Annotated in this window: 50 protein-coding genes and 1 tRNA gene; 26 read left to right on the forward strand and 25 right to left on the reverse strand. The window is 59.6% G+C overall.

Translation table 11 applies throughout. The annotated features are described in order from the left end of the window. Window positions 1-377: 377 nt before the first annotated feature. Both GTU76_RS12000 and hutC read right to left on the reverse strand, forming a co-directional pair. The gene (locus GTU76_RS12000) at window positions 378-947 is read right to left on the reverse strand and encodes a HutD/Ves family protein (RefSeq protein WP_180698695.1); all 570 of its coding nucleotides are present in this window, start codon (window positions 945-947) and stop codon (window positions 378-380) included. Then, on the reverse strand, window positions 944-1,654 hold the full coding sequence (gene hutC, locus GTU76_RS12005) for a histidine utilization transcriptional repressor HutC (RefSeq protein ID WP_162130175.1): 711 nt from the start codon (window positions 1,652-1,654) through the stop codon (window positions 944-946). Before hutC ends, GTU76_RS12000 begins: the two co-directional genes overlap by 4 nt. 146 nt (window positions 1,655-1,800) lie before the next feature. Between hutC and GTU76_RS12010 the strand changes: the two genes are divergently transcribed. Beyond that, entirely contained in the window at window positions 1,801-3,165 is a 1,365-nt protein-coding gene (locus GTU76_RS12010) for a formimidoylglutamate deiminase (protein ID WP_180698696.1), read from the forward strand. 88 nt (window positions 3,166-3,253) lie between these two features. On the opposite strand, the gene GTU76_RS12015 is transcribed toward GTU76_RS12010, so the two are convergent. After that, window positions 3,254-3,823 carry a lipocalin family protein gene (locus tag GTU76_RS12015; RefSeq protein WP_122609145.1) on the reverse strand — a complete coding sequence of 190 codons (570 nt, stop codon included), beginning with the start codon at window positions 3,821-3,823 and terminating at the stop codon, window positions 3,254-3,256. 30 nt (window positions 3,824-3,853) lie between these two features. Then, the gene (locus GTU76_RS12020; RefSeq protein WP_003220802.1) at window positions 3,854-4,108 is read right to left on the reverse strand and encodes a hypothetical protein; all 255 of its coding nucleotides are present in this window, start codon (window positions 4,106-4,108) and stop codon (window positions 3,854-3,856) included. Window positions 4,109-4,390: 282 nt separating this feature from the next. Between GTU76_RS12020 and GTU76_RS12025 the strand changes: the two genes are divergently transcribed. Beyond that, a complete protein-coding gene (locus GTU76_RS12025; protein WP_218586339.1) occupies window positions 4,391-6,283 on the forward strand; it encodes a methyl-accepting chemotaxis protein in 1,893 nt (630 codons plus the stop codon). Window positions 6,284-6,450: 167 nt separating this feature from the next. Here GTU76_RS12025 and GTU76_RS12030 read toward each other — a convergent pair whose 3' ends face one another. From GTU76_RS12030 to GTU76_RS12050, 5 genes are all read right to left on the reverse strand, one after another. Continuing rightward, window positions 6,451-7,053 (reverse strand): DUF924 family protein, encoded by a 603-nt coding sequence (locus GTU76_RS12030; protein WP_016985752.1) that lies wholly within the window; start codon window positions 7,051-7,053, stop codon window positions 6,451-6,453. Window positions 7,054-7,056: 3 nt separating this feature from the next. Beyond that, window positions 7,057-8,067: a class 1 fructose-bisphosphatase gene (locus GTU76_RS12035; RefSeq protein WP_007909265.1), complete on the reverse strand. Its 1,011-nt coding sequence runs from the start codon at window positions 8,065-8,067 to the stop codon at window positions 7,057-7,059. A gap of 337 nt (window positions 8,068-8,404) precedes the next feature. Further along, window positions 8,405-9,769 (reverse strand): DUF3999 domain-containing protein, encoded by a 1,365-nt coding sequence (locus GTU76_RS12040; protein WP_180698697.1) that lies wholly within the window; start codon window positions 9,767-9,769, stop codon window positions 8,405-8,407. Further along, window positions 9,766-13,350: a DUF2339 domain-containing protein gene (locus GTU76_RS12045; protein ID WP_180698698.1), complete on the reverse strand. Its 3,585-nt coding sequence runs from the start codon at window positions 13,348-13,350 to the stop codon at window positions 9,766-9,768. The genes GTU76_RS12040 and GTU76_RS12045 overlap by 4 nt, the downstream gene beginning before the upstream one ends. Window positions 13,351-13,517: 167 nt before the next feature. Next, complete coding sequence (locus GTU76_RS12050) at window positions 13,518-15,968, reverse strand: glycogen/starch/alpha-glucan phosphorylase (protein WP_016985749.1); 2,451 nt, start codon at window positions 15,966-15,968, stop codon at window positions 13,518-13,520. A gap of 260 nt (window positions 15,969-16,228) precedes the next feature. On the opposite strand from GTU76_RS12050, the gene GTU76_RS12055 reads away from it, so the two are divergent. After that, the gene (locus GTU76_RS12055) at window positions 16,229-16,666 is read left to right on the forward strand and encodes a YkgJ family cysteine cluster protein (RefSeq protein WP_016985748.1); all 438 of its coding nucleotides are present in this window, start codon (window positions 16,229-16,231) and stop codon (window positions 16,664-16,666) included. A 328-nt stretch (window positions 16,667-16,994) separates the two neighbouring features. Here GTU76_RS12055 and typA read toward each other — a convergent pair whose 3' ends face one another. Both typA and thiI read right to left on the reverse strand, forming a co-directional pair. Continuing rightward, the gene (gene typA / locus GTU76_RS12060; RefSeq protein ID WP_016985747.1) at window positions 16,995-18,815 is read right to left on the reverse strand and encodes a translational GTPase TypA; all 1,821 of its coding nucleotides are present in this window, start codon (window positions 18,813-18,815) and stop codon (window positions 16,995-16,997) included. 139 nt (window positions 18,816-18,954) lie between these two features. Next, window positions 18,955-20,409 carry a tRNA uracil 4-sulfurtransferase ThiI gene (thiI, locus tag GTU76_RS12065; protein WP_175552930.1) on the reverse strand — a complete coding sequence of 485 codons (1,455 nt, stop codon included), beginning with the start codon at window positions 20,407-20,409 and terminating at the stop codon, window positions 18,955-18,957. A 327-nt stretch (window positions 20,410-20,736) separates the two neighbouring features. Between thiI and glnA the strand changes: the two genes are divergently transcribed. The 5 genes from glnA (at window position 20,737) to ntrC (ending at window position 26,337) form a co-directional block, all read left to right on the forward strand. Then, complete coding sequence (gene glnA, locus GTU76_RS12070; RefSeq protein WP_016985745.1) at window positions 20,737-22,143, forward strand: glutamate--ammonia ligase; 1,407 nt, start codon at window positions 20,737-20,739, stop codon at window positions 22,141-22,143. A 308-nt stretch (window positions 22,144-22,451) separates the two neighbouring features. Beyond that, window positions 22,452-22,967, forward strand: coding sequence for a DUF4124 domain-containing protein (locus tag GTU76_RS12075; RefSeq protein ID WP_016985744.1), 516 nt, complete (start codon window positions 22,452-22,454; stop codon window positions 22,965-22,967). Beyond that, window positions 22,964-23,587, forward strand: a complete 624-nt coding sequence (locus GTU76_RS12080) for a DUF4124 domain-containing protein (protein ID WP_016985743.1) — start codon at window positions 22,964-22,966, stop codon at window positions 23,585-23,587. Before GTU76_RS12075 ends, GTU76_RS12080 begins: the two co-directional genes overlap by 4 nt. Before the next feature lie 231 nt (window positions 23,588-23,818). Beyond that, window positions 23,819-24,904, forward strand: a complete 1,086-nt coding sequence (gene glnL, locus GTU76_RS12085) for a nitrogen regulation protein NR(II) (RefSeq protein WP_016985742.1) — start codon at window positions 23,819-23,821, stop codon at window positions 24,902-24,904. Further along, the gene (gene ntrC / locus GTU76_RS12090) at window positions 24,901-26,337 is read left to right on the forward strand and encodes a nitrogen regulation protein NR(I) (protein WP_007909238.1); all 1,437 of its coding nucleotides are present in this window, start codon (window positions 24,901-24,903) and stop codon (window positions 26,335-26,337) included. Before glnL ends, ntrC begins: the two co-directional genes overlap by 4 nt. 651 nt (window positions 26,338-26,988) lie before the next feature. On the opposite strand, the gene GTU76_RS12095 is transcribed toward ntrC, so the two are convergent. Both GTU76_RS12095 and GTU76_RS12100 read right to left on the reverse strand, forming a co-directional pair. Next, window positions 26,989-29,019: a leucine-rich repeat domain-containing protein gene (locus tag GTU76_RS12095; RefSeq protein ID WP_180698699.1), complete on the reverse strand. Its 2,031-nt coding sequence runs from the start codon at window positions 29,017-29,019 to the stop codon at window positions 26,989-26,991. Window positions 29,020-29,208: 189 nt separating this feature from the next. After that, window positions 29,209-29,649 carry a hypothetical protein gene (locus GTU76_RS12100; protein ID WP_016986348.1) on the reverse strand — a complete coding sequence of 147 codons (441 nt, stop codon included), beginning with the start codon at window positions 29,647-29,649 and terminating at the stop codon, window positions 29,209-29,211. Here GTU76_RS12100 and GTU76_RS12105 point away from each other — a divergent pair. Further along, complete coding sequence (locus GTU76_RS12105; RefSeq protein WP_007909235.1) at window positions 29,648-30,103, forward strand: tRNA (cytidine(34)-2'-O)-methyltransferase; 456 nt, start codon at window positions 29,648-29,650, stop codon at window positions 30,101-30,103. The two genes, GTU76_RS12100 and GTU76_RS12105, sit on opposite strands and share 2 nt — an antisense overlap. Before the next feature lie 124 nt (window positions 30,104-30,227). On the opposite strand, the gene secB is transcribed toward GTU76_RS12105, so the two are convergent. Genes secB through GTU76_RS12120 form a run of 3 tightly spaced genes read right to left on the reverse strand, consistent with a single transcriptional unit; the run spans window position 30,228 to window position 31,440 of the window. Further along, complete coding sequence (gene secB / locus GTU76_RS12110; RefSeq protein ID WP_016772114.1) at window positions 30,228-30,713, reverse strand: protein-export chaperone SecB; 486 nt, start codon at window positions 30,711-30,713, stop codon at window positions 30,228-30,230. 57 nt (window positions 30,714-30,770) lie between these two features. Continuing rightward, a complete protein-coding gene (grxC, locus tag GTU76_RS12115) occupies window positions 30,771-31,025 on the reverse strand; it encodes a glutaredoxin 3 (protein ID WP_038359971.1) in 255 nt (84 codons plus the stop codon). A 1-nt stretch (window position 31,026) separates the two neighbouring features. Next, window positions 31,027-31,440, reverse strand: a complete 414-nt coding sequence (locus GTU76_RS12120) for a rhodanese-like domain-containing protein (RefSeq protein WP_180698700.1) — start codon at window positions 31,438-31,440, stop codon at window positions 31,027-31,029. 153 nt (window positions 31,441-31,593) lie between these two features. Between GTU76_RS12120 and gpmI the strand changes: the two genes are divergently transcribed. The 5 genes from gpmI (at window position 31,594) to GTU76_RS12145 (ending at window position 38,264) form a co-directional block, all read left to right on the forward strand. Continuing rightward, a complete protein-coding gene (gene gpmI / locus GTU76_RS12125) occupies window positions 31,594-33,123 on the forward strand; it encodes a 2,3-bisphosphoglycerate-independent phosphoglycerate mutase (protein ID WP_180698701.1) in 1,530 nt (509 codons plus the stop codon). Between the two features lie 229 nt (window positions 33,124-33,352). Further along, the gene (locus tag GTU76_RS12130) at window positions 33,353-34,639 is read left to right on the forward strand and encodes a murein hydrolase activator EnvC family protein (protein WP_077570329.1); all 1,287 of its coding nucleotides are present in this window, start codon (window positions 33,353-33,355) and stop codon (window positions 34,637-34,639) included. A gap of 34 nt (window positions 34,640-34,673) precedes the next feature. Further along, window positions 34,674-35,993, forward strand: a complete 1,320-nt coding sequence (locus GTU76_RS12135; protein WP_016986344.1) for a S41 family peptidase — start codon at window positions 34,674-34,676, stop codon at window positions 35,991-35,993. A 2-nt stretch (window positions 35,994-35,995) separates the two neighbouring features. Beyond that, on the forward strand, window positions 35,996-36,772 hold the full coding sequence (locus tag GTU76_RS12140; protein ID WP_016986343.1) for a divergent polysaccharide deacetylase family protein: 777 nt from the start codon (window positions 35,996-35,998) through the stop codon (window positions 36,770-36,772). 118 nt (window positions 36,773-36,890) lie between these two features. Further along, on the forward strand, window positions 36,891-38,264 hold the full coding sequence (locus GTU76_RS12145; protein ID WP_180698702.1) for a Vps62-related protein: 1,374 nt from the start codon (window positions 36,891-36,893) through the stop codon (window positions 38,262-38,264). On the opposite strand, the gene GTU76_RS12150 is transcribed toward GTU76_RS12145, so the two are convergent. The 7 genes from GTU76_RS12150 to GTU76_RS12180 all read right to left on the reverse strand — a co-directional run bounded on the left by GTU76_RS12150 (window position 38,245) and on the right by GTU76_RS12180 (window position 44,062). After that, window positions 38,245-39,000, reverse strand: a complete 756-nt coding sequence (locus GTU76_RS12150) for a substrate-binding periplasmic protein (RefSeq protein WP_016986341.1) — start codon at window positions 38,998-39,000, stop codon at window positions 38,245-38,247. The two genes, GTU76_RS12145 and GTU76_RS12150, sit on opposite strands and share 20 nt — an antisense overlap. A gap of 82 nt (window positions 39,001-39,082) precedes the next feature. Continuing rightward, window positions 39,083-39,853 (reverse strand): imidazole glycerol phosphate synthase subunit HisF, encoded by a 771-nt coding sequence (gene hisF / locus GTU76_RS12155; RefSeq protein ID WP_175552925.1) that lies wholly within the window; start codon window positions 39,851-39,853, stop codon window positions 39,083-39,085. Window positions 39,854-39,862: 9 nt separating this feature from the next. Then, window positions 39,863-40,600 (reverse strand): 1-(5-phosphoribosyl)-5-[(5-phosphoribosylamino)methylideneamino]imidazole-4-carboxamide isomerase, encoded by a 738-nt coding sequence (gene hisA / locus GTU76_RS12160; protein ID WP_180698703.1) that lies wholly within the window; start codon window positions 40,598-40,600, stop codon window positions 39,863-39,865. A 42-nt stretch (window positions 40,601-40,642) separates the two neighbouring features. Beyond that, entirely contained in the window at window positions 40,643-40,903 is a 261-nt protein-coding gene (locus tag GTU76_RS12165) for a DUF2164 domain-containing protein (RefSeq protein ID WP_180698704.1), read from the reverse strand. Continuing rightward, window positions 40,904-41,542: an imidazole glycerol phosphate synthase subunit HisH gene (gene hisH / locus GTU76_RS12170; protein WP_016986340.1), complete on the reverse strand. Its 639-nt coding sequence runs from the start codon at window positions 41,540-41,542 to the stop codon at window positions 40,904-40,906. It abuts the gene before it with no gap. Then, window positions 41,542-42,135 (reverse strand): imidazoleglycerol-phosphate dehydratase HisB, encoded by a 594-nt coding sequence (hisB, locus tag GTU76_RS12175; protein ID WP_007909204.1) that lies wholly within the window; start codon window positions 42,133-42,135, stop codon window positions 41,542-41,544. Before hisB ends, hisH begins: the two co-directional genes overlap by 1 nt. A gap of 262 nt (window positions 42,136-42,397) precedes the next feature. Beyond that, the gene (locus GTU76_RS12180; RefSeq protein ID WP_175552924.1) at window positions 42,398-44,062 is read right to left on the reverse strand and encodes an OFA family MFS transporter; all 1,665 of its coding nucleotides are present in this window, start codon (window positions 44,060-44,062) and stop codon (window positions 42,398-42,400) included. Between the two features lie 224 nt (window positions 44,063-44,286). Between GTU76_RS12180 and GTU76_RS12185 the strand changes: the two genes are divergently transcribed. From GTU76_RS12185 to GTU76_RS12235, 12 genes are all read left to right on the forward strand, one after another. Beyond that, complete coding sequence (locus tag GTU76_RS12185) at window positions 44,287-44,691, forward strand: acetyl-CoA sensor PanZ family protein (RefSeq protein ID WP_175552923.1); 405 nt, start codon at window positions 44,287-44,289, stop codon at window positions 44,689-44,691. Window positions 44,692-44,769: 78 nt separating this feature from the next. Then, window positions 44,770-46,995, forward strand: a complete 2,226-nt coding sequence (locus GTU76_RS12190) for an AsmA family protein (protein WP_180698705.1) — start codon at window positions 44,770-44,772, stop codon at window positions 46,993-46,995. After that, window positions 46,992-48,059, forward strand: coding sequence for an A/G-specific adenine glycosylase (gene mutY, locus GTU76_RS12195; RefSeq protein WP_180698706.1), 1,068 nt, complete (start codon window positions 46,992-46,994; stop codon window positions 48,057-48,059). The genes GTU76_RS12190 and mutY overlap by 4 nt, the downstream gene beginning before the upstream one ends. Then, complete coding sequence (locus tag GTU76_RS12200) at window positions 48,056-48,328, forward strand: oxidative damage protection protein (protein ID WP_016986336.1); 273 nt, start codon at window positions 48,056-48,058, stop codon at window positions 48,326-48,328. Before mutY ends, GTU76_RS12200 begins: the two co-directional genes overlap by 4 nt. Before the next feature lie 104 nt (window positions 48,329-48,432). Then, window positions 48,433-48,508: transfer RNA gene (locus GTU76_RS12205), tRNA-Phe, on the forward strand. Window positions 48,509-48,926: 418 nt separating this feature from the next. Beyond that, the gene (sbnA, locus tag GTU76_RS30370; RefSeq protein ID WP_026000693.1) at window positions 48,927-49,901 is read left to right on the forward strand and encodes a 2,3-diaminopropionate biosynthesis protein SbnA; all 975 of its coding nucleotides are present in this window, start codon (window positions 48,927-48,929) and stop codon (window positions 49,899-49,901) included. Window positions 49,902-49,906: 5 nt separating this feature from the next. Continuing rightward, a complete protein-coding gene (gene sbnB, locus GTU76_RS30375) occupies window positions 49,907-50,938 on the forward strand; it encodes a 2,3-diaminopropionate biosynthesis protein SbnB (RefSeq protein WP_049802153.1) in 1,032 nt (343 codons plus the stop codon). Beyond that, window positions 50,932-52,713 (forward strand): FAD/NAD(P)-binding protein, encoded by a 1,782-nt coding sequence (locus GTU76_RS12215; RefSeq protein WP_180698707.1) that lies wholly within the window; start codon window positions 50,932-50,934, stop codon window positions 52,711-52,713. The genes sbnB and GTU76_RS12215 overlap by 7 nt, the downstream gene beginning before the upstream one ends. Further along, window positions 52,710-53,324, forward strand: a complete 615-nt coding sequence (locus GTU76_RS12220) for a glutathione S-transferase family protein (protein WP_038359943.1) — start codon at window positions 52,710-52,712, stop codon at window positions 53,322-53,324. Before GTU76_RS12215 ends, GTU76_RS12220 begins: the two co-directional genes overlap by 4 nt. A 17-nt stretch (window positions 53,325-53,341) precedes the next feature. Further along, the gene (locus GTU76_RS12225; RefSeq protein ID WP_180698708.1) at window positions 53,342-54,766 is read left to right on the forward strand and encodes an L-lactate permease; all 1,425 of its coding nucleotides are present in this window, start codon (window positions 53,342-53,344) and stop codon (window positions 54,764-54,766) included. A 27-nt stretch (window positions 54,767-54,793) separates the two neighbouring features. Further along, complete coding sequence (locus GTU76_RS12230; RefSeq protein WP_175552918.1) at window positions 54,794-56,272, forward strand: aminotransferase-like domain-containing protein; 1,479 nt, start codon at window positions 54,794-54,796, stop codon at window positions 56,270-56,272. Window positions 56,273-56,301: 29 nt separating this feature from the next. After that, window positions 56,302-56,649 carry a hypothetical protein gene (locus GTU76_RS12235; protein WP_175552917.1) on the forward strand — a complete coding sequence of 116 codons (348 nt, stop codon included), beginning with the start codon at window positions 56,302-56,304 and terminating at the stop codon, window positions 56,647-56,649. 14 nt (window positions 56,650-56,663) lie between these two features. Here GTU76_RS12235 and GTU76_RS12240 read toward each other — a convergent pair whose 3' ends face one another. Together GTU76_RS12240 and GTU76_RS12245 are read right to left on the reverse strand one after the other, a co-directional pair. Then, window positions 56,664-56,954, reverse strand: coding sequence for a YceK/YidQ family lipoprotein (locus GTU76_RS12240; RefSeq protein ID WP_175552916.1), 291 nt, complete (start codon window positions 56,952-56,954; stop codon window positions 56,664-56,666). 73 nt (window positions 56,955-57,027) lie between these two features. Beyond that, a complete protein-coding gene (locus GTU76_RS12245) occupies window positions 57,028-57,477 on the reverse strand; it encodes a hypothetical protein (RefSeq protein WP_016986329.1) in 450 nt (149 codons plus the stop codon). Between the last annotated feature and the right edge of the window lie 194 nt (window positions 57,478-57,671).

Below are 57,671 nucleotides of genomic sequence, written 5' to 3' on the forward strand. Positions count from 1 at the left end.
GACAAGCGAATCAGTGGACGCTGCGGAGAGTCTCGAGCGACTCATACGCATACGTCTTTACTTGTACATACAAGCATATGCAATCAAGCGGCCAACTTGCTGGGGGGCCGTTCAAGAAAAATTGCGGGCAAGGCTGGAGAGCGCCTGAATCAAGGGTTCAGGCATGGATGAAATTTTTCTTGGGGATGATTTAGGGAGGCGGGGCTTCGTTACATGAGCGTGGTTTTGCGCCACGCTGGGGCGTTCGGTAACAAGTTGGTGCGTGGGTTGGGAACACCCCAAAAGCAAAAGATCGCAGCCTTCGGCAGCTCCTACACTGGGTTTGATGTACACCCTGTAGGAGCTGCCGAAGGCTGCGATCTTTTAAGATTTCTGAATCAGCGTCCAGTCAGTTCAATGACGCAGCAACCCGCATTGGTGGAGACTTCGGCCAGACCGCTGTTGCCGTCCAGTTGCAGGCAATCATGTCGCCCCAACTGCGAAACACTGTCACCGATCCGGACTTCCAGCAACTCACTGACACTGAACACCAACACCGTCCCCGCCGAGCTGAAGAACCGCTGCTCACCGCCCAGCCACTGCAACCGCGCGCTGTAACGCTGCGGCGCGTAGATCAGATTGAAGTCGCGAATTGCGCCGCCGAGCAAAGTGCAGGACACCTGGCTTTCGCCACTGAAGGCAAACGGGTCGAGCGGTAACAGCGGCCGCGTATCGTCGCCGTCTACGCACAGGGTCATGCCATCACCCTGCAATACCGTAATCACCCGCTGGTAACCGGCGAACGTCGAAAAACCGCCGGACTCGGCGATGTCGGCAATCGACAGGCGCCAGCCAAAACCGTCCAGCCCTGCACCGGCATCACGGGTGATTTCTTCAGTGCTGCCGCCACCGTTTTTCCACGGCATGCGCGGGTAACCCTCGGCGCGTAAAACCTTAAGTGCACTCATTTATGGAACCGCCCTTCCAGACGATGACGAGAACCCGGGTGAATCAAACGTGCAGCGGTCACCGGCTGACGCCCCGACCACGTGCGGCGACGAATCAGCAGGCATGGCTCGCCTTTTTCAATCTGCAGCAATTTGCATTCGGAAGACTCAGCGAGGATCGCTTCAACCACGTGTTCGCCCTCGGTCAGCGGCGCGACCTGATTGAGATAGGCGTAAGGCGTTTGCAGAGTGAAATCCTGCTTGAGGTATTCCGGCGCGACCAGCGCGTTGACGAAACGGTCTTCGATTTGCACCGGTATGTCGTTTTCGTAATGCACGATCAGCGAGTGGAACACCTTCTGCCCTTCGCGCATGTCCAACGCCAAGGCGCGCTCGGAACCGGCGGCCTCTTCTTCGAGGGTGATCACCTGGCAGGTGTGGCGGTGGCCACGGGAAGCGATTTCGTCGGCGATGTTATGCACTTCGAATAACGCGGACTGACTCTTTGGTTCGGCGACAAAGGTGCCGACGCCTTGCATGCGCACCAACAGACCGTCGGCGGTCATTTCGCGCAGCGCACGGTTGATGGTCATGCGGCTGAAACCGAGTTGATTGACCAGCTCGCTCTCGGACGGCACGCGGTAGTGCGGCGGCCAGTTTCCGCTATCGATCTGCTGGGTGATCATCTGTTTGACGCGGGCGTACAAGGGCGCCGGACTGTCGCCCATGTTCGCGGCCAACGGGGAGACTGGAGGCGGAGTCGGCACGGTTGATCCCTGTTCATTGGATGAAAGTGGCTAGCTTGCCGGAGTTTACCGGGCAGGCAAACGTCTGTATATGTATATACAAATAACACACGATGGGGTGCTGAACCATGTCCGCCTTCTTTGCCGAACGCGCGCTGCTGCCTAACGGATGGGCCAACAATGTACGTCTTGAGGTCAGCGCCGAAGGCCTGCTGACCCAAATCCAGGCCGATTCCACCGCAGATGGCGCCGAACGGCTGAGCGGCCCGCTGCTACCGGGCATGCCGAATCTGCACTCCCATGCCTTCCAGCGAGCGATGGCTGGACTGGCCGAAGTGGCCGGCAATCCGAATGACAGTTTCTGGACCTGGCGCGATCTGATGTATCGGCTCGTCGGAAAAATCAGCCCGGATCAACTCGGCGTGATTGCCCGTCAGCTGTACATCGAAATGCTCAAGGCCGGTTATACCTCCGTCGCTGAATTTCATTACGTACACCATGACAGCAATGGCCAGCCTTATGCCGATCCGGCTGAGCTGGCGTTGCGCATCAGTCAGGCCGCGAGTGAAAGCGGCATCGGTCTGACCCTGCTGCCGGTGCTCTACAGCCACTCCGGTTTTGGCGGACAGACCCCGAATGACGGCCAGCGCCGCTTCATCAACAGCACCGAAAATTACCTGAATCTGCAATCGCGCCTGCAGCCAATGTTGGCGCAGCAAAAGGCGCAATCGCTGGGCCTGTGCTTCCACTCGTTGCGTGCGGTGACGCCGCAGCAGATCAGCGACGTATTGGCGGCAAGCGACAAGCAATGCCCGGTGCACATCCACATCGCCGAACAGCAGAAGGAAGTCGATGACTGCCTGAGCTGGAGTGGTCGTCGGCCATTGCAATGGCTGTACGAAAATGCCGAAGTTGATCAGCGCTGGTGCCTGGTGCATGCCACCCACGCCAACCCGGAAGAAGTCACTTTGATGGCCAAGAGTCGCGCCATCGCCGGGCTGTGCCTGACCACTGAAGCGAATCTGGGTGACGGAATTTTTCCGGCGGTGGATTTCCTCGCTCAGGGTGGGCGCATGGGCATCGGTTCCGACAGCCATGTGTCGCTCAGCGTGGTGGAGGAATTGCGTTGGCTGGAATACGGCCAGCGTCTGCGCGATCAGCGGCGTAACCGTTTGTACGGTGCGGATCAGCCGATGGTCGGGCGCACGCTGTTTGACGCGGCGCTGGATGGCGGTGCGCAGGCGCTGGGGCAGCCGATCGGGGCGCTGGAAGTGGGCAAGCGTGCGGACTGGATTGTGCTCGATGGCAACGATCCGTATCTGGCGACGGCCACGGGTGACGGGATTTTGAATCGCTGGTTGTTTGCCGGTAGCGATCGGCAGGTGCGCGATGTGCTGGTCAATGGCCAGTGGGTGGTGCGCGATGGTCGCCATGCTGGCGAAGAAGAAAGTGCACGCGCCTTCACCCAGGTTCTGCGCGACCTCCTCGGCTAGAAAAGCAAAAGATCGCAGCCTTCGGCAGCTCCTACAGGGTGAACACTTTCCCATGTAGGAGCTGCCGGAGGCTGCGATCTTTTCGCTCTTAATTCGAAGTCTTGGCCATCTGCCGATCCGACGCCCGCCAGATCAAACGTGTGGTGTCATAGCCCTGCTGACGCGCCTTGCTCAGCAGCTCTTCGCGCACCACCCCGTTGACGGTCGGTGTGCGTGAAAGCAACCACATGTACTTGCGACTCGGGTCGCCGACGATGGCGGTCTTGTAGTCATCGCTGACGTACAACACCCAGTATTCGCCTTTCGCCACACCCGGAATCAGGCGTGAAAACCAGGTATCGAATTCGACCCAAAGCTTGTCGGTCTTGCCCGGCACCTGTGGATAAGCCGTGCCCTTGGCCTCTTCCCACTGCCAGTCCGGGGTCAGGCAGCGATTGAGCACCGCGACATTGCCGTCAGGCTTGAGGGTGTAATGGGCTTCGGATTGCGCGCAATGGCGCTGGAAGTACATCGGCAAGCGCGCCAGCTCGTACCAGGTACCTTGATAGCGCTTGAGATTGACGCTGTTGACGGTTTTCGGCGCCAACGGGTCTACGCCGGAAGTGGCGCAGCCGGCCAGTACCAGGCCGGCAAAAAGGATCAGCAATAACCGCTTCATTTTTCTTCTCCGTGGGCGCGAAGCCCCGGTTTACTTCAGGCCTTGGCCGGAAAACATCAGCACTTTGTCACCGGCGTACTGCACGCTGATAAAGCTGTTCTTGTCGCCCCAGGTGCAACTGGACATGCCGAGCGCGCCCGAGCAATCAGTCGGTTTGCCCAGCAAGGTCTCGACTTCGGCCTTGGCCATCCCGGCCGAGAGCTTCGAATAGTTTTCCTGATTGACCTTGCTGCATGCGGCCAGCAGCACGCAAAACGTCAGAAGGGCGATAGATCGCAGCGACATGGTGTAACTCCTGGAACGAGGGGGGGATGGCATGGTGCCAACCAGAAGCTTAGAAGAGAAAACCCTCATCTGGTTCCGTGGGGGAATGGCTATTTATTAGCCCGCCCGTCTGGCATTTGCCGATAAATCAGACACTTTGTAGGGCTATTGAGCATTTCGTCGCATTTCGCCAAAGACGCCTAATCTTTGGCGCATCGCGGTCGAAATAAGAGCAGCGCAAAGCCCCCGAGTGTGGCAAATTGCCGCCCTTTCTTGACCAGCCCCTTCGCGGTAGTTCATTCGATGACCAGAAACATGAAATTCAGCCACAAGATTTTGTTGGCTGCCGCCCTTGTGGTGGCCGTTGCGTTCGCCTGTTTCATTTTCTTCAACGACTATCGACAGCGCGAAGCCCTGAGCACGAGCACCGAAGCCTCGATGCAGGAACTGGGCAGTCTGACCACCAGCAACATCCAGACCTGGCTGGAAAGCCGCATTCAATTGCTGCAATCGCTGTCGCAGCAAGTCGCGGTCGACGGCAACGCTCCGGCCAGCCTGAAACGCATCATCGACCTGCCCGCCTACACCGGCAATTTCCAGCTCAGCTATTTCGGCGGCGCTGACGGCGTGATGTTCTCGGTGCCGGCCGGCAACCGCGCCCCGGATTACGATCCACGCGCCCGTGGTTGGTACAAAGCGGCGAACAGCGCGCAGCAGACCATCGTCACCGAACCGTACATCGCCGCGTCGTCGGGCAAACTGGTGATCACCGTTGCCACACCAGTACAGCGCCAAGGGCAGATGCTCGGCGTCGCCGGTGCCGACATCGACCTGACCAGCGTCAGCGCGATCATCAACTCGCTGAACTTCGGCGGCCACGGCCACGCGTTCATCGTCAGCAGCGAGGGCAAGATCCTGATTCACCCGGACAGCAAACTGGTGCTCAAGACCCTCGCCGAGGCCTATCCGAACGGCGCACCTAAAGTCAGCCCGGGCCTGAAAGAAGTCGAGTTCAACGGCAAGACCCAACTGATCTCCTTCACCCACATCAACGGCGTGCCGTCGGCTGACTGGTACGTGGCGCTGGTGCTCGATAAAGACACCGCGTTCTCGATGCTCAGCGAGTTCCGCACCTCGGCGCTGATCGCCATGGTCATTGCCGTGGTGATCATCATCGCCCTGCTCGGCATGCTCATCCGCGTGCTGATGCAGCCGCTGCTGACCATGGGCCGCGCCATGCACGACATCGCTGAAGGTGAAGGCGACCTGACCAAACGTCTGGTGATTCACGGCAACGACGAGTTCGGCGCACTGGGCACCTCCTTCAACCGCTTCGTCGAACGAATCCACACCTCGATCCGCGAAGTGTCCTCGGCCACCGGCCAGGTCAACGAAGTCGCCCTGCGCGTGGTCGCAGCGTCGAACTCGTCGATGTACAACTCCGATCAGCAAGCCTCGCGCACCAACAGCGTGGCCGCGGCGATCAACCAACTCGGCGCCGCCGCTCAGGAAATCGCCCAGAACGCTGCGCTCGCCTCGCAGCATTCCAGCGATGCGCGCAGCCTTGCGGTCGACGGTCAGCAGGTGGTGGATAAAACCATCCAGGCCATGCAGCAGCTGTCGGCGAAGATCAGCGATTCCTGCGGCAACATCGAAACCCTGAACAGCAACACGGTGAACATCGGCCAGATTCTCGAAGTGATCACCAGTATTTCTCAGCAGACCAACCTGCTCGCGCTCAACGCCGCAATCGAAGCGGCGCGCGCCGGTGAAGCAGGTCGTGGTTTCGCGGTGGTCGCGGACGAAGTGCGCAACTTGGCGCACCGCACTCAGGATTCGGCGCAGCAAGTGCAGAAGATGATCGAAGAGCTGCAAGTCGGCGCACGCCAGGCGGTCAACATCATGACCGAGAGCCAGCGTGAGAGCGAAAGCAGCGTCGGCATCGCCAACCAGGCCGGCGAACGGTTGGGCAGCGTGACTCAGCGCATTGGCGAGATCGACGGGATGAACCAGTCGGTAGCGACGGCGACTGAAGAGCAGACGGCGGTGGTCGAGTCGCTCAATGTCGATATCAACGAGATCAACACGCTGAACCAGGAAGGTGTGGAGAACTTGCAGGCGACGTTGCGGGCGTGCGCGGATCTGGAGCAGCAGGCGGCGCGGTTGAAGCAGTTGGTGGGTAGTTTCCGCATTTAAGATCAAGGGCTTTACCCCCTCACCCCAGCCCTCTCCCCCAAGGGGGCGAGGGGGAAAGGGAGCAGATCTTCGCGCTGTTCAAACCTGAGTTCGACTCGATCTCTCAGGTCGATGTATCAAGCCCAGACACCTCGGTCAGCCCCCTCTCCCTCAGGGAGGGTAAGCTCTTAAAATCTAGAGCCAGGCTCGGAAAGAAACACCAACTCCTCAGCCGTAGACTCCCGCCCCAACACCGCATTGCGATGCGGAAAGCGGCCAAACCGCGCAATCACTTTCTGATGCCGCTCGGCATAATCCAGATTGTCGGCAAACACCGCCCGCTGCGCTTCCGGCTGTTCAGCCACCAGTTCTATAAACCTGGAAACGGCCTCATTCTGCACCGCGAGGTTTTCGCAGTGTTCGAACACCAGATAAATGAACACACGCTGAATCGGCTTCAACTGCCGATCAAAATCCGCGGCAATGCCTTGGGCAACCAGTTTCTGCGCGCGTAGATCGCCGGAAAACGCCTTTGGGGTGTCACGAAAGATCATTCGCGGCAGTTGATCAAGCAGTAACACCAGCGCCAGCCAACCTTCGGGACGTTGCGTCCACTCGGTCAATTCTCCGGCCAGGGCCTGATCGACAAAGACCCCGAAACGCTCACGCGCTTCGAGGTCTTGGCTGTCTCGCTTACCGAACCACAACTTGCCCTTGTCAGCCGATATCTCGTCAGGGGATTCGGCCTGTCCGAACCACCAATCGAGCAACGGCTGCCAAGGCGCGGTCATGATTTATTCCTTGTGGTAGGCCGTCGCGCGGGCGACTTCTTCTTTCGAGCCGAGGAACACCGCTACGCGCTGGTGCAGGCCTTCTGGCTGAATGTCGAGGATGCGCTGGTGACCGTCGGTGGACGCGCCGCCCGCTTGTTCCACGAGGAACGACATCGGGTTGGCTTCGTACATCAGACGCAGTTTGCCTGGCTTGGATGGCTCACGGCTGTCGCGCGGGTACATGAACAGACCGCCACGGGTCAGGATGCGGTGTACGTCGGCAACCATCGCTGCAACCCAGCGCATGTTGTAGTTCTTTTTCAGCGGACCTTCTTCACCGGCCAGCAATTCGCCAACGTAGCGCTGTACCGGGGCTTCCCAGTGACGCTGGTTGGACATGTTGATGGCGAATTCCTGGGTCGATTCAGGAATGGTGATGTCCTCGTGAGTCAGCACGAAGCTGCCCATTTCGCGGTCGAGAGTGAAGCCTTTGACGCCGTCGCCCAAGGTCAGTACCAGCATGGTTTGCGGACCGTAGATCGCGTAACCGGCGGCAACTTGCTGAGTGCCTGGCTGCAGGAACGCTTTCTCGTTCAGCGGCTCGTTCTGGCTCAGATATTCGTTCGGGCAACGCAGTACCGAGAAGATGGTGCCGACCGGGGCGTTGATGTCGATGTTCGACGAACCGTCCAGTGGGTCGAATACCAGCAGGTACGCGCCTTTCGGGTATTTGCCCGGGATCTGGTAGGCATTGTCCATTTCTTCGGACGCCATGCCGGCCAGGTGACCACCCCATTCGTTGGCTTCGAGCAGGATCTCGTTGGAGATCACGTCGAGTTTCTTCTGCACTTCGCCTTGGACGTTTTCAGTGCCCATGCTGCCCAGAACACCACCCAGGGCGCCTTTGGACACGGCGTGGCTGATTTCTTTGCAAGCACGCGCCACCACTTCGATCAGGAAACGCAGATCGGCAGGAGTGTTATTGCTGCGGGTCTGCTCAATCAAATAGCGACTCAGGGTAACGCGGGACATGGACGGCTCCGGTGGAATGGGGGGCTAAAAACCCGCGCAGTTTACAGGGAGTCTGAAAACGTAGCGAGCGAAGACGCCCGGTAACGTGCGTTGGGGTGTAATTGCCTGCATGAGACGTGAATGTGGGTGGAGAGTTCAGGTAGCGGGTTTAGCGTAGTTGGAAATCGGACGGGTGTGGCTGGGGGTTAATTGATCAGTTCGGAATATGTATTGGCTGACACGCCACTTTCGCGAGCAGGCTCGCACAGGGAATCGGGGTGACCGTTGAATTGGCGTCCATTGAAGATCCACTGTGGGAGCGAGCCTGCTCGCGAATGGCGCGCAGCGCCAGCCATTCTCAGGTGTTGGTCGGCGGCTTGCGCAACAGACTCGCCGCCATCGCCCCGAGGAACACCACACTCAACAACAACACCGCCCACAAGCCAATCTTCTTCCAATTGGTCTCAGCCACCGCCGCCGTGGTCGCCGTAGAAGTCTGCGTAGCTACCACGTCACCCTGCACCGACGCCTTACCCAACGCCGCCAGCTTCTCCGGTTTGAAATCCGGAATCAGCGTCGCCAACGGCAGATTCGCCGTCCTCACACTCGGATTACCCAGCGCAAGGCTGTAAGGCCCCTCGCCGCGCGCGAGGAATATCACCTGCGTCGCCCGCAACGCATATTTCAGACTCGGCGCCTGCTCACCCAGACCGCCGCCGCGCTCATCCACCGTCAGCTTCAACTGCTGCACGGTCTGCCCGTAGAGCTGCAATTCGTTCTGCTGCACGTCCTGATTATTCTGGGTCAGGCGATAGAGCAAACCGCTGCTCAGCGTCTGCCACGGCAAACTGCTTTCACGGCGCCCTGCCAGCGTCACTGGCGCCAAGCTGTTCGGCTGCTTCAGCTCGACCTGCACCCGCTCGACATTCAGCCCCATCGGCAGTTGCCAAGTGTATTCACCGGCCTTGGTGCTGCTGCCGGCCAATGCCTGCGACCAGACCAACGGCAGAGGCACATTGCGCGGATCACTGCTTTTCAATTGTGCTGCCGTCAGGATCGGCGCCGAATTCGGCGACTCCCACAGCAACCGCACATAACGCGCCGACTGCCCCGGCAACGTCACCTCATGCTGCTCGATGCGCTCATCGGAAAAAGTCAGTCGTGCCACCTGCCCTTCGCCCCACGCTTGCCAATGTTGCAGGTCGTCACTGGCCTCGATGCTGAAGCGCTGAAAACCGTCGCGCTCGCTGGTCCAGTCGAGGATCAATTGCTGCAACGGCGCCTTGATCGCACTCGCGTCCAACAGCCAACCGCGCAGCACTTCTTCGCCCGCCTCCAACTGGCTGGACGGTTGCACTTCGACCAGCGTGCCGTTGGTGGTCGCTTGCACACGCACATTCGGCGCGCGTTCGCTGGCGTCAGCGGCGTTGTACAGCGGAAACCATTTCACCTCGTGTAACTGCCCGTCGTCGCGGGTCTGTGCCGATTCGCGGGCCAAGGCGTAAGCCTGCGGTTCGCCGGCGGCGTTGAACACACGCAGATCACTGAGATCAGTCTGGCGTGCCTGCAATTGCACGCTCAACGGCAATTCGAGGCGATACCACGGGCCGTTGCCACTGACCGACAACGGCACCTGCGTGGCGAAGTCCGTCGGCTTTTCCTGAGCGCCGGCCACCATCACCACACCCAACGCCAACCAACCCAGATTTCGCATGCGACTCAAGATGAAACTCCTTCGGTATCCGGGGCCGGTTTGTCCGCCGCCGGCTCAGCTTCAATGCGTTTGGGCGGCAGCGGCGCGAAATAACCGACCACCAGCAGCAACACGCCGACGCCAATAAACGAGACGATCCGGGCGAGGCCACCACGGTTGCTCAGTTCGACAAAAATCAGTTTGGCCACCACCAGCGCAATCAATGCCGCGCCGATCAGCCACACTTCGCGACGATGACGCAGATGCCCGCCGATCATCAGCCCGAGCGCCATCAGCGTCCAGACGATCGACAAACCGGCCTGCACCAGCATTGAGGCGAGCAACGTATCCAGCTCGAACGGGATGCCGGCCCAATGGTGCGCCGCGCGGGTGACCAACGCGGTGCAGAAGGCGAACAGCGAAACCCCGGCGATCAATTGCGTGCCGTAATCGGCGTAGTCCTGCCGGATCGACAACTGCGAAATCGCACTGCGCGACCACACATAGACGCCGAACAATGCGAACAACAAACCCAGCTCTAATGGATTGAGCAGCGGCACGTAAGGAAGTGGCTCGGCATTACCATCGCTGACACCATTGGCCAGCCAGAACCACGCCAGCATCAACACCGCCAACGGCGCGGCAGCGTACAAGCGGTACTCGCGGGCAAACGCTGCGACCGGCCACGGCCAAGAGCGCGGGGCCGCTGCCAGCAACAGATAAACGCTCGGCAGAATCGCCCAGCCCAGCCAGCGCCAGGCGTTGTATTGCTCGGACAACAGCAGCAGGCCATAACGCAACTCTAGCGCCAGCACGCCAATCAGCAACCAACAGCCCAGTACATGCGCCGTGCTCAAAGCGCGCGCCGGCAGCATCGGTGCCAAGCGACGCAGGCTGAAGAAATGCACGGCGAATACTGCCGTCCACGCCAGCCAGCCGAAATCGGCCGCTGGGTGATAACGCGGATGCCAGGCAGCGAGCAACACCAGACCCGCCGCCGGAATCAGCAAGGTGCAGAGCAAGCCCAGCGCCGGCCATTTCAACCGCAGCGACAACAGCGTCCACAACGACACGCTGACGGCGGCGACCATTAGCAACAGCGTGCCTTGCAGATTCGGCGCAGCAAAGCGCAGCACTTCACTGACCCACGCCAACGCCCACCAACCGGCGCCCCACACCAGCAACACTTCGGACAAGCGCTGCAAGCTCAATGCATCGAATGCCGAGGCGTGATTGCCCATTTGCAGGCGCCACGCACCGATCATCGCCGCCAGCCCCAGCACCAGCGGCGTCCAGAATCCGCCATGGGCCAGCGGTTTCAAACCTTCGCTGGACAGTGGCCCGAGCAACTCCGGACCGGCCAGCAAAAACGCCGCGCCACCGATCACTTGCAACAACAAACCGAAAACAAAACTCACGCGCTGCTTGAGGTACAGGCTCAGCCAGATAATCAGCAAACCACTGGCCGCCCACACCGCGCTCGCGGTCTGCCATGGCAGGACAAACAGAACCGCCAGATTGATCAGCACCAGACCGGCCAACAGCACCACCGACAATCCGCGCAGCAGACGTACATCACCGCGCACCATTTCATCACGGGCCGCCAACAGCATGCCGGCGATCAACGCCAGGCCGATCAGCGAAGCACTGAGCAAGCCACTCCAGCCGGCGCTGAACACCGCTGCCGAATCCTCGCCCGCGCCTTGCAGACGCAACAGGAACAACGCACCGCCGAGCAACTGCACGGCAAACGCGGTGAACAGGAAGGTGCGCGATTGAATCCGCAGACCGACAAACAACGTCACCAGACCGGCCAGCGCCCAACTGATCGCCGTGCCTTGCGTAAAGAAGAACAGCGGCGCCAGCAGATAGAGGAAGGTCAGGCCCAGAGACGCCAACACCGGCAAACCTTGACGCTCCCAAGGCGAGGCTTGTTCCGGCGTGGCCTTGCGCAATTGATAGAAACTGAACAGCAACGCAATGCCGAGCATCAACGCGCCCAACGGTGCACCGTCAAGCAGACTGCTCTCGCCGACGCGCAACTGACTGAGAAACGCCAACGCCGACCCCAGTTGCAGGAGCAAGGCAAAGGCCCGGGCGAACGGTCGATGCTGGCGCAAACCGAGCCAGAAAATCCCCGCGCCTTCCACTGCCCATGCCGCCGAGGTCCAGCGCGCATCCAGCCCCAACGGAATCGCCAGACTGGCGAAAATCACCCCGAGCGCCAGACAGGTTTCGCCCAGCAGCACCGCGCGTCCGCCCATCAATACCTTGGCCAGCGCCATGTAGATCATGCCCAACGCCAGCGCACTGAACGCCGCGGCGAATTCCAGATGCTGCACCAACGCAAATTGCAATCCGAAGCCAATGATCGGCGGTCCGAACAGCATCGTCCCGTCGACATAATCGCCTTTGCGCGCCGACCAGTGCAGCAGCGCCTCGCGATCGCCCTCCGCCGGTGCATCGGGCATGTCCAGCAATTTGCGGCGGGCGAACAGCAGGCCGATGGCGAGGTACATCAGGAAGAACAGAATCAGGAACGGTTCGGTGCTCCACAACAGCTCCGGCGCGTACGAACGCAGGCCCCAGGCGAAGCCGATGCCGAAGGTGCCGACGAAGCCGATCAGGTTAAGCAGACGCCAGGCCTTGAACCAGGCGATGGCAAGAATGCCGGCGTTGAGCAGCGCGAAATAACTGAACAGTGCGACGTGGTTGCCGGCGCCGGTCGAGGTCAGAATCGGCGCGGCGAAACCACCCAATGCCGCCGCAGCTGCCAGCCCTAAAGCATCCTGAGTGATCGCCAGAATCGCCGAGAACACCGTCACCGCGACCAGCAATCCCAACGCGGCGGACGGATCTAGCAACGGATGCAGACGCATCGCCGCAAACACCGTCAGGTACAGCACCGCGATCCCGGTGCCTTGCAGCATCAACGCGTAATTGCTGTTGCGCCGGCGTAGCCACCAGCCCAGCGCGAGCAAGCCCAACGCGGCCGCCGCGACACCGGCGTAACGCAACTCGATCGGCACGACCATGCCTTCGGTGGCGTAGCGCAGCAGGAATGCGAGACCGAAGAAGAGCAACACCACGCCGACCCGCAGTACGGTGTTGCCACCAAACAGCCAGTTACGCGCGGCGCTGATGCCGCGCTCGATGAGGTTCGGGCCACGAGGTTCAGCAGGTTTTTGCGGCTCGGACGTAACGGCGTCGAGGCGCCAGACATCAGCAGGCAGCGGTTGACTGGTTTCGCTGGCAGCGACGGAAATCGGTTCGAGTGCGGGCGGCAGTTCCCAGACCAGTTCGGGGGCCGGGGCTTCTTCGACTGCTTTGAGGGGTTCGACGACAGGTTCGGCGGCCGGCGCCGAAGTCGGTGGAGGGGCAGCATGAAGGGGCGCGCCTTCGAGCAGAAACAGGCGCTGTTCGACGCCCTGCAAAGCGACCTTCGCCTGCTCAAGTTGACGTTGCTGCTCCATCGCCTGCGAGCCAAGCCGCGCGATGCGGATCGTCTGCCCGATCACCAGCCCCAGCAGCGCGCCCAACAGCGCATCACTGAACGACTCGTCGAGCAGCCAGCCGAGCACCAGCCCGATCAACATGAACATCCATTGCATGGTCGATATCCCTAAGCGCGAAGGCTAATCCGGGAAGATTAGCGCAGCCTGACCCAAAAAGATCGCAGCCTGCGGCAGCTCCTACAGGGTTATGCGAACACCTGTGTAGGAGCTGCCGAAGGCTGCGATCTTTTCCGGCGCGCGATTATATCGAGCCGACTGGAAAGTTACTCCAACGCTTTCCAGATATCCGTGGCGTACTCGCGAATCGTCCGGTCCGAGGAGAACCAGCCCATCCGCGCCGTGTTCAGCACCGCCGAACGCCACCAGTTGTTACTGTCGTGCCAATGCTCTTCAACGCGTTTCTGCGCTTCCCAATAAGAGTCAAAGTCGGCGCAGACCAGGAAGCGGTCGTAATCCACCAGCGAATCGATCAGCCCGGTGTAGCGCGAAGTGTCATCCGGCGAGAACACCCCGCTGCGAATCGCTTGCAGCACGTCGTTCAAACGATGGGACGCGGCGATGTCTGGCAAGGCGCTGAACTCATGATTCTGTTTACGCGCTTCAACCTGTTGTGCGCTGAGACCGAAGATAAACATGTGTTCGGCACCGATACGCTCGCACATCTCGACGTTGGCGCCGTCCAGCGTGCCGATGGTCAGTGCGCCGTTGAGGCCGAACTTCATGTTACTGGTGCCCGACGCCTCGAACCCGGCAGTGGAAATCTGCTCGGACAAGTCCGCCGCCGGAATGATGCTCTCCGCGAGGCTGACGTTGTAGTTGGGCAGAAACACCACTTTCAGCAGGCCGCGCACGGTCGGATCGTTGTTCACCACCCGAGCGATATCGTTGGTCAGCTTGATGATCAGTTTGGCCTGGTGATAACTCGCCGCTGCTTTGCCGGCGAAGATTTTCACCCGCGGCACCCAGTCGACTTCCGGCTCAGCGCGAATCGCCTGATACAGCGCCACGGTGTGCATAAGGTTGAGCAACTGGCGTTTGTATTCGTGAATCCGTTTGACCTGCACATCAAACATGGCCGCCGGGTTGACCGCGATACCCAGCCGTTCGTGAATCAGATAGGCCAAAGCCTTTTTGCTGTGCAGGCGTTGCTCGGCGAAGGCTTTGCGGAACGCGGTTTTCTCAGCGAAAGGCTCGAGATCGAGCAGTCGCTCTTCCGGGTTATCCAGCAAATCCGGCCCCAGCGCATCAACCAGCATCGAAGTCAGTTCAGAGTTGGCCTGATACAACCAGCGGCGGAAGGTAATGCCGTTGGTTTTGTTGTTGATCCGCTCCGGATAGAGCTTGTGCAGCTCAGCAAACACGGTTTTGCGCATCAGTTGAGTGTGCAAGCCAGACACACCGTTGACGCTGTGCGAACCGAGGAACGCGAGGTTGCCCATGCGCACCCGGCGACCGTTGTCTTCTTCGATCAGCGACACCGCGCGCAGCACGTCGAAATCGTGAATGCCTTTGGCGCGCAGCGAGTCGATGTGCTGAGCGTTGATCAGGTAAATGATCTGCATGTGCCGTGGCAGCATGCGTTCCATCAAACCCACCGGCCAGGTTTCCAGTGCTTCCGGCAGCAGCGTGTGGTTGGTGTACGACAGCGTGTCGACGGTGACTTGCCACGCCGCGTCCCACGCCACGTCGTAGACGTCGACCAGTTGGCGCATCAGTTCGGCAACGGCAATCGAAGGGTGGGTGTCGTTGAGCTGGATCGCCGCGTGATCGCCCAGGGTCAGTACCGAGGTGTGCATGTTGCGATGGCGACGCAGCAGATCCTGCAACGAGGCGGCGACGAAGAAGTATTCCTGACGCAGGCGCAGCTCTTGCCCTGCTTCGGTACTGTCCGCCGGGTAAAGCACGCGGGAGATACTTTCGGCGCGAGCAACCTCGGCGACGGCGCCCAAGTGGTCACCGGCGTTGAAGCGTTCCAGGTGCAAATCTTCCATGGCGCGGGCACGCCACAGGCGCAAGGTGTTGACGCTCGCCCCGCGCCAGCCGACCACCGGCGTGTCGTAAGCAATCGCGCGGACGGTTTCCGCCGGTGACCAGACCTGTTTGGATTTGCCGGAAACGTCGGTGACGGTTTCAACGCTGCCGCCGAAGCCGATGGAGTAGACGACTTCCGGCCGTTCAAACTCCCACGGGTTGCCGAAATCCAGCCAGTGCTCGGTCTGCTCCTGCTGCCAGCCGTCGACAATAGCCTGGCGGAACAAACCGTGTTCATAACGAATGCCGTAACCGTGGCCAGCGATGCCGAGGGTCGACATGCTTTCCATGAAGCACGCCGCCAGACGACCGAGGCCGCCGTTGCCCAGCGCCGCGTCGGGCTCCAGCAAGCGAATGCGCTCCAGATCAACGCCGAGTTCGGTCAGCGCCTCACGGGCGACATCGAGCAGGCCTAGGTTGCTCAGGCTGTCGTAGAGCAAACGGCCGATAAGAAATTCCAGCGAGAGGTAATACACCCGTTTCTGGCCTTTGCGGTAGATCTGCCGGGTGTGGTCCATCCAGTGTTCGACCATGTGATCACGCGCAGCCAACGCGATGGCTTCGAACCAGTCATGGTCGAAGGCGTGATCGGGGTCTTTGCCCACCGCGTAGGTGAGTTTGGTCAGGACGGCGTCGCGGAATGCGGCCACCTCTGCTTCGCGAACTAGTGGTTCTTGAGTCATCAATGGGACCTCGAGCGAGCGGGGAATTGTCTGAGCCTAGACGGTCTGACCGACGGTCGAGGCTCTGGTTCGGCAGTATTTCCTGAGACGGTGAGATGGCCCGGCATTACCTTGGCGGATGAGCTAATGAATGCAGGGGCCGTGCCGAATTGTCCGGCAATGTGCCTGTACGCAGAAAAAATCTGGCGAAAGGTTGTTCAAAAATCCACCAGTCCCGGTATGATCGCGCGCCCTGATGCACACACGCCTGGTAACTCCCGATGATGAAGCCCAACCTGATTGCCGCCGCCGAGATCGATCGTCTCGATACGTGGGCAAAATACTCAGCCCCGATGTGCGGTTCCTGCGTGTCCAGCTGCTGCACGCTGCCGGTTGAGGTGAAGATCAAGGATCTGGTGCGCATCGGTGTGGTCGACGAGTTCGAACTGGGCGATCCGCCAAAGAACATCGCCAAGCGTTTGCAGAAGGAAGGCCTGGTCGAGCGCTTCAACCAGAAGTCCGGCATCTTCACCCTGCAGCGCATGAGCAACAACGATTGCTACTACCTGGATCGTAAGAGCCGCCTGTGCACCATTTATGACAAGCGCCCGGATACCTGCCGCAATCACCCGAAGATCGGGCCGCGCCCGGGGTATTGCGCGTATAAGCCGAAGGAAGTTGAGCGCGTGCAGAATTTCCGCGCTATCGAGAAGTTCTAAAAGCTGACCCTCATCGGAACGCCGCCCGCCCAGCCCTCTCCCGGAGGGAGAGGGGGCCGACCGAGGTGTCTTGCGCCTGACATCGACCTGAAAAATATAGTCGATTATAGATTCGGTACAGCCCCACCAAATCGATTATGGATTCAGCAGAATTCTTTCAAGTCGATGCATCTCATGAATATCCCCATTCGGTCCCCTCTCCCTCTGGGAGAGGGCTAGGGTGAGGGGCTCTTGATCTTCAAGACTCAATCCACATTTCCCCCCAGACAAACAAAAACGCCCCCGGTCTCGCGACCGGGGGCGTTTTCATTCAGCCTGAACTAATGACTCAGTTCTTGGCTTTCTTGGCAGCGCGGGTACGCTCGCTTTCGTCCAGGATCTTCTTGCGAAGACGGATGGACTTAGGAGTGACTTCGCACAGCTCGTCTTCCTGGATGTATTCCAGAGCCTGTTCCAGAGTGAACTTCACTGGTGGAACCAGAGCGATGGTTTCGTCTTTACCCGAAGCACGCATGTTGTCGAGCTTCTTGCCCTTGGTAGGGTTAACGCCCAGATCGTTGTCACGGCTGTTCTGACCAACGATTTGACCGTTGTAGATCTCCTGGCCGTGTTCTACGAACAGCTTGCCACGAGCCTGCAGGGTTTCCAGCGAGTAGGTCAGTGCCTTGCCGGTTTCAACCGAAACCAGAACGCCGTTCTGACGGCCGGACATGTGGCCCGACTTGACGGTGTCGTAGCGATCGAAGATCGAGGTCAGGATGCCAGCACCGTTGGTCAGGGTCAGGAACTGGTTACGGAAACCGATCAGACCGCGAGCAGGGATGTTGTATTCCAGACGAACACGGCCCTTGCCATCCGGCACCATGTTGCTCAGGTCGCCTTTACGCAGACCCATCTCTTCCATGACCTTGCCCTGCGCTTCTTCAGGGATGTCGATGGTCACGTTTTCGAACGGCTCTTGCTTGACGCCGTCAACTTCACGAATGATCACTTCAGGACGGCCCAGGGCCAGCTCGAAGCCTTCGCGACGCATGGTTTCGATCAGTACCGAGAGGTGCAGCTCACCACGGCCGGAAACCTTGAACTTGTCAGCGGTGTCGCCTTCTTCAACGCGCAGTGCAACGTTGTACAGCAGCTCTTTGTCAAGACGGTCCTTGATGTTACGGGACGTCACGAACTTGCCTTCTTTACCGCAGAATGGCGAGTCGTTTACCTGGAAGGTCATCGAAACGGTTGGCTCGTCAACGGTCAGAGGCTTCATCGCCTCGACAGTGTCCGGGTGGCACAAGGTGTCGGAGATGAACAGCGAGTCCATACCGCTGATGCAAACGATATCGCCTGCTGCAGCTTCTTCAACGTCGATGCGGTGCAGACCGTGGTGACCCATCAGTTTCAGGATACGGCCGTTACGGCGCTTGCCGTCAGCACCGATCGCCACAACCGGGGTGTTCGGCTTGACGCGGCCACGAGCGATACGGCCAACGCCGATAACACCCAGGAAGCTGTTGTAGTCCAGAGCAGAGATCTGCATCTGGAACGCGCCGTCACGGTCAACAGCCGGAGGCGGAACGTGGTCGACTACCGCTTGGTACAGCGGGGTCATGTCTTCCGCCATGGCGGTGTGATCCAGACCGGCAATGCCGTTCAGGGCCGAGGCGTAAACAACCTGGAAGTCCAGTTGTTCTTCGGTAGCACCGAGGTTGTCGAACAGGTCGAAGATCTGGTCCAGAACCCAGTCCGGACGCGCGCCTGGACGGTCAACCTTGTTGATCACCACGATTGGACGCAGGCCGGCTTCGAAAGCCTTCTTGGTCACGAAACGGGTTTGCGGCATAGGGCCGTCTTGAGCGTCAACCAGCAGCAGAACGGAGTCAACCATCGACATTACGCGTTCAACTTCGCCGCCGAAGTCGGCGTGGCCCGGGGTGTCCACGATGTTGATGTGGTAGCCGTTCCAGTTGATGGCGGTGTTTTTCGCCAGAATGGTAATACCGCGCTCTTTTTCCTGGTCGTTGGAGTCCATCACGCGCTCGTCGTTGAGCTCGTTGCGCTCCAGAGTGCCGGATTGACGCAGGAGTTTGTCTACCAGGGTGGTTTTACCATGGTCAACGTGGGCAATGATGGCGATGTTGCGTAGATTTTCGATCACTTGTGTATCTCGATCAGAGGATTCGGTTTGCTGACAAGTCTTGGCAGCGATTAGCAGTAGTGTCCGGCATGGCCGTTACAGCTTGACGGCGGTGTCGGGGGGCCGGTGACGCAGGCCACAGGCAAACAGCCCCGGGCACTTAGCTCGGTCGATAAACGCGCACATTGGCATGCCCCTCACTGAGCAAATGGTGAGCATGCAGGCGACTCATCACGCCTTTGTCGCAATACAGCAGGTACTGGCGAGTCGGATCCAGCTCCTTGAAACGAGCGTTCACTGCGTAGAACGGCATCGTCTGTACTTCTACGCCAGCGAGTTCCAGCGGCTCATCCTCGGCGGCATCCGGGTGACGGATGTCGATCACGATCTGGCCGGCCAGTGCTTCGCTGACTTCTTCAATCTGTACGTCCTGGCCCAATTCGTCGATCACCCGATCGATCGGCACCAGTTTGGCGTTTTCGAGCGCACGCTCGAGCACCGCCATGTCGAATTCTTTCTCTTCGTGCTCAACGCGACCGCGTTTGGCGGCAGTCTTCGGATTGACCGAAATGACCCCACAGTACTCCGGCATGTGCCGGGCGAAATCGGCGGTGCCAATCTCGTTGGCCGTGTCGATGATGTCCTGCTTGTGCGCCACGATCAGCGGACGCAGGACCAGCTTGTCGGTCACACAATCGATCACCGACAGGTTCGGCAGGGTCTGGCTCGAAACCTGGGAGATCGCCTCGCCAGTGACCAGCGCCTCGATCTGCAGGCGGTCTGCGATGTTGGACGCCGCGCGCAACATCATACGCTTCAATACGACGCCCATATGACTGTTATCGACTTTGCCGAGAATTTCGCCCAACACTTCTTCGAACGGAACACTGACAAATAGCACGCGTTGCGAGCTGCCGTACTTCTTCCAGATGAAATGCGCGACTTCCATCACGCCCAGTTCGTGGGCACGACCGCCGAGATTGAAGAAGCAGAAGTGCGTCATCAGGCCGCGACGAATGATCTGGTAGGCCGCAACGGTCGAGTCAAAGCCGCCGGACATCAATACCAGCGTCTGCTCCAACGCACCCAGCGGATAGCCGCCGATGCCGTTGTGCTGGCTGTGGATCACAAACAACCGTTTGTCGCGAACTTCGATACGGACTTCGATTTCCGGCGCTTTCAGGTCGATACCGGCGGCACCGCACTCACGACGCAGCTTGCTGCCAACGTATTTTTCAACGTCCATCGAGCTGAAGGTGTGCTTGCCGGCACGCTTGCAACGCACCGAGAAAATCTTCCCGGCCAGTGCAGCGCCGTAGTGCTGTTTGCACTTCTCGGTGATGTCGTCGAAGTCGCCCAGCGGGTACTCGTCGATCTGCAGAAAGTGCGCGATGCCCGGCATGCAGGTCAGGCGCTCACCCATCTCTTTCAAGGCTTTGGCGTCGGTAATGCGGGTTTCCAGCTCGAGATTGTCCCACACACCGTTCACCACCACGGCCGGGTCCAGATCGCGGAGCACGGTGCGGATGTTCTTGGCCAACTGGCGGATGAATTTCGTCCGGACAGGTCGGCTTTTGATGGTGATCTCGGGGAAGACTTTTACGATTAGTTTCATGAAAACAGCGCGCGAACGGCCAGCCGAAAAAGGGGGGCGCGGATTATAGCGGAAATTGCTCAAGGTTTAACCAGTTAATGTGCAGAAGGTTTTGCATGCACCAAAACAGGTCATTTGCAGATTATGACGCTACATTAAAGGGCGATATTTTCTGCTTTAAGACGCTTTGCACCTTAATAAGCGTGAATTTGGGGCAAAAAACCCATGCTGGGGCACTGGCATGCAATTTGCTCCCTTGTGAGGCAGGTTGCCTTGGCAGAGTATTCGCGCCGGCATCACCACTATTAAGGGCATCCACTACCAGCCCTAATTCACCCGGAGGACACTATGTCGAAGTCGGTTCAACTCATCAAAGATCATGACGTCAAGTGGATTGATCTGCGCTTCACGGACACCAAAGGCACTCAGCACCACGTGACCATGCCGGCTCGCGATGCGCTGGAAGACGACTTCTTCGAAGTCGGCAAGATGTTCGACGGTTCCTCCATCGCTGGCTGGAAAGGCATCGAAGCCTCCGACATGATCCTGCTGCCGGACGACGAAACTGCCGTGCTCGACCCGTTCACCGAAGACGCCACCCTGATCCTGGTGTGCGACATCATCGAACCGTCGACCATGCAAGGTTACGATCGCGACCCGCGCGCCATTGCTCACCGTGCCGAGGAATACCTGAAGACCACCGGTATCGGTGACACCGTCTTCGCCGGTCCAGAGCCTGAGTTCTTCATCTTCGACGAAGTGAAGTTCAAGTCCGACATCTCCGGTTCGATGTTCAAGATCTACTCCGAACAAGGTTCGTGGATGTCCGACCAGGACATCGAAGGCGGCAACAAAGGCCACCGTCCAGGTATCAAAGGTGGTTACTTCCCGGTTCCGCCGTTCGACCACGATCACGAAATCCGTACTGCCATGTGCAACGCACTGGAAGAAATGGGCCAGACCGTTGAAGTTCACCACCACGAAGTGGCGACTGCCGGTCAGAACGAAATCGGTGTCAAGTTCAACACCCTGGTGAAGAAAGCTGACGAAGTTCAGACGCTGAAATACGTTGTCCACAACGTTGCCGACGCCTACGGCCGCACCGCTACCTTCATGCCGAAGCCACTGTACGGTGACAACGGTTCGGGTATGCACGTGCACATGTCCATCGCCAAAGATGGCAAGAACACCTTCGCTGGCGAAGGCTATGCCGGCCTGTCCGAAACCGCTCTGTACTTCATCGGCGGTATCATCAAGCACGGTAAGGCACTGAACGGCTTCACCAACCCGGCCACCAACTCCTACAAGCGTCTGGTGCCAGGTTTCGAAGCGCCGGTGATGCTGGCCTACTCGGCTCGCAACCGTTCCGCGTCGATCCGTATTCCTTACGTCAACAGCCCACGTGGCCGTCGTATCGAAGCGCGTTTCCCGGATCCGGCTGCCAACCCGTACCTGGCTTTCGCAGCACTGCTGATGGCTGGCCTGGACGGTATCCAGAACAAGATCCACCCAGGCGACGCTGCCGACAAAAACCTGTACGACCTGCCGCCTGAAGAGGCGAAAGAGATCCCGCAAGTTTGCGGCAGCCTGAAAGAAGCTCTGGAAGAGCTGGATAAAGGCCGTGCGTTCCTGACCAAGGGCGGCGTGTTCTCCGACGACTTCATCGACGCTTACATCGCGCTGAAATCCGAAGAAGAAATCAAGGTCCGTACCTTCGTACACCCACTGGAATATGAGCTGTACTACAGCTGCTGATCCGGTAGCGCTGCGCTACGCGGCGTGAGTGAAAGAGGCCTCCTTCGTGAGGCCTTTTTTATTGCAGATCAAAAAAACCCTCACCCTAGCCCTCTCCCAGAGGGAGAGGGAACTGATCTCCATGCTTTTCAGAACCTGAGTTCACATGACAATTTCAGGTCGGTGAAATTTGTGAGAGCAACCCGGTCAATCCCCTCTCCCTCTGGGAGAGGGTTAGGGTGAGGGCGTTGCCAGATGTTTACCGAGTTGGGCCAACCGCCGCGTCTGGCCTATGCTGCATCCCATCGTTTTCAATCCCGGTCGATGTCATGGGTCGCACCTTTCTCTACATTCTGCTGCTGATCGCCCTGCCCGCTGCCGCGCAGATCTATAAGTACACCGATGCCAACGGCAACACTGTCTACAGCGATCACTCGCCGGACGGCGTAAAGGCGCAGCCGGTGGAGTTGCCGCCGCTCAATCGCGTCGAGCCGCAAGCACCCAACGCACCAGCCGCACCCAAATCTGACAATCGCCAGCCGGCACGCAGTGATGCCTATGAGATTCTGGAACTCGCCGGCCTGCCCACCGAAGAAGCCCTGCGCGCCAATAACGGCACGTTCACCGTCAACGTGCTGATCAAACCGCGCCTGCGGCCAGCCCATCAATTAAGGCTGGTTTTGGACGATGAACCCTACGGTCAGCCGAGCAACGTGCCGATCCTGCAACTGGTGAACGTGGATCGCGGCGAACACCGACTCGCCGTGCAGGTGATCGACGGGCAAACGACCATCCAGCAAAGCCCGCCAGTCGCCCTCAGCGTGCAGCGAGTGCACAAGCCATGATCCGCGCGTGGTTGTTCCTCCTGTCGGCGCTGATGTCGCTGCAAGCCTCAGCCGAGGTCTTCACTTATACCGACGCGCAAGGCAATCGCGTCTATACCGACCAACCGCGCGGCAACGCCAAGCGAGTGCCGGTCGCCACCAGCAATCGCATGTCCGCCAACCCCGCCGCCGCCGCGCCGATCACCACCGCGAAAAAATCCGCGGAACAACCGCTGTTCCACTACGACATGCTGCGCATTCTGGTGCCCGAACCCGATGCAACCATTCGCAGCAGCGCCGGCGAAATCATCGTCAGCGTCACCAGCGAACCGGGCCTGCAAAAAGGTCATCGTTACAGACTGCTGCTGGATGGCCAAGCCACCGGCGAACCGGGACTGAGCCCGGTCTTCCCGCTAAATAACATTGATCGTGGCAGCCACAACCTTTCGGTGGAAATCCTCGATGCCGAAGGGCGGACGGTGGAACGCACTGCCAACCAGCCTTTCCACATGCTGCGCATCTCCCTCGCACAGAAACGCCAGGTCAAACCGTGCACCACCGACGATTACGGCGTCCGTCCGGAATGCCCGATGAAAGACAAACCGCCCGAGCCGAAAAACCCCTTCCTGCGTTTCTTCTAACGCCATTCAGCTTTGCGCACTATATTGGTGCATTAGCCTGCACCGTACTCACATTCCAACCCATTTTGGTTCGAAACTACCCGCGAGAGCTGGCCCTGTGCCACGCAAACGAGCGTCAAACGCCTGTTTCACGGGTTAAGCGCTTCTTTTCGGAGCCTTGGTTTGGTTTTTGCATTTTCCCGATACCGACGCTTGCTTGTTGCGCACGCTCCGCCCCCAAAAGAGGCTCCGATGACTATTAGCGACGCAATCCACCGTTTGCTGCTCGACAACCTGACCACCGCCACCATCCTGCTCGACGCCGAATTGCGCCTTGAGTACATGAACCCGGCGGCGGAGATGCTGCTGGCCATCAGCGGGCAGCGCAGCCATGGGCAGTTCATCAGCGAGCTGTTCACCGAATCCACCGAGGCGCTGAATTCCCTGCGCCAGGCGGTGGAGCAGGCGCACCCGTTCACCAAACGCGAAGCCATGCTCACCGCCCTCACCGGCCAAACCCTTACTGTGGATTACGCGGTGACGCCGATCCTCAGCAACGGCGCCACGATGTTGCTGCTGGAAGTCCACCCGCGTGACCGCTTGCTGCGAATCACCAAGGAAGAGGCGCAACTGTCCAAACAGGAAACCAGCAAGATGCTGGTGCGCGGCCTCGCCCACGAGATCAAGAACCCGCTAGGTGGCATCCGTGGCGCCGCGCAGCTTTTGGCCCGCGAACTGCCGGAAGACAGCCTGCGCGATTACACCAACGTGATCATTGAAGAGGCCGACCGCCTGCGCAATCTGGTCGACCGCATGCTCGGCTCGAACAAGTTGCCGTCGCTGGCCATGTGCAACGTCCACGAAGTGCTGGAGCGTGTCTGCCAACTGGTCGAAGCCGAAAGCCAGGGCTGCATCACCTTGGTGCGCGATTACGACCCGAGCATTCCCGACGTATTGATCGACCGCGAACAAATGATTCAGGCGGTATTGAACATCGTGCGCAACGCGATGCAGGCAATCAGCAGCCAGAACGAGCTGCGCCTTGGCCGTATCAGCCTGCGCAGCCGGACCATGCGCCAGTTCACCATTGGCCATGTCCGCCATCGCCTGGTGACCAAGATCGAAATCATCGACAACGGCCCGGGGATCCCGGCGGAACTTCAGGAAACCATTTTCTTTCCGATGGTCAGCGGACGTCCGGACGGTACCGGACTCGGCCTGGCCATTACTCAGAACATCATCAGCCAGCACCAGGGCCTGATCGAGTGTGACAGCCATCCAGGCCACACCACCTTCTCGATCTTTCTGCCACTGGAACAAGGAGCCACATCGACATGAGCCGTAGTGAAACCGTGTGGATCGTCGATGACGACCGTTCTATCCGTTGGGTGCTGGAAAAGGCGCTGCAGCAGGAAGGCATGACCACCCAGAGCTTCGACAGCGCCGACGGTGTGATGAGTCGCCTGGCCCGTCAGCAGCCCGACGTGATCATTTCCGATATCCGCATGCCGGGTGCCAGTGGGCTGGATCTGCTGGCGCGGATTCGCGAGCAACACCCACGGCTGCCGGTCATCATCATGACCGCTCACTCCGATCTGGACAGCGCTGTCGCCTCGTATCAGGGCGGCGCGTTCGAATACCTGCCCAAGCCGTTTGACGTCGATGAAGCGGTGTCGCTGGTCAAACGCGCGAATCAGCACGCGCAAGAGCAGCAAGGCCTGGAAGTCGTACCGGCGCTGACCCGCACCCCGGAAATCATCGGCGAAGCGCCGGCGATGCAGGAAGTGTTTCGCGCCATCGGGCGCTTGAGCCACTCCAACATCACCGTGCTGATCAACGGCGAATCCGGCACCGGTAAAGAACTGGTCGCCCACGCTTTGCACCGGCACAGTCCTCGTGCGGCCTCGCCGTTCATCGCGCTGAACATGGCGGCAATCCCAAAAGATCTGATGGAATCCGAGCTGTTCGGCCATGAGAAAGGCGCGTTCACCGGCGCGGCGAACCTGCGTCGCGGCCGCTTTGAACAGGCTGACGGCGGCACACTGTTCCTCGATGAAATCGGCGACATGCCGGCGGATACGCAAACCCGCTTGCTGCGCGTTCTGGCCGATGGCGAGTTCTACCGCGTCGGCGGGCACGTGCCGGTCAAGGTCGATGTGCGGATCATCGCCGCGACCCACCAGAATCTGGAAACCCTGGTGCACGCCGGAAAATTCCGTGAGGACTTGTTCCACCGCCTCAACGTAATCCGCATCCACATCCCACGCCTGTCGGACCGTCGTGAAGACATCCCGACCCTGGCCAAGCACTTCCTCAGCCGCGCCGCGCAGGAACTGGCTGTCGAGCCAAAACTGCTGAAAAGCGAGACCGAGGAATACCTGAAGAACCTGCCGTGGGGCGGCAACGTGCGGCAGTTGGAGAACACTTGCCGCTGGATCACCGTGATGGCGTCCGGACGCGAGGTGCACATCAGCGACCTGCCGCCAGAACTCCTGAACCTGCCGCAGGACTCGGCACCGGTGACCAACTGGGAGCAGGCGCTGCGTCAGTGGGCCGATCAGGCCTTGGCGCGCGGCCAGTCGAGTTTGCTCGACAGCGCAGTGCCGGCATTTGAACGGATCATGATCGAGACAGCGCTGAAGCACACCGCCGGGCGCCGGCGTGATGCAGCGGTGTTGCTGGGTTGGGGGCGTAATACCCTGACGCGCAAGATCAAGGAATTGGGGATGAAGGTTGATGGTGGGGATGATGATGAAGGGGATGAGGGTTAAAACCTTGTTCGCTTGAGGATGGTTGTGTACTCAGGATCGATCCCCCTCACCCCAGCCCTCTCCCCAAGGGGGAGAGGGGAAAGGGAGCCGATTTCAGGTGACTTCGAGGCTTGAGTTCGGCTCGGTATCTCAGGTCGGCGTAATTTGACCAGGCAACTCGGTCAGTCCCCTCTCTCTATGGGCGGTCCGACGTTTCGGGAGGGTTAGAGGTGAGGGCCCCCCGTGCACCGCATCAATGCACAATGACCCGCGATCGCGCACAGCTGCACCGCCACACTCCTTCCTGAAAAAACCAAAAAACCCACTGTCCAAGAACATGAAAGCCCCGAATTACGGGGCTTTGATGTCTCTGATCAGCTTTTTTGTTTCAGCAGATTAAAACCTGGCACGCCCCCTGCAATACCTCTTACAGGTGATTCGATTCACCACCCGTTTCGGGGACCTTGGTACAGGCAGGCCGGGGATTCCCCTCTTTATACCGGGCGCACACCGCAACGCGATGCGCCCACCGTTTTGGGATCCTTGGTACAGGCAGGCCGGGGGTTCCCTCTTTACACCGGACCGACGCTGCTAGCGAAGTCCACCCCGTTTTGGGAACCCTGATACAGGCAGGTCAGGGATTCCCGCTTTTACATCGCACCCGGCATCGAATCATTCGAGTCGAGGTCGCTTTGGCAAATGATGCGAAGGCTGGTTTTGCCAGGTCGGGTCAGATTTGCTTATTTCATCCTCCAGCTTATCCAGCATTTTTCCGGGACTGGTTTCAGTTCTCGCAATAGCAAGCAACCGCCCTTGTTCACCTGGGCTGGCCTGTTGCATGTGTTCCAGAAAACTCCAGACTCGACGCTGCAAAATCTGACGCTCAACCCTGAATTCTGGCGTGCGCGATAAACTTTCGATTCTTGCCATCAGCAAAGAGTTTGTCTGGTTCATTTCTAATGAACTCCAAACTGCACCCTTTTCCTGGTGTTGCGCCTGTGGAACATCATGCAGCCAACGATTGACTCCCAGATCAATCTCAATATCTCCCAACCAGATATCAGCCCCTGTTTGTCGGCGTGCCGCGACCAGTCGCCGTAAAGATGCGGGGTCGGTAATCGGATTACGTTCAAGACGGATCCCGTCTCTGAGTTCAATGGTTTCGGGGATTACCTGAATTCTGTTCTCCTGCAGACCCAAAATGCGTTTTGGAACATCAGAAGTGATCCCCTCCGGGAACCTGCTTATTCGATTATTGTGCAAGTTGACCACCTGTAACGCTGCCATTCCTTCGAGAGAGGGAGCCTCGCCAAGCGAGTTGTAGGAGAGCGTCAATTCCTCAAGTCGCAACGGACCATTATCGGTACCAAGCCCTGCCGGCAATTGCCTTATCCCCGTAAACGATAGGTCCAGCACCCGAAGTTCGGACATCCCTGACACTGAGGGCGCGACACCCAATTGATGGTTCCCGGACAGGTCAAGCACTTCCAGGCGGGTCGGGCCGTCCGCTTGCGAAAGTCCGACAGGCAGCTCAGTCAGTTTTGCCGAAGTGAGACTGAGTTTCCTCAATTCAGTCATACCGCGTACTGAAAACGGGAAGGCCAGAGTACTGTGAGAGATGGCCAGTTCCTGCAGCCGGGTCAGCCTGCCAAGCAGGTCGACATCATTTGCAGAAAATGTCATCCCTTCTACGTGCAGGGCTCGCAGATGGGTGAGCGTCTCGATTCCGGCAGGTAAACGGGAGACGCCGTACCGATGAATTTTTAAAATTTCGACATGAGGAAAACTCAACAGCAGATTGCCGATTATTTCTATTTGCCCTTCAAGGCGAAGAGAAACGATGGAGTCGAGCCGCGTCAAGGAAAGAAAGTCGACGGGCAACTGGTCTGTTCTATTGCCCACGTGCAGATTCAAATCGAAGCCAACGAACTGACCATCGCGATAGACTTTTTCCGATGGCTCGCCTTGCCATTTGTACAGATCACGCACCTTGGCCCCGATCGCCAATCGCTGCTGGTGACTATTTCTGTTTTTGTCTTTGTAGAGGGCTTCCCAAGCGCTGATTTCGCGATCCAATTGAGAATACCCAAGCTCAATCCGTTTGAGTTCTGCTTCAGCTGCGTCGCTGTCCCCAAAGCGCGAGATAAAGTCATCCGCGTGTTGATCAGTTGCCTCGGGAAGGTATTTTCTGACCTGCACTCGAGTGGTTGAACTCGAGACCTCACGTACGCTCCAGAAGCCGCTGTCAGTATCACGCAGCAGTACCGGGCCGGAAGGCGACAACTCACTGGGCAATCTGGCGCGAAAGAGCCCAGTTTCTGGGTCAACCCCGACAAGTACAATGCGGCCATCGGACAATTCAGCGTAGGTGCGCTGTTTGAACACACGCAGACCCTGGCTATTGGCTTGCGCAAGTGTCGCCAGCGCGACGGTTACGTAACGGTCCACCGATGGCAGCGGTGCCGGGGAACGGGCGGCAACAGGAGTCGCATGCACCACGACGACCGGCGACGGGTGTGGAGCTTCAACACTAGAAGAGTCAGAGGTCCCGGCCCGCAGCGGTGAACTATTCAGAGAACTACCGGAATCGAAGCCTCTGAGTCCCGATGGGCCGGGGAGCGAAATATCCTCAGCTGTTGAGCGCGTCGGGCTGGTTGGTACATCCACATGGGTACCGCTTCCGCGCGGTGGTTTTACTGGCATGTTTTTTCATCCTTGAAATGCTCGTCCCTGGCTTTCGCGCAAGAGACGCAAGTTTCGGCATCCTGCCGATTTGAAAGAGGAGCGCACGATAGCGTGCACAGGTGCTGAAGGAGAGAGGAAAGGCAGACTGGCGCAGTGGGAAACAACGCCAGCAAAAGTAGGAGAAACGAAAGAGACGGCAGATTGCGATCAGTTGGCTTGCAAACGAATCTCCAGTCGCCAGCGATCGTCGACCTCGCTGCCTGCCCACTCGCCCTGTAGCGGCCGCGCTGCCAGTATCGTCAACAGCAATCCGCCGTCACTTTTGCGCGTACGCCAGTTGACGTCTTTGCCGTTGAGCTTGAGCTGGCCCTTCTGCGCCGGGCCTTCAGCCTGAAACAGCAGCGCCACGGTGCCATCGATGATCTCGCCGTGCAGCTTGGGCTCATTGTTGAACCACACCACCAGCCCTTGTTCCGTCACTTCGACTTGCTGCAACACAGTCGGATCCGGCGTGGTCAGGCGGCCGATCATCAAGCCAATCATCAATCCGACAATCGCCAGCGAACCGATCACCCGCGGGAATAGTTTCGAACGGTTGTCCACAGGCGGCGTAGAATGCCGCTCATCTTTACCTTCGGAGCCGTGCATGTTTCACGTCATCCTTTTCCAACCAGAAATTCCGCCGAATACCGGCAACGTTATCAGGCTGTGCGCCAACAGCGGCTGCCACCTGCATTTGATCGAACCGCTGGGCTTCGAGATGGACGACAAGCGCTTGCGCCGTGCCGGTCTCGATTACCACGAATATGCCACGCTGCAACGTCACGCGGACCTGGCCAGTTGCCTGGAAAGCCTGGGTAACCCGCGGTTGTTTGCATTCACCACCAAGGGCTCACGGCCGTTTCATGATGCCGCGTTTGTGCCTGGCGATGCGTTCATCTTCGGCCCGGAAAGCCGTGGCTTGCCGCCGGAAGTGCTCGACGCGCTGCCGCCGGAACAGCGCCTGCGCCTGCCGATGCGCGAAGGCTGCCGCAGCCTGAACCTGTCCAACACCGTGGCGGTCGCTGTGTACGAAGCCTGGCGCCAGAACGACTTCAAATAACATCGCAAAACAAATGTGGGAGCGAGCCTGCTCGCGAAAGCGGTGTATCAGTCGACAAAACTGTCATCTGACACGCCCTCTTCGCGAGCAGGCTCGCTCCCACATGGGGTGTTGCTGAACCGTCTTACTGAACGGTTGGCGTCTCGCCGCTTTCCTGCATGCGCTGCAGCTCTTGCGCGTACAGAGCGTCGAAGTTCACCGGAGCCAGCATCAGCGCCGGGAAAGAACCGCGGGTCACCAGGCTGTCCAGGGTTTCGCGCGCGTAAGGGAACAGGATGTTCGGGCAGAACGCACCCAGGGTGTGGCTCATCGAAGCCGCGTCGAGGTTCTTGATCAGGAAGATACCGGCCTGCTGCACTTCAGCGATGAAGGCAACTTCTTCACCGTTTTTCACGGTGACGGACAGGGTCAGCACGACTTCGTAGAAATCACCTTCCAGCGCTTTCTGGCGAGTGTTCAGATCCAGGCCGACCGCCGGGTCCCACTGCTGGCGGAAGATCGCCGGGCTTTTCGGGGCTTCGAAGGACAGGTCGCGTACGTAGATGCGCTGCAAGGAGAATTGCGGTGCGGTTTCTTCTTCGCTGGCTGCAGTGTTCTGTTGGTCAGTCATCTCAGATCCTTATCGATCTTGGGTCTTTTAGGGAGTGCTGTACGTGGGTGCAGCCGTTCAGGCCTTGAGCAGCGCGTCGAGCTTGCCGGCGCGCTCCAGGGCATACAAATCATCACAACCGCCGATGTGCTTGCTGCCGATCCAGATCTGCGGCACGGACGTGCGTCCGGCTTTCTGGGTCATTTCAGCGCGCACCTGCGGCTTGCCATCGACCTTGATCTCTTTGAAGGCCACGCCTTTGTTCTCGAGCAGGTACTTGGCTCGCGAGCAATAAGGGCAGTAATCGCTGGAGTAGACGATGACTTCGCTCATATCACTTCACCAACGGCAGGTTGTCGCCTTTCCAGCTGGAAATACCGCCGGACAGCTTGGCGGCGGTGAAGCCGGATTTCATCAGTTCGCGGGCGTGGGTGCCGGCGGTCTGGCCCAGGGCGTCGACCAGGATGATGGTCTTGGCCTTGTGTTTTTCCAGCTCGGCGACGCGCGTAGCCAGTTTGTCCTGGGGAATGTTCACCGCGCCAACGATATGGCCGGCAGCGAAATCCTTGGCCGGACGGATGTCCACCACCACGCCTGCGTCTTTGTTGACCAGCGCGGTCAGCTCGCCGGTGCTCAGGCTTTTACCGCCGCCCTGCATCGTGTGCGCCAGCAGCAGAGCCAGCAGTACGACGAAGATACCGACAAGAATGTAGTGGTTAGTGGCAAATTCAATCAGGTGAGCAACCATCGAAGGAGGTTCCAGGGCGTTAAAATGTCGGCCAGTATACACAGCCACTATGGTCGGCCAAACCCCGTCCGGCGGTGACGCGGTCGGAACTTAGCTTTAAACTCCAACTCCCTTTTCCATCGCCCTCTTCTTTATTAGCCACGAGTGGATTCCATGACGACTACGCCTAAACCTTTGGTCCTGATGATTCTCGACGGCTTCGGTCACAGCGACAGCCCTGAATCCAATGCCGTTTTTGCGGCGAAGAAGCCTGTTCTCGATCGCCTCTGGGCCAGCGTGCCGAACGGCTTGATCTCGGGCAGCGGCATGGACGTCGGCCTGCCGGACGGCCAGATGGGCAACTCCGAAGTCGGCCACATGAACCTCGGCGCCGGTCGCGTGGTGTATCAGGACTTCACGCGGGTGACCAAATCGATCCGCGACGGCGAGTTTTTCGAAAACCCGACCATTTGCGCCGCTGTGGATAAAGCCGTGGCCGCCGGTAAAGCCGTGCACTTCATGGGTCTGCTGTCCGATGGCGGCGTGCACAGCCATCAGGATCACCTGATCGCCATGGCCGAACTGGCCTTCAAGCGCGGCGCCGAAAAAATCTACCTGCACGCTTTCCTGGACGGCCGCGACACCCCGCCGAAAAGCGCCGCCTCGTCGATCGAACTGCTCGATGCGACCTTCCAGGCGCTGGGCAAGGGCCGCATCGCCAGCATCATCGGCCGTTACTTCGCCATGGACCGTGACAACCGCTGGGATCGCGTCGCCCAGGCCTACAACCTGATCGTCGATGGCAACAGCGAATTCAACGCTGCCACGGCGCAGGAAGGCCTTGAAGCCGCTTATGCCCGTGGCGAGAGCGACGAATTCGTCAAAGCCACGTCCATCGGTGAGCCGGTAAAAGTCGAAGACGGCGACGCCGTAGTGTTCATGAACTTCCGCGCCGACCGTGCCCGCGAGCTGACCCGCGTATTCGTCGAAGACGAATTCAAGGATTTCGAACGTGCGCGCCAGCCGAAACTGGCCGGTTTCGTCATGCTGACCCAATACGCGGCCAGCATTCCTGCACCGTCGGCGTTCGCGGCGGGCAGCCTGGAGAACGTCCTCGGTGACTATCTGGCGAAAAACGGCAAAACCCAGCTGCGCATCGCTGAAACCGAGAAATATGCGCACGTGACCTTCTTCTTCTCCGGCGGCCGCGAAGAACCGTTCCCGGGTGAAGAGCGCATTCTGATCCCGTCGCCGAAAGTCGCCACTTATGACTTGCAGCCGGAAATGAGCGCGCCTGAGGTCACCGACCGCATTGTCGAGGCCATCGAAAACCAGCGTTACGACGTGATCGTGGTCAACTACGCCAACGGCGACATGGTTGGCCACAGCGGCGTGTTCGACGCGGCCGTGAAGGCTGTGGAATGCCTTGATACCTGCGTCGGGCGCATTGTCGAAGCTCTGGAGAAGGTTGGCGGCGAAGCGCTCATCACCGCTGACCACGGCAACGTCGAACAAATGGCCGATGAATCCACCGGTCAGGCACACACCGCGCATACCACTGAGCCGGTGCCGTTCATTTACGTCGGCAAGCGTGACCTCAAGGTCCGTGAAGGCGGCGTGCTGGCGGACGTGGCACCGACCATGCTGAAACTGCTGGGTCTGGAAAAACCGGCGGAAATGACCGGTACGTCTATCCTGGTGTAATCCGCCCGATCAAACTCCACAAAACCCTGTGGGAGCGAGCTTGCTCGCGAATACGATGGATCAGTCGATATCAATGTCGCCTGACACACCGCTTTCGCGAGCAGGCTCACTCCTACATTGGTTTGCAGAGTTTTTCAGGCCAGTTATCACACAGCCCCAATTGGGCGTTTTTTTTGCAGCCTCGGGCGGGCATACTAGGCCGTCCCTTACCCTGGTGCCGCCCGCCCCTATGCTTCGCGTCCTGATCGCCCTTGCTCTGACCTGCCTGCTCCAACCGGCCTTCGCTGACGAGCGCGCGCAAACCCAACAGCAGTTGGACGCCACGCGTCAGGACATTGCCGAGCTGAAAAAGCTGCTGAGCAAAGTCCAGGAAGAAAAATCCGGCGTACAGAAAGAGCTCAAGGGCACTGAAACCGAGCTGGGCAAGCTGCAGAAGCAGGTCGATGCGCTGCAGAAAGAACTGCAGAAAAGCGAATCCGAGCTGCAGCGACTCGATGCAGAGAAAAAAAAACTCCAGAGCGCGCGCACTGAACAGCAGCGACTGATCGCCATTCAGGCCCGAGCGGCCTATCAGAACGGTCGGCAGGAATACCTCAAGCTGCTGCTCAACCAGCAGAATCCCGAGAAATTCGCCCGCACCCTCACCTATTACGATTACCTGAGCCAGGCCCGCCTGGAGCAGTTGAAGAACTTCAACGAAACCCTGCGCCAACTGGCCAATGTCGAAAAAGACATCGCCGCCCAGCAGGCGCAATTGCTGGTACAGAAAAGCAGCCTCGATACCCAGCGCGACGAACTGGAAAATGTTCGCAAGGAACGCCAGCAAGTCCTCGCCAAGCTCAACGATGACGTGAAGGCTCGCGATCAGAAACTCGCCGCGCGCGAGCAGGATCAGGCAGACCTGTCTAAAGTCCTTAAAACCATTGAAGAAACCTTGGCCCGTCAGGCTCGTGAGGCAGAAGAAGCGCGGCAGAAAGCGCTGATCGCCCAGCAGGAAGCGGAAAAAAAGCGCTTGCGTGAGGCGCAGGCTGAAAACAGCGACGCCCCACGAAAACCGGTCAAATCCACTCCCGGCGCGCTGGTCTCCAGCAGCGGCGAGACCTTCGGTGGCCCTTTTGCTGCAACCCGGGGAAAACTTCCGTGGCCGGTTGATGGTCGACTATTGGCACGCTTCGGCGAAAGCCGTGGCGACGACGCCCGCACCAAGTGGGACGGCGTGATGATCAGCGCCTCTGCCGGCAGCCAGGTGCATGCGGTACACGGGGGGCGCGTAGTGTTCGCCGACTGGCTGCGCGGCGCCGGGTTGCTGGTGATCCTCGATCACGGCAACGGTTTTCTGAGTCTTTACGGTCACAACCAGACGCTGCTCAAGTCTGCCGGTGACGTGGTAAAAGCCGGTGAGTCCATCTCCACTGTCGGTAACAGTGGCGGCCAGGACACATCAGCGCTGTATTTCGCAATTCGTCAGCAGGGTCACCCGAGTGATCCGGCGCAATGGTGCCGCGCGCAAGGATAGGCGTTGAGTCACCTACATTAGGAGTTCGTTCGACATGCTGCATTTGTCCCGCCTTACCTCGCTGGCCCTGACGATCGCCCTGGTGATCGGCGCGCCTCTGGCGTTCGCCGCGCAACCGGCCCCGGCCGTCGCTCCGGCAGGCACTGCCGCGACCTCCAAGGCGCCGTTGCCGCTGGAAGAGTTGCGCACCTTTGCCGAGGTCATGGACCGGATCAAAGCCGCTTACGTCGAGCCGGTGGACGACAAGACCCTGCTCGAAAACGCGATCAAGGGCATGCTCAGCAACCTCGATCCGCACTCGGCCTACCTCGGTCCTGAAGATTTCACCGAGCTGCAGGAAAGCACCAGCGGTGAGTTCGGTGGTCTGGGCATCGAAGTCGGCGCCGAAGACGGCTTCATCAAAGTGGTCTCGCCGATCGATGACACCCCGGCGTCGAAAGCCGGCATTCAGGCCGGCGACTTCATCGTCAAGATCAACGGTGCGCCAACGCGCGGCCAGACCATGACCGAAGCCGTCGACAAGATGCGCGGCAAGATCGGCCAGAAAATCACCCTGACCCTGGTCCGCGATGGCGGCACGCCGTTCGACGTGACCCTGGCCCGCGCGGTGATTCAGGTGAAGAGCGTCAAGGCGCAGTTGCTGGAAACCGGCTATGCGTACATCCGCATCACCCAGTTCCAGGTCAAGACCGGCGAAGAGGTTTCCAAGGCGCTGGCCAAGCTGCGCAAGGACAACGGCAAGAAGCTCAACGGCATCATCCTCGACCTGCGCAACAACCCGGGCGGCGTGTTGCAGGCGGCGGTAGAAGTGGTCGACCACTTCATCACCAAAGGCCTGATCGTCTACACCAAAGGCCGCATCGCCAACTCCGAACTGCGCTTCTCGGCCACCGGCAAAGACGAAAGCGAAGCAGTGCCAATGGTGGTGTTGATCAACGGTGGCAGCGCCTCGGCTTCGGAAATCGTCGCCGGCGCCCTGCAGGATCAGAAACGCGCCGTGGTTATGGGCACCACCAGTTTCGGCAAAGGCTCGGTACAGACCGTGCTGCCGCTGAACAACGACCGTGCGCTGAAGATCACTACCGCGCTGTACTTCACGCCGAATGGTCGTTCGATTCAGGCCCAGGGCATCGTTCCGGACATCGAAGTGCGCAAGGCCAAGATCACCAACGAAGCCGATGGCGATTACTTCAAGGAAGCCGACCTGCAAGGTCACTTGGGCAACGGCAACGGCGGCGCGGACAAACCGACCGGCTCGGGCGCCAAGCCTAAAGCCATGCCGCAGGACGACGACTACCAACTGGCCCAGGCCCTGAGCCTGCTCAAAGGGCTGAGCATCACGTCCGGCCGTTGAGGATGTCTCTGCGTTTCGTCTTCGTTCTGTTGTGCTGTCTGGCGGGTGCTGCTCACGCAGAGCCCGTCAGCCCGACACCGCACAAAGCCTACCTGACACTGATCATCGACGACCTGGGGCAGAACCTGCCCCGGGATCGCCGTGTGCTGGCCCTGCCCGGCCCGGTGACCACGGCGATCATGCCTGATACCCCGCACGCCACCGAGTTCGCCCGCGAAGCCCATCGCGCCGGCAAGATCGTCATCCTGCACATGCCGATGGATCCGGCCACCGGGCCTTATGCCTGGCACCCGGATTTGCCAATCGAAGAGCTGGAGAAACGCCTCAACGCCGCGTTCAAAATGGTCCCGTACACGGCTGGCATCAATAATCACATGGGCAGCCGCATGACGGCGCAGCCAGTGGCGATGGCGTGGTTGATGGGCGAGTTGCAGCGCCGGCACAAGTTTTTCGTCGACAGCCGCACCAGCGCGCAAACCGTGGCGGCACAGCAGGCACAGAAAATCGATCTGGCGAGCGTTTCGCGGGATGTATTTCTCGATGACGAGCGCACTGAGGCCGCAATCTTCACTCAGTTGCAGACGGCGATCAGTCTGGCCCGCAAACAGGGCTCGGCCGTCATGATCGGCCATCCCTATCCACAGACGCTGGCGGTGCTGGAGCGAGAACTGCCCAGACTGAAGGCCCAGGGTATCGAGTGGATCGACATCAAACAGATGATCAGCGTGCGCAGCAATCGCGCCATGGCTGGCCATGGCAAAGATGGCGTGTACCGGTAACAGGTTGTCACGACTGTAGATACATAGTTACCGCCAGCCATCGGGCCCAGCCCCGGATAGTAAGACCTGCAACAGGTCGCGACTCCCCCGAGTCGCCTTTCAACTATCAGGAACTACCATGACTACTCATGACGATAGCGTTTCGCCGATCGGGCAAACGGATGCCATTCGACACGACAATCTGCTGATCAACTTCACCACGGAGTTTCTCCGCGTCTGGGACACCAGCGGTTCGCGGGCAAAACCGGCCGCCTTCTGGCGCCCCACTCCTGCCGCCGATGTGCTTCCCGGCTATTTTCCATTGGGCGACGTGGCCATTGATCATCACAACAACATTACCGAGCGACATGTGGTGGCCGTGGTTTGCGAGGCAGGAACACCCAGTGCCGATCCTGGCAAAGGCAAAGCGCTGAGTCGCCCGGATGACTACGAGCTGATCTGGAAGGATACCGGGGCGGGATCCAGGAAGGACGGGGCGATCTGGCGACCCATCCCACCCGAAGGTTATGTGGCACTGGGCTCTGTATGCTCCGACGGCTACGAAAAACCATCACTCAACGCGGTTCGCTGTGTCCGCGCCGACCTTGTCATCGCATCAGGCGTCAGTGAACCGGTGTGGAACGACAAGGGCAGCGGTGCCCGACAAAGCGTCAGCACCTGGAGTGTCGTTCCACCCTCAGCCCCGTCGAATGTGATTCATCTGGCACCCGGCACCTTTGTCGGCTGGAACAGTCATTCCAGGCCCGCTGACTTCCTCCTTTACTCACTGCGCCTTGAGATCCCGCTGCAGATCAATCCCCGTCCCGGCGCGCCGATTCTTGACAGTGCAGTTTTGCCGTCTTCGCAAATACCCGAGATATCCACGCACACCGCCAGACTTCCCTGGTTCGCGGTAAAAGACCCGCAGTTTTCCAGACGCGAACAACTGCGCCAGTCACCTTTCTATCTTCTGCAACGCACGGATCAGTATCAGCTCGTATGCCATCGCTACAACGGGGAAAACCATAACAGGACGATGCGCTGGACCGCACCCCGGGCACAGAGCAGCGAAGGTCTGCGCGCATTCACCAACCGCACCTCGATCGAGTTCGGCGCGCAATGGAAGAGTAATGTGTCCCGGCCTTTCCTGTTTTCGGCGCGCTTGAACAATGAGTTCACCCAATGCGAAGTCCACTCAAACGACTGGCTCAACTCAACGCCGATTGAAATCGCCGCGGTCATGGCCAAAAACAGCTCGATGGCGGTCTACCTGATGCAAAGTCAATACACGCTGCTACGCGCAGACGGTACGCATGTTACCGGCGCTGTCAGTTACACCGACGCCAACAGTTTGCACTTCAGCGCCTACACATTGCCGGTACCGGATGAGCCGATCCTGCCTGAGGAAGAGCCGCAAGTACCGGACGCGATAGACACTTCAGTAGCGGATAACGCCATCACGCAAACGCCAGCGCCGACAGAATTGCCAACGGCTACAGATAACGCCCCATGATCTCGTCGACAACGCCGTCCTTGCGCATCTGATCCAATGCCGCCTGCAACCTGGCGACAACTTCGTCAGAAATGTCTTTGTTGAGAGCCAGATACAGTTCGGCGCTATTGAAGCGCAGCACGGTCTTGAGCCCCGTCACACCATCCTGCCGCGCCAGATAGCGCCCGGCAGGATCCCCCGTGGCCCACAGGTCGATCTGACCATTGACCAACTTTTTCGCATTGTCCTGGTCGCGCAGCACAACCACTGGCTTCAAGCCTTGCTTGGTCAGCGTCTCGGCAATGGCATCGCCCTTGTAGGCGCCGATCTTGTACTTGCGCGCGTCATTAAGGGTTTCGAGGGTGATCTTGCTGTCGGCCTTGGCCAACAGGATCCAGTCGTCGGGGCCGATCGGTCCGACCCATTTGAAGAGTTTCTCGCGATCAGGCAGGCGTGCCATCACGAAAGCACCGTAGCCGGGATTTTCCAGCGCCAGTTTGTACACCCGCTCCCAGGGAAAGCGCAGAGTCAGACTGTAAGTGAGGCCGGAGCGCCGGAACATCTCACGCACGATATCGGTGGCGATACCGTTGATGTTCTCGCCCTGGGCGAAATTCTTGCCGTTCTTCGCCATGTTGTACGGCGGGAAGTTTTCGGTAAGGAGCACCAGATCGGTGTCGGGACTGTCCTCGGCACGAGCCGTGTTGACCAGCAACAAAGTAACACTGGCGAGAACAAGAAGCAGGCGTTTGATCATGTCGGGCTACCGAAATCCATGGCGTGCCCAAGAGTGCCTCGGGTGCGCCATGGTGTCCACTGGCCTGTATGGAATTTGACGCTTAACGCATCACGATGCCGCGTTTGGCCATATAGGCCTTGGCTTCCTGCACGGTGTATTCGCCGAAGTGGAAAATACTCGCCGCCAGCACTGCACTGGCGTGACCTTCGAGGATACCGTCGGCCAGATGCTGCAGATTGCCGACGCCGCCGGAGGCGATCACCGGAATCCCCAGCGCATCGCTGATCGCACGGGTCACGCCGAGGTCGAAACCATTTTTCATGCCGTCCTGATCCATGCTGGTCAGCAGGATCTCGCCAGCGCCGAGGCCTTCCATTTTTTTCGCCCACTCGACCGCGTCGAGGCCGGTTGGCTTGCGCCCGCCGTGGGTGAAGATTTCCCAGCGCGGGATTTCGCCCGGGCCGGAAACCTTCTTCGCGTCGATGGCGACGACGATGCACTGCGAGCCGAAATGCTGCGCCGCTTCACCGACGAACTCCGGGTTGAACACGGCAGCGGTGTTGATCGACACCTTGTCCGCGCCGGCATTCAGCAGGTTGCGGATGTCCTGCACGGTACGCACGCCACCGCCAACGGTCAGCGGAATGAACACCTGGCTGGCCATGCGCTCAACGGTATGCAGCGTGGTGTCGCGGCCATCGACGCTGGCAGTGATGTCGAGAAAGGTAATCTCGTCGGCACCCTGCTCGTCGTAACGACGGGCGATTTCCACCGGGTCACCGGCGTCGCGGATGTTTTCGAACTTCACACCTTTGACGACCCGGCCGTTGTCCACGTCCAGGCAAGGGATGATGCGTTTGGCCAGCGCCATGGTCAGTCCTCAGCCTTGGTACGAATCGCAGAAAGCTTGCGCTTCGGCGACGTCGAGGGTGCCTTCGTAGATCGCCCGGCCAGTGATGGCGCCGATGATGCCTGGCGCCTTGGCGTCGAGCAGCGACTTGATGTCACCCAGATTGTGGATACCGCCGGAAGCGATCACCGGAATCTTGGTAGCAGCGGCCAGCGCAGCGGTGAACGGTACGTTGCAGCCCTGCATCATGCCGTCTTTGGCGATGTCGGTATAAACGATCGAGGACACGCCGTCGGCTTCAAACTGCTTGGCCAGATCGATGACCTGTACGGTGCTGATTTCAGCCCAGCCATCGGTGGCGACGAAACCGTCTTTGGCGTCCAGACCGACGATGATCTTGCCCGGGAACACACGGCAGGCCTCAGCGACGAAGGCCGGATCTTTAACGGCTTTGGTACCGATGATCACGTAGCTCACACCAGCCTTGACGTAGTGCTCGATGGTTTCCAGCGAACGGATACCGCCACCGATCTGGATCGGCAATGTCGGGTAGCGCTTGGCGATCGCGGTGACCACTTCGCCGTTGACTGGCTGGCCTTCGAACGCGCCGTTCAGATCGACCAGATGCAGACGGCGGCAACCACCCTCCACCCACTTGGCAGCCATGCTCACCGGGTCATCGGAGAACACTGTGGAATCTTCCATGCGGCCCTGGCGCAGACGTACGCAGGCACCGTCTTTAAGATCGATAGCGGGAATAATCAGCATCTGGCAAACCTTCAAATTTGAATGTTCAGCTTGGCTCGGAAATCAGTTTTTCTCGAGCGCCCACAGGTCGCTTTCGATGCTTTCAAACCGCTCTTTGAGGTGGGTCTGCACATCGAAAATCGCCCTGTTGTAATAGTGCGGAGCAATTTCGCGGGTAAACAGCTCAAGAATTTCCGCCGCTTCGAACGACCCCAGGTCCAGTTCGAAACGGTCTTCCATGAACCGCTGAATCTTGCGATTGGCCTCGTTCTCCTGCTCGGCAGTGAGGGTCAGGATCGGCGGTTTGGACTTCTTGGCAGCCATTTACCAGCGACCGTCCCACGCGGCGAAGTTCTGCAGCAATTGCAGGCCATGGGTATGGCTTTTCTCCGGGTGGAACTGCACGGCGAAACGCGAACCATCGGCCAGCGCCGCAGCGAAATCGACGCCGTAATGGCCACCACCCACCACTTGCCGCGCATTGGCGGCGGCGATGTAGTAGCTGTGCACGAAGTAGAAACGCGCCATGTCTGGAATGTCATGCCACAGCGGGTGGCTGACCTTCTGCTTCACTTCGTTCCAGCCCATGTGCGGGACTTTCAGGTGTTCGCCGTCTTCATGCAGGTCTTTGCCGAAGAACTTCACCGCGCCCGGAAACAGGCCGATGCAGTCGACGCCGTCGTTCTCTTCGCTGCTGTCGAGCAAGGCTTGCATGCCGACACAGATGCCGAGAAACGGACGATCCTGACTGACTTCACGCACCAGCGAGTCGAAACCGAGGCGACGGATCTCCGCCATGCAATCGCGAATCGCGCCAACACCTGGGAACACCACGCGGTCAGCTTCGCGAATCACCGCAGCATCGCTGGTGATCAACACCTTGCCGGCACCGACGTGCTCGAGGGCCTTGGCCACCGAGTGCAGGTTGCCCATGCCGTAATCGATAACTGCCACCGTCTGCATTACAGAACGCCTTTGGTCGATGGCATTTGCCCGGCCATGCGCTCATCCAGCTCGACGGCCATGCGCAGCGCGCGGCCGAAAGCCTTGAACACGGTTTCGATCTGGTGGTGAGTGTTGGTGCCACGCAGGTTGTCGATGTGCAGGCTGACCAGCGCGTGGTTGACGAAGCCCTGGAAGAATTCCTGGAACAGGTCAACGTCGAAGCCACCGACGGTAGCGCGGGTGTACGGCACGTGCATCTGCAGGCCTGGGCGACCGGAGAAATCGATCACTACGCGCGACAGCGCTTCATCGAGCGGCACGTAGGCATGACCGTAACGACGGATGCCTTTTTTGTCGCCAATGGCTTTGGCAAATGCCTGGCCGAGGGTGATACCGACGTCTTCCACCGTATGGTGGTCGTCGATATGCAGATCGCCCTTGCATTCAATATCCAGGTCGATCAACCCGTGACGGGCAATCTGATCCAGCATGTGCTCAAGAAAAGGAACACCGATATCAAATCGGGCCTTTCCGGTGCCATCAAGGTTGATCGAGGCTTTGATCTGGGTTTCCAGAGTGTCGCGCTCGACAGAAGCCTTACGTTCGGCCATCACCAGCTCCGCAAAATCATTGGGCGAAAAAGGCTGCCATTATAGGCACGCGGGGCGCAAACAGAAACACGAGAGGTGAGATGGCTGACGGATAGAACGCCCGGCTGTCGCGGGTAGACATGTCCATACAAGCCATTACAGGCACCCAAAAACAACTGTAGGAGTGAGCCTGCTCGCGATGAGGGCCTGACAGGCAACATTTCTGTGACTGTCAGACCGCTATCGCGAGCAGGCTCACTCCTACAGGGGTACTACGTTTTACTTAGTGAAACAGTACCGCCGTCTTCTGCAAGGTCACCCACACACCCCACGCCAACGGAATACCCACCACCAGCCAGGCAGCGATTGCCAGCGGCTTGCTGCCCGGCGCGGCTTTCCACTCCAGAACCGTGCTGGCATCAGCACCTTTGTCGTGGCCCAGCGCCTGTTCGGCAGCCAGTTCCGCGTCGGTCATGAAGTACTTGTCGGCCACCGGGCGCACCAGCAGGTTGCACAGGAAGCCCAGCACCAAGAGACCTGCAAGGATGTACAGGGTGATGTCGTAAGCGGCAGCGCGTTCAACGCCGATGCTCAGCTGATATTCACGCAGGTAGTTCACCAACACCGGACCCAGCACGCCAGCGGCAGCCCAGGCAGTCAGCAGACGACCGTGGATCGCACCAACCATCTGCGTACCGAACAGGTCAGCCAGATACGCCGGAACAGTGGCAAAACCGCCGCCGTACATCGACAAAATGATGCAGAACGCCGCCACGAACAGCGCAACGTTGCCCAGATGGCCCATGTTCGGGATCAGTGCGTACAGGGCGAAACCCAGGGCGAAGAACACGAAGTAGGTGTTTTTGCGGCCCAGGTAGTCCGAGAACGAGGCCCAGAAGAAGCGACCACCGATGTTGAACAGGCTGAGCAGACCGGTGAAACCGGCAGCAATCGCCGCGATCGAAGCCAGTTGCCCGGCATCGAGCTGACCAAACGGCACATCAACACCCAGCAGCTTGCCGCCGAACACTTCCTGCAGCAGTGGCGAAGCCATGCCGAGGATGCCGATACCGGCGGACACGTTCAGACACAGCACCAGCCAGACCAGACGGAATTGTGGAGTTTTCCACGCCACATTCACGTGCACATGGCGATGAGTGATCATCGAGTTGGAAGCCTTTTTCGCCGGAGCGGTCCAGCCTTCCGGTTTCCAGCCGGTTGGCGGCACGCGGTAAGCCAGAGCACCGCCGATCATGAACACGAAGTAGATCGCGGCCATGGCCACGAAGCTCTGCCACACGCCGACACCTTCAGCCGAAGCGAAGTGGCTCATCAGTGCGGTTGCCAGCGGTGCACCGACCATCGCGCCGCCACCGAAGCCCATGATCGCCATGCCGGTCGCCATGCCGCGCTTGTCCGGGAACCACTTGATCAGGGTCGACACTGGCGAGATATAGCCCAGACCCAGACCGATACCACCGATCACGCCGGAGCCGATCCACATCAGCCAGATCTGGTGGGTATAAATACCCAGCGCCGAAATCAGCAGACCGCCGCACCAGCACAAGGCCGATACAACGCCGGCCTTGCGCGGCCCGGCGTGTTCCAGCCAGCCACCCCAGATCGCTGCCGAGCAGCCGAGGAAGATGAAGAACAGCGTGTAGATCCAGCCGAGCATGGAGATCGGCCAGTCGCAGTTCGACGAAAATACCTGTGCGATGAAGCTCATGTCCGGCGCGCAAGCCACCGGGGCGGTAACGCCCAGCGCCTTGGACAGCGGCAACCAGAACACCGAGAAGCCGTAGGCCATGCCGATGCACAGGTGGATGGCCAGAGCGGCCGGTGGGACTAGCCAACGGTTGAAACCGGGTTTGGCGATGATGCGTTCCTTGGACAGGAACGCGGGCTGATCGGCTTTGAGGCCGTCCGCCGTGATGCTCGTGCTCATTGTGTATCCCCCAATTATTAGTATGGTTCGCCAGCCACTGTTCACCCCCGGTCTTTATGCACGCAGGCATGACCGTTTTTTTGGGTGAAGCTCCTTGAAGGCGCGACGTTAAGTCGCAGAAGGACGGACGAACGGGCGAAGGTTACCATTTGCACGTGACAGAAAAACCAAACTGATATCACCTTTTTTATGTCATCTGTTCTCGTACCACTCAGGAAAGCGCTATGCCGATCATTGTCCAAGCCCTGAAAGACGCCAGTTATCAGGATCAGCAGGATTTGCAGAAGATCTATCGCGATGCCCCAGAATGGCTGTTCGCACCGTTTTCCGGTGAGACTGCCCTGATCGAAGGCGCCCTTGCGGACGGCTCTTTTATTGCTGGCCGCTTCAACGACCGCTTGCTGGGTGCCGGCATTCTGCAAAGGCATCAAGGCGTCTGGTACTTGTCCCATTTATGCGTACGAAAAGTTACCCGTCGCCGAGGGGTCGCCGAGAGACTGGTGAACCAAGCGCAGAAAATGGCGTCGCAAGCGGGGGCCGAACTGCGCCTGCTGGCCCCTGCGGAACATCCCGAGGCTCAAGCACTCGCCGCCAGGTTGCAGATACCGCTGGACGTCCCGGCAACATGACGTCACAGCGAACCGGGCGGTTGCAGCGCTATACTCCCCGGCTAAATTACGAATTCGACTAACTACAAGGACTCGCCCATGAAAGCGTTCGGCAAAATCCTGGGTCTGGTACTTCTCGGGCTGTTGCTGATCATCGTGGCGGCAGGTTTTGCCCTGACCCACCTCTTCGATCCCAACGACTACAAAGACGAGATTCGCCAGATAGCCCGCGACAAGGCCCACATCGAGCTGACGCTCAATGGCGACATCGGCTGGAGCCTGTTCCCGTGGCTTGGCCTGGAACTGCACGAGGCCAGCGTCGCCACCCTGATCAATCCGACCGAACCGTATGCCGATCTGCAGATGCTCGGCCTGTCCGTGCGCGTGCTACCGCTGTTGCGCCGCGAAGTGCAAATGAGCGATGTGCGCGTTGAAGGCCTGAACCTGCGCCTGAAACGCGACAAGAACGGCCACGGTAACTGGGAAGACATCGGCAAGGTGCCGACAGCCGCCGCACCTGCCGGCAGTCCGGCGCCTGCCAGCACAGCCACTGCAGAGGCCCCTGCCCAACCCGAAAAACCGCCACAGCCGATCCGCCTGGATATCGACAGCCTGACCGTCAACAACGCCCGTGTTGAATACAACGATGAACTGACGGGCAAGCAGTTCAGCGCCGAAAGCATTCAGCTGAGCACCGGCCCGGTACACGATTCGACGAATATTCCGGTGAAAGCCACGGCATTCCTCGGCACCAACCAGCCCGTCCTGCGCGTGCGTACCGAGCTTACTGGCGAGCTGCGCATCGAGCGCGCACTGCAACGCTACAGGTTCGAAGACATGAAGCTGTCCGGCGAACTGGCCGGTGATCCGTTGCAAGGCAAAACCATGACCTTCGCAGCTCAGGGCCAGTTATCGCTGGATAAAGCCGCGAACGTCGCCGAATGGACCGGCATCAAGATTTCCGCCAACCAGTTGCGCGCCTTGGGCGAGCTGAAAGCCAACGACCTCGACAAGACTCCGCAGATCACTGGCGGCCTCTCCATTGCCCAGTTCGATCTGGTGAAATTCGTCGACAGCATTGGCCAGAAACTGCCGGCCATGGCCGAAGGCAGCCTGAGCAAAGTCGAACTGGTCAGCCGCGTGGCAGCCACGCCAACCAGCATCGCGTTCGACAATATCAACCTGAAACTCGACGACAGCAGCTTCAGCGGCCGCATCGCCGTCGAGGATTTCGCCAAGCAATCGCTGCGGGCAATCCTCAAGGCTGACACGTTCAACGTCGACCGCTACCTGCCGCCGAAATCGGCGCAAGCCAACAGCGCCACGCAAGTGCGTCAGGCCGAAGTCGCCAGCACCGAAGCCGATGCGATGGCCGGTGCCGGCTCCACGCCACTGCCGGACAAACCGAGCAAAACCGCCTGGAGTACCGAGCGCCTGTTGCCGGTTGAACGCCTGGCCAAACTCGACGTCGATGCCGATCTGACCTTTGGCCAACTGACCCTCGACAAACTGCCGATCCAGAACGCCGCACTGAAAGCCACCGGCCAGGGCGGCCTGCTGACCCTGACCAACCTCAGCGGCGAGTTGTACAACGGCGGTTTCACCGCCAATGGCACCCTCGATGTTCGCCCGAGCGCGCCTGTGCTGAACCTGCAGACCAGGCTCAATCGCGTGCCGGTAGAAAAAATCCTCGAAAGCCAAGGCAAGAACCCGCCGGTCAAAGGCCTGGTAACCCTCACCAGCAATGTCACCGGCAGCGGCAACAGCCAGCAGGCGCTGATCGATACGCTTAACGGCAACGCCAGTTTCGTGATCAACAACGGCGTGCTGCTCAACGCCAACCTTGAACAGCAATTGTGCAAAGGCATCGCCACGCTCAACCGCAAAACCCTCAGCGGCGAGCCACGGGGCAAGGACACCCCGTTCCAGGAACTCAAGGGCAACCTGACCTTCCGCAACGGCGTCGCCAGCAACCCTGACCTGAAAGTGCGCATCCCCGGCATGACCGTCAACGGTGACGGCGACATCGACCTGCGCGTGCTAGGCATGGACTATCGCGTCGGCATCATCGTCGAGGGCGACACCAGCGCCATGCCGGATCCGGCGTGTCAGGTCGGCGAAAAATTCGTCGGTGTCGAATGGCCGCTGCGCTGCCGTGGCCCTCTGGAACTGGGCGCCAAGGCCTGCCGCGTCGACAACGATCGCCTCGGTCAGGTCGCGACCAAACTGGCCGGCGACAAGCTCAGTGAGAAGATCGACGAGAAACTCGGAGACAAGGTCAGCCCGGAACTGAAAAACGCATTGAAGGGGCTGTTCAAGCGATGAGAACGGAGCAATTTTCCACGGCGGTGCTGGATTGGTTCGACCGCCACGGCCGCCACGATCTGCCTTGGCAGCAGGACATCAACCCGTATCGGGTGTGGGTGTCGGAGATCATGTTGCAGCAAACCCAGGTCAGCACCGTGCTCAATTACTTCGACCGTTTCATGGCCGCGTTGCCGACGGTCGAAGCGCTGGCCGAGGCGCCAGAAGACGAAGTGCTGCACCTGTGGACGGGGCTGGGTTACTACACCCGCGCGCGCAATTTGCAGAAGACCGCGAAGATCGTCGCCAGCCAGTACGGCGGCGAATTTCCGCGTGACGTTGAAAAGCTTACCGACCTGCCGGGCATTGGTCTGTCCACTGCCGGCGCTATCGCCAGCATCAGCATGGGCCTGCGCGCACCGATCCTTGATGGCAACGTCAAGCGCGTGCTGGCACGTTTTACCGCGCAAGAGGGCTATCCCGGCGAGCCGAAGGTCGCCAAACAGCTCTGGGCCAACGCTGAGCGCTTTACGCCGCACGATCGGGTCAACGCCTACACCCAGGCGATGATGGACCTTGGCGCAACACTCTGCACGCGCAGCAAGCCGAGCTGCCTGCTGTGTCCGCTGGAGCGTGGCTGCGAGGCGCACATGCTCGGCCTGGAAACCCGCTACCCGATTCCCAAGCCGCGCAAAGCCATCCCGCAGAAGCGCACGCTGATGCCAATGCTGGCGAACGGCGATGGTGCGATTCTGCTTTACCGTCGTCCCTCGAGCGGTTTGTGGGGCGGTTTGTGGAGCCTGCCGGAACTCGACGACCTCGACGACCTGCAACATCTCGCCGATCAGCACTCGCTGACCATGGGCGAGCAGCAGGCGCTGCCAAGCCTCGTCCACACGTTCAGCCATTTCCAGCTGTCCATCGAACCCTGGCTGGTTCAGGTGCAGGAGGCCGCCCATCACGTGGCCGAGGCCGACTGGCTCTGGTATAACCTCGCCACCCCGCCGCGCCTGGGCCTCGCCGCCCCGGTCAAAACCTTGCTCGAACGCGCGGCCGCCGTCTTGAATGCAGGAGAGTCGCCATGACCCGCACCGTAATGTGCCGCAAGTACAAAGAAGAACTGCCCGCGCTGGACCGCGCTCCTTTCCCGGGCGCCAAAGGTCAGGATATTTTTGACCACGTCTCGGCCAAGGCCTGGGCTGACTGGCAGAAACACCAAACCTTGCTGATCAACGAAAAGCGTCTGAACATGATGAACGCCGAAGACCGCAAATATCTTCAGGGCGAAATGGACAAGTACTTCTCCGGCGAGGAATACGCCAAGGCCGAAGGCTACGTTCCGCCTGCTGAGTAAACCCTGCAAAATCGGGGGTCGGATCGTAAGCGACGGAATTAATTTAAGAAATTTTAAAAAAGTCGTTGACGTAAATCCGAAAAACCCTTTTAATGCGCCCCGTTGCCCAGATAGCTCAGTCGGTAGAGCAGGGGATTGAAAATCCCCGTGTCGGCGGTTCGATTCCGTCTCTGGGCACCAAATACCGAAAACCCTGAATCGCAAGATTCAGGGTTTTTTTATGCCTGCGATTTGATCACGCCTCTCTCTCCGCCCCGCAACGCCCTCCTCTCGATACACCTCATACCCGCCTGTACTGAAAAATTCCCGAAATCTGTATCTCTCCCCGTGTAGGAAAATTCGCCAGTATTCCTCCAAGCCTTGGCGAGCCAATGAATGGCTCTACTTTACGCCCCGCAACACTCTGGGCTCCTCAAGCCCTCAGAGCGCAAAACCTGATTTTTTGAATAGATCGGCGTCCACCGCAAGGTCACTTCCTGTCCAGCTAAAAAATCTAAAAACAAACCTAACAGGCGAACTGCATTTACTGCTTTTCAAACATTCCAGGATGAATGCTGGCGCCCCTGTGCGCCCGGCAAAAGAGCGAAACGGACTACGTATGATCAAGCAACTTATCAATGAAGACAGTTATGTGCAGATTGGCGATCTGTGCAGCGCAACGATCCAGTTGAAAATCGAAGGACTGAATCCTGCCGGATCAATCAAGCTCAAGACCGCACACGCCCTGATCACGGACCTGGAAAACCAAGGCCGGATTCACCATAAGACTCGCCTGGTCGAGTCTTCCTCGGGGAATCTGGGGGTCGCGCTGGCCATGGTCTGCGCCGCCAAGGGTTACAGGTTTGTCTGTGTGATCGACCCGAACATTTCTGCGCCGAACAGAAAACTCATGCAGGCACTGGGTGCGGAAATGATCATGGTCGATCAGCGTGACGAAAACGGCGGCTACCTAAATTCGCGTATCCGTTTGATCGAGCAACTGGTCGCAGAGAACTCCGACTACATCTGGCTCAATCAATACAAAAACCCGACCAACCCCCTCGCTCACTATCAAGCGACCGCGAAGTCCATCGCCCATAAGTTTCCACACGTGGACTACTTGTTCGTCGGCGCCGGTACCACCGGTACTTTGATGGGCTGCAAGAACTACTTCGCCGAACACCATCCGCACACCAAAGTGATTGCCGTCGATACGCTCGGCTCGGTGACCTTCGGTCTGCCGGGCGGTACGCGGCATATCCCGGGGCTGGGTACCAGCCGTCTGCCGGAGATCTTCGAGCCGTCGGGGATTCACGACTTCGTATCGATCGCCGAGGAACAGACGATCAAGGTCTGCCGCTGGCTGGCGCAACGCTACGGCCTGCTTTTCGGTGGCTCCACCGGCACGGTCCTGGCGGGCATCCAGCAATGGGCGCCGCACATCCGTCCCGACGATGTCGTCGTGGCGATCTCCCCCGACATGGGTGAGCGCTACCTCGAAACCATCTACTCCGACGACTGGGTCACCCAGCGGATCGGCGCAAACGCTTTGCACCCCCTCTTCCCAGAAATCGCTCTGGCACTCTCGGCGTAATCCCCATGACCACACAGAACCCGATTCAACCGTTCCATGTCATCCCTGGCGCTGTCGTCAAGGACATCCTCAACGGGCTGCGTCACGAAACCATCGACATGGTCGCCCAGACCTACCTGACCCACGAGCGCGGCGAAACCGTTAACCCGGATAGCTACTTCCTGCGTTTTCCGGCGCAACCGGCGAACCGGATCATTGCCTTGCCGGCGGCGATCGTCGACAGCGAGGGCGATCAGTCCGTCTCCGGGATCAAGTGGATTGCCAGCTATCCCGACAACATCAAGTCGGGCATCCCACGTGCTTCGGCGGTGCTGATCCTCAACGATCCGGACACCGGCTACCCCTACGCACTGCTTGAAGGCGCGCTGATCAGTGCCGTGCGCACCGCAGCGTCGGCGGTGCTCGGTGCCTGGTGGCTGAATGGCCAAAGCAAAAGCGCGGCAACACTCTCGATCATTGGCGGCGGGGTGATTTCGCGGAACATCCTTGAGACGTTCATCGCCGACGACTGGTCGTTCGACAGCGTGGGCATTCACGACCTCAATGCAGAATCAGCACAAGCGCTGTCGGCGTTCGGCAAGCAACTCGGGGTGCCGGATGTACAGCTGTTGTCGCTGGAAGAGGCGCTGAGCGCCGACATCGTGGTGTTCGCCACCAGCGCCGGCGAACCTTACGTCAAGGGCAAAGGCACGTTTCGCCCGGGGCAGATCGTGCTGAACATCTCGCTGCGGGATATCGGCGCAGAGATCATCGAAGAAAGTTACAACTACTTCGACGACGTGACCCATTGCCTGAAAGCCAATACCTCGCCGCATCTGGCCGAGCAAAAGTACGGTCATCGTGATTTCGTTACCGGCACCGTCGGGCAATTGATTCGCGGCGACCTGCACATCGCCACGGACAAGCCGCTGATCTATTCGCCGTTCGGCATGGGCATCCTCGATCTGGCGATTGGCCGGATGATCCACGACATAGCGGTCAAGGACGGTTCGGCGGTCGCCATCCCCTCCTTCTTCGGGGAGGAGCGCAGATGGTGAGCGCGCCTCTGCACATCGGCCTGGTGGGCTGCGGCTCGCGCGGGCTGTCGATTTTCGAACGCCTGCTGAGCCTTGCTGAAACGCGCCCGGAGCAGCCAGTCGTCATCGATATTTTCGATCCGAATGTGCTCGGAAGCGGCGCGCATTGGCCGGATCAACCGGACTATCTGCTGCTCAACACCGTCGCTGGCCAGCTCGGTGTTTTCCCCGATGCAGCGGCATTCGGAAATCTGACGGATGCACGGGAACGGCCGGGCGCGGATTTCCTGACGTGGTGCCACGAGCAGCGCATCAAGGTCGACGCGGACAGCGGACTGCTCGCCGCCGACGGCCGTGACGTCGAGCCGCAGGACTTCCTGCCGCGCCATTTGCTCGGCGCCTATCTGGCCGACGCCTTCGCGCAAATCCTCGCGACGGCGCCGCACTGGGTGAGCGTGAACCTGCATCAACAGGCGGTCACCGCGGTCGAGAGCAACGCAGGTCAGCAATTCCTGCTGCAGACCGCTGCGGGGGCTGCGGTCACCGTGGATCGGTTGATTCTGACGGTCGGCCATACCGGTCGCCTGCGCTCGGCGGATCGCAACCGCGTTGACGATGTCTATCCGCTGCCCGGCAGCCTCGCCACCATCGAGCCCGGCGAAACCGTGCTGGTCGAAGGGCTCGGGTTGGGTGCGATGGATACCCTGGCGGCGCTGACCTCCGGCAGGGGCGGTCGCTACAAGCGCATGGCCGACGGCAGTCACGCCTATCAGCCTTCGGGCCAGGAGCCGGTGATCTTTATCCAGTCACGGGACGGGCTGCCGTTTCGCACCCGACCCAACGGCCTGGTTGAATGCCCGCGCCATCGCGCCGTACTGCTGACGAGTGCGCGCATCGAATCCCTGCGGGCCAGCAGCCACAACCGACAGTTGGACTTCGAACAGGACATCCTGCCGCTGATGCTGCTGGAGATGCGTGCGGCGGCCATCGCCGTCGTGCATAGCCCATCAGCGCCAGAGCAGGTGCTGGAGCGACTCAGGGCCGTCAGCGTTGCTGGCGAACCCGGTGTTGCCGCCTGTGAAGCGTTGCTGCGCGATTACGAAGCGACTGGCAGTGTGATCGACCCACAGGCGCTGATCTGCCACGCACTGCCCGACGAAGTATTGCCTTACAACTATCACGCCTGGATCTACGACACCCTCGAAGCCGATTTGCACGAGTCGCGACTGGGGCGCGGAGAATCGGCGATCAAAGCCGCTATCGAAGTCTGGCGCGATCTGCGTGATCGCCTGCGTGAGGCCGTCGATTTCGACGGGCTGACCGACGCGTCGCATCGGCAGTTCTATGGCCGTTGGCACAAGGCGATCAACCGCCTCGTTGCGGGCCCGCAAAAAGAGCGCCACGCCGACCTGCTCGCCCTGTGTGACGCCGGCCTGCTGACATTCCTCAAGCCCGGCTCGCGCCCTGCGATCAACGACTTCAAACGTGTCGCCGGTTATGTCCAGAGCAGCGGCGTGAGCAACAGCGACTGCGCGCCGGTGCGTGATCTGGCGCGGCTGGGCCTTATCCGCCCGCGAACCGATGAGCCAGGCATTGACGGCATCGACGTCGATGCCGCGTGCCACCCCAAGTCGAGTACAGGTGAACCGGTGCGCAACATTTGGGTACTCGGCCCGCTCGCCGAAGGTTCTTGCTACTACAACCACTACGTCACCTCGGCGGGCGCGCCTTCGCGGCTGTTCATGGACGCCCATCGAACAGCCACTGCCATCCTTGAGACAGGGACTTCAGCATGAAGCTTTTCTACCAGACGCATTCACCCTACGCCCGCAAGGTGCTGGTGCTGGCTCACGAACTCGGCATCGCATCGAGCCTGGAAGTGATCCACCACGAGACCAGCCCGACATCGCCAAACGAGACCATCTACAAGGCCAACCCGTTGGGCAAAGTGCCGGTGCTGATCCTGCCTGACGCCACGGCGCTGTTCGATTCCATCGTGATCTGTGAATACCTCGACGACCTGAGCGACGGGCCGAAACTCATCCCGGCAACCGGCCCTGAGCGCTACAAGGCGCTGCGCCTGCAAGCGTTGGCGCAGGGCATGTGCGATGTCGGCATCAAGCTGCGCTGGGAAGTCGAGCGCCGCCCCGAGGCCTTGCGCTATCCGGCCTACGCCGACGGTCAGGCGTTCAAACTCAAGGAGGCTTACCGCTTCATTGAGGAGCACGTCGACCTCAATGGCCCGATCACCCTCGGCCACATTGCCCTGGCGACCGCGCTCGACTGGATCGCCTTTCGCCAACTCTCGGACTTTTCCGCTCAAGCACGCCTGACCGAGTGGTATCAGACTTTTTGTGAGCGGGCGTCCATGCGGGCGACCGAGTACAGCGGGCAGACTCACGATTAAGTTAAGGAAAACCGGGTATGAGCTCTCTCTTGTTGCAAATGTCACCGATCGCGCTGGTGATCGCGTTGATCTTGATCGTCCGCCGACCGCCAGTGCAAGCCGCACTGGCCGGCGTAGTGCTGGTGCTCGTGCTGTGGGCCTTGGGCGCAGCCGGGCCTGTGTCAGCGGCAATCAGCACGGCCATCTTTCAGGACACCACCATCCTGTTTCTCAGCACGGCGTGCGTGATCATTCCGGGGCTGGCCTTCGTCATCCTGGTCGAGCGCGGTGGTGCGCCGCAGGCCATCGGCGCCTGGGTCAAGGAGCTCGGCTGGACACCGCCGGCGCAAGTCATCTTCATCGTGCTGGGCCTCGCACCGCTGCTTGAAGCAATGACCGGTTTCGGCGTTTCGCTGATCGCAACCGTGCCATTGCTGATGGGGCTGTTCACTCGCCAGTCGGGGATGAAAATCGCCCTCGCCGGGATGGTCATCATGCCGTGGGGCACACTGGGTCTGGCCACCGTGATCGGCGCGCTGTTGGCGCACTTGCCGGCGCAAACCCTTGGCAGCCATTCGGCGCTGATCAGTGCGCCAGTGTTCTTCTGCCTGGCGGCGATTGCTCTGTGGCAGGGTGGCATCCGCAAGGTATCGCCGTGGCTTGGACTGATCGTGGTGACGGCGCTGTTCGTCGCGGTGCTGTTTGCAGTCAACCTGTGGATCGGCCCGGAAGTCTCCGGTGTGCTGGCCGGTCTGGCGGTAGCTTGCGTCGGCTTGGGGATTTCTTACACACAACGGAAAAAACTGGTGCGCTGGCCGAACGCAGCCTGGCCTTATCTGGCCTTGCTGGGGGTAATCGTTGCGTCGCGCGGGCTGTTCGTCCTGTCGGGCTGGGATGCGCTGTGGATCATCAAAGGCGAGCATGTTTCGTGGAAGCCATTGGCCTCCCCGGGGCTGGCGCTGCTGATCGTTACGCTATTGATGGCAATCAGGCAACGCGCTGCCGCAGGTTTCCCGTGGCGAGCGCTGTTCAACCGGGCGAAATTTCCGGTCACGACAATTTTCCTGTTCCTGCTGCTGTCGCAGGTGATGGTCAACGCCGGTTTCCTCGTCGAAGCGCAGCGCACGCTGCAATCGTTGTCGGGGATATCCCTGGCGCCAACCATCGCAGTGCTGGCGGGGCTTGCCGGCTATGTCACCGGTTCCAACGTCGGCGGCAACACCCTCGTCATGCCGTCCATCGCCGCGCTGAGCAGCGAACACGGTGCCTGGCTGGCCGCGATGGTCAACAGTGCCGCCGGGCATGGCGCGCTGGGGTCGCTATCGATCCTGTCGCTGATCACTGGGCTTGCGGGCGCCAATCGGCATGAAGAAAACAACCTGATCCGATTCGCCTTCGGTCTGGTTGCGCTCAACATCGTCATAGTTGCTGCAACGGGAATCGTTTTGCTCTACTTTCTCTGAATTGTTTCAAGACATCACAGAGAACTTATGGACAGGTTTGATCTACCGGACAAGCGCTGGCGGATAGTCAAGGACTGGATTATTCGTCAGATCGACAGCGGTGAATGGGCAGCCGAAGCGAAACTGCCCTCGATCCGTACGCTGGCGCGAATGTTTGAAACCAGCATCACCACCGTTCAGCGCGCGTTGGCGGATCTGGAAGCCGATGCTTACGTTTCGACCAAACCGCGCATCGGCTACTTCGTCTCAGCCTCCGGACAAGCAAAACCCGCCAGGAGTTTTGACTTCTCCAGTGTCACCGTCAACGTCAATCATGCGGTGGTCGCGATGCTCTCTCAAGCAGCCTCGCGTACCACCGCGTCATTGAATTCAGCGGTGTTGCACAGCGATCTCACACCCAACGTGCTGCTCAACAAGTGCCTGTCGGTATTGGCTGGCAAGGCTGACAACTCGCTGACCGGACTGGTCGCACCGCCCGGTCTGCCGGCACTGCGACGACGCATCGCCGGGCTGATGCTGACCCGCGGTGTGGTCTGCGGGCCGGACGACATTCTGGTGACGTCGGGCGACACCATTGCTCTGGAGCTGGCACTTGAAGCCGTCGCATCGAAAGGCGCTACGGTCGCCATCGAAACGCCGACTTATTACGGCATCCTGCAGACCATCGAACGTCTGGGCATGCGCGCCTTGCCCATCCGCACGCACGGCAAACTCGGTCTCGATGTCGATCACCTCGAAGAAGCGTTGAAGCTGAAAAAGGTCGCGGTGATCTTTCTCAACCCGACCCTGCAGAACCCACGAGGCTTCATCATGCCCGACGAGACTCGCGCACGGCTGTCACAGATCGCGCGCGAAGCGGACGTGCCGATTATCGAGGACGACATCTTCTTCGACCTGGTGCCGGAAGGCGATCGCCCCCGCGCCATCAAGAGCTACGACACCAGCGGGCAGACGATTTACTGCTCGTCGTTCTCCAAGACCATCGCGCCGGGTTATCGCGTCGGCTGGTGTCTGGCTGGCAAGTACCGCAATGCCATTCTGGCGCAGATGTTTTCGCGCAATCTGGCGGTTTCAAGTCTTGCGCAAAATGTCCTCAACGAATTTATCGGACGCGGCTACATGGATGAGCACTGCGCCAGACTCCGCTCGCAACTGTCTTCGCTGGCCAGTTTTGTCGAAGCGCTGGTGCGTACGGATTTCCCTGCGGGCACCGTGTACGTGCCGCCGCGTGGAGGGTTCATCCACTGGATTGAACTGCCGCTGCACACCGACATGTCGGCATTGCAGGAATTAGCCAGCGAACGCGGCTGCCACGTGGCCGGCAACGGCATCTTCTTCGCCGACGGGCATGCAACCACAGGTGTGCGCATCTGCCTTGGCACTGCGTTGACTCCGGGAGTAATCGAGATCCTCAAGGTGATTGCCGAATGCGCACACCTCGCCGGGCGCCCCTCGGATGGGCGGCAAAACCTGACAGAGCAACATCAAGAGACCGCCGTTTCCTGAGCGCAAAAGGACCTTTGCAGTCACACTCCATGAATCAGAAAAGAACCCGCATTCCCCTGCCCCATCCGCCGCCGTATCGCCAGAGCCGGACAACCTTTTGGCTGACCGTGCTCGTCGGCGTACTGATTGCCTTCGCCCTCTGTGCATCGATCTACATACTGATCGACAGCTGGATCAGCGGCGCCATCACCACCACCAACCGCGGACCGAAGCACACCTATTACCTGGCTGTGCAACCACGACGGTTCTGGATCGAGTTTGTCTCGCAAAGCATAGGCACCGTGTTTCTGCTGGCTGCCGGGGTGTTCGGCCTGTGGATTTATCGCAAAGTGCACGAGCCGGTGGAGAAGCCCAAAGGCAAGCGCATACGACGATAATCAGGTGAGCGGTTTCAGAGCGTATTGACGTAGTCGATGGGCAACAGAACGGTATCCACGGCGGCATCTACCGGTAGCGATACGGCAGTAATCAAAGGGCAAACGATCGTGACATAACAGATGACCGCTGTTGGCTTGCCGTCGTCATCCCTCACGCCAATCAGGCGTAAATTACCGTCGACACCCTTGTAGTAAGGCTCTGGCGAGGCGCCACTCAAGCGCCCCGTCATCGTTCCACAACCGGCCAACAGCGCAACAAGGCTCGCCACGGAGCCAAAACGCAAAATCCCTTTCAATTCCAACATCCTTCTGACCGTAAAGCGTGAGGGCCGCGATTGTACGCACAATCAACCGCGCCCTCCGCGCCTGCACCCGTGATTAATCGCTGTCGCTCCAGTGAAACACCAGATTGCGCGCAGTACCGTTTGCAACATCGGTCACATCGCGCCGCACCTCTCCCTTACGTGTGGCAACCACGGTGTATTTGCCGGTCGGCAATTTTACGTACAGCAACGGACCGGTCTGGTTGAGGGCCAGCAGGGTTTGTCCTGCAGCATTTTCAATCGTCACATCGACGTCGGAGGTGTACTCGTTCTGCATGCCCACCGAAAAGGTCATGTGCAGGTTGTAGCCGACGGTTTGCTGGATGGCTTTTGCTTCATCCTCGCCGACCCCGCCGGCCAGATAGCTGATACCGTTTTGTTGCTGCTGTTGAACTTGCACGCCCGCGCTGTCGACAGGCTCAAGACTGGCGGCTTGCGCGGTCGCGGCAAATAACAATGCAGCAACCGCGACGACAGGCAGCAGGCAGGAAAGGACACGTTTCATGATGGCGACTCCCGGGCTCTGGCAGAACCCAATCGTTACCCTGTATTGGATTCAGTGCGGGAGGGTCACGTTTCAGAATGATTCGAACTTGGGATGTGTACGAAATGGACTACAGACTAAAGCCCGCAAAGGCGTCCCTGGCCAGCAACTTCCTGTAACACGCATCCCATCTTCCTGCTGGCTTCGCAGGCTCG

Origin of the sequence: Pseudomonas crudilactis (assembly GCF_013433315.1) — a bacterium.
Lineage (GTDB): Bacteria > Pseudomonadota > Gammaproteobacteria > Pseudomonadales > Pseudomonadaceae > Aquipseudomonas > Aquipseudomonas crudilactis.

Coding starts and splice junctions, on each gene's coding strand:
- hisB (WP_007909204.1), bottom strand. CDS start 42,135: ATGGCCGAACGTAAGGCTTCTGTCGAGCGCGACACTCTGGAAACCCAG.
- hisA (WP_180698703.1), bottom strand. CDS start 40,600: ATGCTGATTATTCCCGCTATCGATCTTAAAGACGGTGCCTGCGTACGT.
- GTU76_RS12180 (WP_175552924.1), bottom strand. CDS start 44,062: ATGAGCACGAGCATCACGGCGGACGGCCTCAAAGCCGATCAGCCCGCG.
- GTU76_RS12015 (WP_122609145.1), bottom strand. CDS start 3,823: ATGAAGCGGTTATTGCTGATCCTTTTTGCCGGCCTGGTACTGGCCGGC.
- thiI (WP_175552930.1), bottom strand. CDS start 20,409: ATGAAACTAATCGTAAAAGTCTTCCCCGAGATCACCATCAAAAGCCGA.
- GTU76_RS12150 (WP_016986341.1), bottom strand. CDS start 39,000: ATGATCAAACGCCTGCTTCTTGTTCTCGCCAGTGTTACTTTGTTGCTG.
- hutC (WP_162130175.1), bottom strand. CDS start 1,654: ATGGGCGACAGTCCGGCGCCCTTGTACGCCCGCGTCAAACAGATGATC.
- GTU76_RS12025 (WP_218586339.1), top strand. CDS start 4,391: ATGACCAGAAACATGAAATTCAGCCACAAGATTTTGTTGGCTGCCGCC.
- GTU76_RS12045 (WP_180698698.1), bottom strand. CDS start 13,350: ATGCAATGGATGTTCATGTTGATCGGGCTGGTGCTCGGCTGGCTGCTC.
- GTU76_RS12190 (WP_180698705.1), top strand. CDS start 44,770: ATGAAAGCGTTCGGCAAAATCCTGGGTCTGGTACTTCTCGGGCTGTTG.
- GTU76_RS12240 (WP_175552916.1), bottom strand. CDS start 56,954: ATGTTGGAATTGAAAGGGATTTTGCGTTTTGGCTCCGTGGCGAGCCTT.
- GTU76_RS12075 (WP_016985744.1), top strand. CDS start 22,452: ATGGGTCGCACCTTTCTCTACATTCTGCTGCTGATCGCCCTGCCCGCT.
- GTU76_RS12055 (WP_016985748.1), top strand. CDS start 16,229: ATGATGAAGCCCAACCTGATTGCCGCCGCCGAGATCGATCGTCTCGAT.
- hisH (WP_016986340.1), bottom strand. CDS start 41,542: ATGCAGACGGTGGCAGTTATCGATTACGGCATGGGCAACCTGCACTCG.
- GTU76_RS12030 (WP_016985752.1), bottom strand. CDS start 7,053: ATGACCGCGCCTTGGCAGCCGTTGCTCGATTGGTGGTTCGGACAGGCC.
- GTU76_RS12140 (WP_016986343.1), top strand. CDS start 35,996: ATGTCTCTGCGTTTCGTCTTCGTTCTGTTGTGCTGTCTGGCGGGTGCT.
- GTU76_RS12050 (WP_016985749.1), bottom strand. CDS start 15,968: ATGACTCAAGAACCACTAGTTCGCGAAGCAGAGGTGGCCGCATTCCGC.
- GTU76_RS12010 (WP_180698696.1), top strand. CDS start 1,801: ATGTCCGCCTTCTTTGCCGAACGCGCGCTGCTGCCTAACGGATGGGCC.
- GTU76_RS12095 (WP_180698699.1), bottom strand. CDS start 29,019: ATGCCAGTAAAACCACCGCGCGGAAGCGGTACCCATGTGGATGTACCA.
- ntrC (WP_007909238.1), top strand. CDS start 24,901: ATGAGCCGTAGTGAAACCGTGTGGATCGTCGATGACGACCGTTCTATC.
- sbnB (WP_049802153.1), top strand. CDS start 49,907: ATGACCACACAGAACCCGATTCAACCGTTCCATGTCATCCCTGGCGCT.
- glnA (WP_016985745.1), top strand. CDS start 20,737: ATGTCGAAGTCGGTTCAACTCATCAAAGATCATGACGTCAAGTGGATT.
- GTU76_RS12220 (WP_038359943.1), top strand. CDS start 52,710: ATGAAGCTTTTCTACCAGACGCATTCACCCTACGCCCGCAAGGTGCTG.
- GTU76_RS12215 (WP_180698707.1), top strand. CDS start 50,932: ATGGTGAGCGCGCCTCTGCACATCGGCCTGGTGGGCTGCGGCTCGCGC.
- grxC (WP_038359971.1), bottom strand. CDS start 31,025: ATGAGCGAAGTCATCGTCTACTCCAGCGATTACTGCCCTTATTGCTCG.
- gpmI (WP_180698701.1), top strand. CDS start 31,594: ATGACGACTACGCCTAAACCTTTGGTCCTGATGATTCTCGACGGCTTC.
- GTU76_RS12120 (WP_180698700.1), bottom strand. CDS start 31,440: ATGGTTGCTCACCTGATTGAATTTGCCACTAACCACTACATTCTTGTC.
- GTU76_RS12225 (WP_180698708.1), top strand. CDS start 53,342: ATGAGCTCTCTCTTGTTGCAAATGTCACCGATCGCGCTGGTGATCGCG.
- sbnA (WP_026000693.1), top strand. CDS start 48,927: ATGATCAAGCAACTTATCAATGAAGACAGTTATGTGCAGATTGGCGAT.
- secB (WP_016772114.1), bottom strand. CDS start 30,713: ATGACTGACCAACAGAACACTGCAGCCAGCGAAGAAGAAACCGCACCG.
- GTU76_RS12035 (WP_007909265.1), bottom strand. CDS start 8,067: ATGTCCCGCGTTACCCTGAGTCGCTATTTGATTGAGCAGACCCGCAGC.
- GTU76_RS12135 (WP_016986344.1), top strand. CDS start 34,674: ATGCTGCATTTGTCCCGCCTTACCTCGCTGGCCCTGACGATCGCCCTG.
- GTU76_RS12145 (WP_180698702.1), top strand. CDS start 36,891: ATGACTACTCATGACGATAGCGTTTCGCCGATCGGGCAAACGGATGCC.
- glnL (WP_016985742.1), top strand. CDS start 23,819: ATGACTATTAGCGACGCAATCCACCGTTTGCTGCTCGACAACCTGACC.
- GTU76_RS12130 (WP_077570329.1), top strand. CDS start 33,353: ATGCTTCGCGTCCTGATCGCCCTTGCTCTGACCTGCCTGCTCCAACCG.
- GTU76_RS12105 (WP_007909235.1), top strand. CDS start 29,648: ATGTTTCACGTCATCCTTTTCCAACCAGAAATTCCGCCGAATACCGGC.
- GTU76_RS12245 (WP_016986329.1), bottom strand. CDS start 57,477: ATGAAACGTGTCCTTTCCTGCCTGCTGCCTGTCGTCGCGGTTGCTGCA.
- GTU76_RS12235 (WP_175552917.1), top strand. CDS start 56,302: ATGAATCAGAAAAGAACCCGCATTCCCCTGCCCCATCCGCCGCCGTAT.
- GTU76_RS12165 (WP_180698704.1), bottom strand. CDS start 40,903: ATGGCTGCCAAGAAGTCCAAACCGCCGATCCTGACCCTCACTGCCGAG.
- GTU76_RS12230 (WP_175552918.1), top strand. CDS start 54,794: ATGGACAGGTTTGATCTACCGGACAAGCGCTGGCGGATAGTCAAGGAC.
- GTU76_RS12000 (WP_180698695.1), bottom strand. CDS start 947: ATGAGTGCACTTAAGGTTTTACGCGCCGAGGGTTACCCGCGCATGCCG.
- GTU76_RS12100 (WP_016986348.1), bottom strand. CDS start 29,649: ATGCACGGCTCCGAAGGTAAAGATGAGCGGCATTCTACGCCGCCTGTG.
- GTU76_RS12185 (WP_175552923.1), top strand. CDS start 44,287: ATGCCGATCATTGTCCAAGCCCTGAAAGACGCCAGTTATCAGGATCAG.
- GTU76_RS12200 (WP_016986336.1), top strand. CDS start 48,056: ATGACCCGCACCGTAATGTGCCGCAAGTACAAAGAAGAACTGCCCGCG.
- GTU76_RS12020 (WP_003220802.1), bottom strand. CDS start 4,108: ATGTCGCTGCGATCTATCGCCCTTCTGACGTTTTGCGTGCTGCTGGCC.
- GTU76_RS12080 (WP_016985743.1), top strand. CDS start 22,964: ATGATCCGCGCGTGGTTGTTCCTCCTGTCGGCGCTGATGTCGCTGCAA.
- hisF (WP_175552925.1), bottom strand. CDS start 39,853: ATGGCGCTGGCCAAACGCATCATCCCTTGCCTGGACGTGGACAACGGC.
- mutY (WP_180698706.1), top strand. CDS start 46,992: ATGAGAACGGAGCAATTTTCCACGGCGGTGCTGGATTGGTTCGACCGC.